Here is a 45,505-nt window from a genome sequence, read left to right on the forward strand (position 1 = left end):
AGTGGTTGTCAATGGGTGCATGGTGGACCAGCCCATTGTGGATAGCGCACGCAACATCATCACTCGCGCGCGCTGCGAAACAACGGAAGCTTTTGAAAATGAAGAAAACTAGCGGGAACAGAACATGGCAGGAGCAGTAAAACAGGTCGGTGAAAATCGCTATCGCGAGACCTTCGGTCGCTACTTTGATGATTTTAAAGTCGGTGACACCTATGAGCATCGCCCCGGCCGTACCATTACGGAAACGGATAACACCTGGTTTACGCTGTTGACCATGAACACCCACCCGGCGCATTTCGACAAGGAGTATGCGGCGGGCACAGAATTTGGCAAGCCACTGGTCTGCAGCCCGTTTACAGTGGCGCTGATGGTTGGCATGAGTGTGACGGATATCAGCCAGAAGGCCATCGCCAATCTCGGCTGGGATGACATCCGCATGACGGCGCCGCTTTTTGTCGGTGATACCCTGTATGCGGAATCCGAGGTGCTGGAAACGCGCGAGTCCCGCTCGCGCCCTAACCAGGGCATCGTCACAGTGCGTACTCGCGGTATCAAGCAGGATGGCACCGAAGTGTGTTCATTCGTGCGCAAGGTGCTGGTATGGAAGCGCGGCGCTGAAATGGAAGACAAGGTGAATTACTGATTAACGGCGATGCCAGGCAACGAGTAACGGAGACCACCATGGGCTGGACCGAAGAAGACGAAGTCGCGATTCTCGATACCATAGACCGGTTTGTTGAAAACGATGTGGCGCCGATCGCGCGCGAAAAGGATCTGGCAGACGAGTACCCGCACGCCCTGGTCGAAACCATGAAGGAACTGGGCCTGTTCGGTGCCACCATCGGAGAGGCCTACGGCGGTCTCCAGCTATCTGCTACCACCTACGCGCGTATCGTGCAAAAAATTTCTGCGGCGTGGATGGCGCCCGGTGGTATTTTCAATTCGCACCTGATCATGGCCGCGGCGATCGAACGTTTCGGTACCGAGGCACAGAAGCAGCGCTTCCTGCCCGACATGGCCGAGGGCAGGCTGCGCGGCGGTATTGCACTGACCGAACCAAATGCCGGAACGGATTTGCAGGCGATCCATTGTGTGGCGCGCAGGGATGGCGATGACTATGTCATCAACGGTAGCAAAATGTGGATTACCAATGCACTGAACGGCAATTGCCTGGCGCTTTTGTGCAAGACGGACCCCAAGGCGGAGCCGCGTCATCGCGGGATGTCGATGTTCGCGATTCGCACCAAGGATGACGATGGCAATCTTTTGCCCGGGGTCAGTATCAACAAGATCAGGAAGACCTGTTACCGCGCAATCGATACCTGTGAAGTGGTATTCGAGGATTTCCGTGTTTCTGCGGAAGACCTGGTTGGGGGTGAAGAAGGCCGGGGCTTCCACATGGCGGTCGGTGGGCTGGAGCTGGGCCGGATCAACGTCGCTGCACGCGGTGCCGGCATTGCCCAGGGCGCATTGCAACTGGCGGTACGTTATGCGCAGGAGCGCGAAACGTTTGGCAAGCCGATTATCCAGCACCAGGCGATCCAGCTGAAGCTGGGCGAAATGGCATCGCGCGTGGAGGCAGCGAAGCTGCTCGTGGACCAGGCCGCGCGTATGTATGACACCGGTCAGCGCTGTGATATGGAAGCGGGGATGGCCAAGTATTTCGCCAGTGAGACCGGGGTATTCTGTTCGCAGGAGGCCATGCGCATCTTTGGCGGTTATGGATTTTCCACCGAATACGAAATCGAGCGTTACTACCGGGATGCCATGCTGATGTGCGTCGGTGAGGGCACCAACGAAATGCAGCGTATTATCATCGCCAAGCAACTGGCCGCACGCGAGGCCATCTGATGCAGGACGCGCCACTTGCCGGCATACGGGTGATCGCAGTGGAGCAATACGGCGCTGGCCCGTTTGGCTCCATGCAGCTTGCAGATATGGGCGCAGAGGTAATCAAGATCGAGAACCCTGCCGCCGGTGGCGACGTCGCGCGCAAGTCCGGGCCGTTTTTTCTTGGGGACAACGACAGCGAGTTCTTCCAGACCTTCAACCGCAACAAAAAAAGCCTCACCCTGGATCTGAAGCATCCTGAGGGGCGGGCGGCTTTCGAGCGCCTCGTCCAGAGCGCGGATGTGGTGACCAATAACCTGCGCGGCGACCTGCCCGCGAGGCTTGGCCTGGACTACGCCAGCCTCGGCAAGTTGAAACCATCCATCATCTGCGGCCACCTGTCGGCCTATGGCCGCGACAATGACCGTGCCAGCTGGCCCGGATACGATTACCTGATGCAGGCGGAAGCCGGTTTCATGGATCTTACCGGGGAGCCCGGGACGCCGCCGGCACGTTTTGGCCTGTCGATGGTGGACTTCACCACAGGGACGACACTGTCCATGGCCGTGCTGGGTGCGCTGGTAGGTGTACTGCGTGGCGGCCGTGGCCGCGACGTGGATGTGAGCCTGTTCGATGTTGCGCTGACCCAGCTGACTTACCCCGCCACCTGGTACCTGAACCGCGCCCACGCGGTGGGACGGGTCCCGCGATCGGGCCATCCCTCGGTCACGCCCTGCCAGATCTACAGAACCAGCGATGGTTGGATCTTCGTGATGGCGATGACGGAAAAGTTCTGGCAGGCCCTGGTGCGCGGCCTTGAGCGCGCAGACCTGCTGGACGATACGCGCTTTGCCGGCGTCGACGCCAGGCGTGAACACCGGGACCTGCTGACGGAAATCCTGGACGCGGAATTCCAGCGCCAGCCCACGCAAGCGTGGATCAGCCGCTTTGCCGGTGAACTCCCAATTGCGCCGGTCAACACACTTCCGCAGGCCCTGGACAACCGCTGGCTCGCCGCGAGCGGTATGCTGCAGGCGCTCCCCCACGTTGACAATAGTCATTTTACGGTCCTGGCCAGCCCCTTAAAATTTGATGGAAAACGGCCGGCAGGAAAAGGTTGCTCCGCGTTAGGCGCTGACAATGAGAGCCTGCTCGCTGAACTGGGCTACTCCGCTGACGAAATTGAGGCACTCAGAAGCCTGGAAGTAGTCTGATCCGGCATCACTGGAGGCATTAGCGTGAAGCTGCAAGGCATACGCGTCGTTGATTTATCATTGTTCCTGCCGGGGCCGCACCTCACCATGATGATGGCGGACCACGGTGCCGAGGTTATCAAGGTCGAGCCACCCTCTGGAGAGCCCACCCGGGAGATTGGCCTGCGTCACAATGGTCAGTCCGTCTGGTTCCGCAATACTCATCGTGGCAAGCGCAGCCTTTGTCTCAACCTCAAGGATGAATCACAGAAAGCGCAGCTGCTGGAACTGATCGATAACGCCGATGTTTTTGTCGAGGGCTTCCGCCCCGGGGCAATGGCGCGCCTCGGTCTCGATTACGAAACCCTGAGGGCGCGCAACCCTCGCCTGGTTTACTGCTCCATTTCTGCTTACGGCCAGACTGGTCCAAAATGCCTCAAGCCGGCCCACGATCTCAGTATCCAGGCAGATTCTGGTACCGTTTTCCTGAACGAAGGCATGGATGGCAAACCCTGTTCTCCGGCGCTCCCGGCGGCGGATATGACGGCGTCACTCATGGCGTTGTCTGGCATCCTCATGGCGCTATTGCGCCGAACGGAGACCGGGCAGGGAGATTATCTGGATATTTCCATGCAGGACAGCCTGGTGGCCTGGCTGCCGAACGCGATGGGCCCGGTGTTCGCAGAAGATCGCTCTCCGGAGGTCAAGCAGGAGCGCTCCTGGGGCGGCAATGCGATGTATCGCATTTACCAAACTGCGGACGGGCGTTATCTTACTCTTGGTGGCAGCGAACTGAAGTTTGCGCAGAACCTCTTCGCCAGGCTGGGGCAGCCGGAGCTGGCCGATATTTGCCGGCAGCCGCCGGGACAGCAGCATGAGGCCATCGCCTTTCTGGAGCGCGCTTTTGCCGAGCGCTCCCTGGCAGAATGGGAAAGCTGGTTTGAAGGGTTAGATGTCTGCTGGTCGCCGGTAAGGCTGTTGCACGAAGCGCTGGAGGACGACCATCTACAGTCGAGGCAGATGGTCTTTGTTGATGGCGAAGGCAATCGCCATCTGGGCGTGCCGATCAAGTTCCAGCGTGAGCCGGCAGTGGTCGATACCCGTTTGCCCGAACTGGGTGAACACAATGCGCAGTATCTTTCGTCCGGGGAGCCGGCCTGATGCCGGGCCCTGAAAAAACCGTAGTAGTAAAACCTGAATAATAAACACGTTGTGCACCTGCTGATTGGCAGCGCGACACGACCAGAACGGACTGAGGTGGAATTATGCTGACTAACCTTTGGTATGTGGCCGAGTGGTCCAAAGTTGTCAAGGACAAACCGGTGCGGGCCAAGTTGCTTGGCCAGAACTTTGTATTGTTCAGGGACAAGAGCGGCAAGGTGCACTGCCTCAGTGACGTCTGCATCCATCGCGGTGGCTCACTGTCCAATGGCTGGACCACCGAGCGCAACTGTGTGGCCTGCCCCTATCACGGCTGGGAGTTTGATGCCGAAGGCAAGGTCCAGTTTATTCCTTCGCGCGGCGAGGATGCACCAATCCCAGAGCGTGCGCGGATCGATGCCTACCCGACCGAAGAACGCTACGGCATGATCTGGGTTTTCCTTGGCGACCTGCCAGAAGAGGAGCGCTACCCGATCCCCGACTTCCCGGAGTACGAAGACAAGAAAAACTGGCGTGCGGTGGACGTGGAATATAACTGGAACGGTACCGTGGATCGCGTGGTGGAGAATGGTATTGATATTGGCCATACCGCGTTCGTACATCCCGGTTTTGGATATCCGGAAATGGCCGACAAGAACAAAATTGTCAAGGTTGATAAAGGCGAATACTGGGGCTCTTCTGATAACGTTCTCTATCCGCCGCAGCTGCAGGGTAATCTCGGCCTGATGAAGTTCTTCCGCAAGGATAAGGCGGCAACCCATGTAACGCCCGCATTCTATCTGCCTGGCCACTGCGTGCGCCTGCATATCAAGGTGAATTCCTGGATGGAGATAATTATCTTCGATGCGAATACACCGGTTGATGAGAACACCACGCGTTCCTTTGCGGTGCAGGTGCGCAATTTCTTCAAGTGGCCAATTTTCGATGGCGGATCCCGGAAGCGTACAAGCAAGGTGTTCGGTGAAGACGGCGCGATTGTAGAAGCACTGTCACCAAACTACTTGCCGGAAACACTGGAGTCAGAGGTATCGGTGGAGCAGGACAAGTTTATGGGTGCCTGGCGACAGATCCGTCGCAGGCATATCGAGGAGAAGGGCTGGAAGATTGACACCAAAGCCATGAAACCTTTTGAGGGCGAGAAGGTATTCACCATCCCGTCACCGGCACGCCGTACCAACCCGCATCTGAAGTGGGCACTGGACACAGTGCCGCTGGTTGCCCCAATCCGGGAGGCCGCACCCGTTCCGGAGGAGGCGCCAAAAAAGGAAGTAAGCCCTGAGGTGTCCTGAACTGAAGTTTCGTGAACAGTAGTCTCTGACCGGTAATCTCCTGAAATCAAGGGAAAACCCGGACCAATAAAAAACCGCGCAAGGCGCGGTTTTTTATTGGTTCAGGCTTGAACGAGCCGGCCTAGCCTGGACGGGCGCAACAGCAGCACCACACTGGCCGCGCAGAATGGGATGATCCGTTCCGCCCAGTCTCCCGGGGTGCTGGGCAGGAGATAGAGCACCACGGCCAGGATAAAACCGGTCAGCACGGATTCGCGTACCGCACGGTGGGCGGGCCGGGCGCCGGCAAGCTTTGCGAATACCGTTGGCCCGAAGGCAGAGCCAATCGCAATCCAGGCAAATAGCACGCGTTCGAAAATGGTTGCCGGCAGAGAGAGTGCAATGATGACGGCAAATACTGCAACCGAGACCATGGCGATACGCGACACCCAGAGTTCACGGCCCGGCGTCAGCGCCTGCAGGCGCAGATCATGCGAAACCGTCGATGCGACCACCAGCAGCATGCTGTCGGCGGTCGACATGATCGCTGACAGGACTGCCGCCAGCAGTACCGCCGCCACAACCGGGTGCAGCAACAGGTTCGACATTTCGAAGAAGAGCGTTTCCGGATTTTCAATCTCGGGGATCAGGAAGCGCCCGAGTACCCCGAGAGAAAACATGCCAAGGAAAATCAGTGTCATCCAGCCGATGGCGATGAACTGCGCCTGGCGCAACGCGCGTTTGTCGCGCAGAGCCATAAAGCGATTTAACAGGTGCGGCTGGCCGTAGGTGCCTATGCCGACGGCGATACACCCGGCGACAAAACCGAGTGCGGCAAGTCCTGCATTGCCGGCCGTCATGGAGACGTCGCCAAGCGCCTGTGCAGCCTGCGCACTGATGCCCTGCCAGCCACCGACTGCATCAAATGCAAATGCCGGCAGCAGCAGTGCCGCACAAAGCATCAGGATACCCTGCAGGGTGTCTGTCAGGCTGGCGGCCCAGAAGCCACCGAGAAACGTGTAGATGGTAATGATGGCGGCACCCAGCAGCAGGCTTTCCGCGAGAGGCAGGTTGAACGCGCCTGAAAAGGTATTGGCAGCACCCTGGAACTGGGCAGCAATATAGAAAATAAACGAAATGAGAATGATGACCGAAACCGTTATCTCGATACTGCGGTCGCGCTCGCCCCTGTGATCCTCCGCCAGGAAGGCCGTCAGCGTCAGTTGCTTGCGCTCGCCGGTATGGCGCATCAGGCGCGGTCCTATCCATAGCCATGCCACGGCGCAGCCACTCACCGAACCGCATGCAATCCAGATGGCCGCAGGCCCGAGCACGTAGGCGACCCCGCTCATCCCCAGCAGTGTCCAGGCCGAGGCGCTGCTGGCGCCATAGCTGATGGCGGCGACTACAGGGCCGAGCTGGCGGCCGCCAAGGAAATAGTCGTCGGTATTACGGGTACGCCTCTGGCTCCAGAGACCGATTCCCAGCAGTACCAGCTTGTACAGCACCAGGGTGTAAATGGCGGCAGTAATATCCATCTTGTCACCGATGTTTTTCTTATTCTCCGGGTAGAGAACAGATTATCAGCAACCTGGGGAAAAGTATCGCCTGGACAGTGCCCCGGCGACCATTGGGGACACTCTCAGGGCAGGTGCAACCTGACGGAATTCAATGTTCCCTTGGATTGATCTTCTTGATCAGGAAATAGGTGGTGCCCAGCGCTGCGAGAATGAGGGACAGGCCGACTATGGCTTCGATCAATTCAAAACCGATAATTGCCATAAAAGCGAAACCGAATGTTCGCAATAGCTCACCGCTGTCCAGGAACAGGGAATCCTCCGAGGTATTGGTGAAATCGCGAGGGAGAATAATGGAGAGTTCGACGATAGAGGCGGCCACTACTATCACTGAGAGGAGTAGTAAGCCAAATACCAGTCACTTTTTCAGAAAGTGAATCGCGTCGAGTGCGGCCTCAATTTTGCTGTTCATGCGCGTGGATATTCCCCGGTTTAGAGCTGCACCCAAACGGTAGGGGGCTGGCAGGCTCTAACTCTAAGCGTAGATGTGCACAGGTGCAGTTACCTTAATGAATGCGCGGGATAGAGGCAGGGGAGTATCGATAAGGCATGGATTTATCTTCCAGATAGGCCTTCTAACGAGTCTATATGGCTGGATTCGGCACCCATTACAAAGGCAAAAAATCGATGTTTTTTTGTGACGTAATCAAAGTTTTTGCCTTCGATTACATATAGCTACAGAGGCTCGTTTTTGCCTGGCGCGGTCGTCCCATCAATTCTGCTTGACGATTCAGTGTCGAGCTGTGACCGTTAAAAACGGTCCTATCTTCGTTAATTCTCTGGCGTGGTAATTGGCCCGCCAAGGGACAACAATGAAAAAAAAGATATTCTGCGCGTTAATGCTGGGGGTCCATGTTAGCGCGTGCACAGAGTCTTCAGGCTCAAAATATATTGCATCGGATCAATCCCTGCTGGAAAAGAGCGAGGGCTTTATCGATGCGTTCTATTCCTTTGATTCAGGAAGATTGGAAGAACATTTGCTGAGTGATGACGAGTCTGCAGCAGCAATGCTCTACTATCAGGGCTGGGCAGAAGGTGGCAATTATAAAGTCCTGCACAGGAAGCCGTGCGAGGTTGCAGAGCCAAACCTGATCGAGTGTTCGATAACGGTAGAGGATGACCCTATCCTGGCCCTCGGGATCGATTTCAAAGTCACAGACACCTTCCACATTTCCTTCGCGGCAGGTGAAATCTCTTCTATCAAGACAAGTTCAAACGACCCGCAGATATATTATCAGGCGCGGGATTGGGTGAAGCTAAACCATCCGGATCTGATCGAAATTCCTTGCAAGAAACTCTTCAATGGCGGTCCTACGCCCGGTGAATGCGCTCGTGCCATGACCGAGGGATATGCAAAATTCGCTGCAAGTGCGGACTTTCCCGAGCGATAGCATTTTTTACTGATAGTTAGTGGTGGAATTATAAAAAGTTAAATTGACCGTGGAGGTCGCACCATGGATTTAGGTATAGAAAGAATTCCAGCCAGTCGCATTGAGAGCATGCGCTATCTCACGAAGTACTGGCTTCAGCCGGCATTGATTGTGCTGGCCATGTCCCTGCCTTTATTGGAATTGCCAAAGATTTCCTATCAGGTTTTCTGGAGCTGCCTGCTGGCCCTTTTGATCTGCCTGGAGGCGGTAATCCCTGCAAGGCCTCACTGGCAAAAATCCCTGAATGATAATCTTCTGGTGCTGGGCCTCGTGTGGATCGCCTCGACTGCGGGTGATATTTTCAAGGCACTCATGGATAAGTCTGTATTCTCCTGGCTTGAATCTATCCGGGAGCAATTCGGACTGGGTATCTGGCCAAGCGAATGGCCAATGATTGCGCAGGTGATGCTCGTTTTTGTTGGCTATGAGTTCGTCAATTACTGGTATCACCGTGGCGCACACCGCTGGGGCTGGCTTTGGAAGGCTTCCGGCCACGGAACCCATCATGCCTTTAAGAATCTATCCGCAATCAACACGATGGCAAATCACCCCTTCGAGGCAGTCTTTTTGCTCCTGCCGAGAATGATCGTGGGCGTATTGCTTGGCGGCGTTGAGGTGGGTCTGGCAGCAGGTTCGCTGTTTACTGTTACTGTGTTTATGGCGCATAGCAACCTGGATCTGAACTCAAAGATTATAGGCTGGATATTCACGACCAATCGCTATCATATTCATCACCACTCCATGGTGCGGGAAGAAAGCAACACCAATTACGGGTGCGCCTGTATATTTTGGGATAGGGTATTCGGTACTTTCAGTGATGCAGATACGGAGGAGACTGGAATCGGCAAAGAGCAGCCCGGTTACGCAGAGTTATTCCTGATGCCGTTTGAGGAACCGAAGGCGTCAGAGGTGGCGCCAGCGGGAAGTCCGGCGCCAACAGCCGACGCCTGACTTCCGGCATTGCATACCGAGTAAAGGCTTATCAGGTGCCGATCAGGAGGCCGGCTTGATAAATACCAGGGTCATGCGCTCACTCTCGCCGATGGCGAGGTAAGGCGCTTTTTCCTCATCGGTCTTGAGGTCACGCAAGGTTGGCGGCAGCTGCCACACACCCTTCTCATAGTCCTTGGTATCCGCCTCGTTGTGGTTGAAGTAACCCTCGGCGTGCAGCTTGAAGCCGGCCTTCTCCGCTTCCGCGATCACGTAATCGCGGCCCACATAGCCGATATTCTTTCCCTGCCAATCCTGTCCGGGATCTGCCATGTGCTGCACAACACCCAGCTTGCCACCGGGCTTTAGGATGTCAAAGAAGTGGGCCATGGCCGCGCCAGTGATACCCTTGGATGCCATCCCATGCAGGTTGCGGAAGGTCACCACACGGTCTGCCTCGCCTGACTTGGCCGCGCCAATCTTCAGGATGCCATTCTCCTCGTCCAGGGTGAGGGAGCTGACTTCGACCTTGCCGTAGATGCCCTTGTTGCCCGCCAGCTTTTTCTCAAAACGCTCGCGGGAACCCGGGCGGTAGCTGGCCTGGGTATCGCTGCTGTCGTAGTGGGCCGCAATCAGGCGGCCATCTTTCTGTAGGTATGGCGCCAGAATCTCGGTATACCAACCGCCGCCCGGCCAGACCTCAACCACAGTGTGATGTGGCTGGATATCGAACAGGGTCAGGGTTTGAACCGGATTGCGGTAGGTATCGCGGGCTGTGTAGGCCTCGGTGCGGTGTTTGCCGTCTACTGCAGCCTGCAGTGCCGTCTCGTCGATCGCATAGCTGGGCATGGCGCCCAGTGCCGCCAGAATCAAAGCAAATCTCTTCACTGAATGTCTCCTTTTGTGCGTTCCACTGCAGACTATATAGCGGGGTGAGGTGGTAGGTGAATAGCCAGGGCCATATCCCGGCAGTGCGGCCTGGAGTTGCTAGGGGGTAGATTGCATCAGGGTGCTTATCGTATCCAGCTGCCGCCTTATGGCTGCAAGGCTGTCCTGCCCGGGCATCGCACCGCGGTAATGCTGCACCGCATACCAGAGCACCGTCAGGTAGCGATACACCACACGCCAGTGGTGCAGGCGTTGGCGGTCATCGTACCCGACCTCGCGGCCGAGGTAGTGCCCGAGTAACTGTTGCCGCGCGGGTTCGGATAGCTGGTGTTCTTCCACAATCACCGCCAGCTCATAAAACGCATCCCCCATGGCAGCATATTCCCAGTCGACGGCGTAAAGGCCACCGCTGTTGGTGGCGATCAGGTTGGTGGCATTCAGGTCGTTATGGCAGAGCTTCGGGCCGCAACACAGCGATGCTGCCCTGTCGATATGTACCTCGGTGCTTTTTCTTATTCCCGACAGCGAGCTGGAAAATTCCGCATCGGTGTCAATCGCTTGCCAGTAGCGTTCAGCCTTGCTGCGAATATCCAGCTTCGCATCGATGGCGGGTAGCGCATGGATACCGCGCGCCAGTTCTGCCAGCTGCAGCAGGGTTGCGTTGTCCGCACGCGGGAATGGCTGACCTTCGAGGTATTCGGTCACCAGATATTTGTGCGCCGGGTCGGCGTGTACCAGTGGCGCACACAGCCCCGCACTGTCCGCTTCCTGTAGCGCCCTGATTTCGGCGACGCGGTCCAGGTCCAGTGCCGCACTGTTGGGCGAGTTTCGGCGCAGCACCAGCCTGCGCTCGCCGGCACTCAGTAGGTAGCTGCTGTTGGTCAGGCCGCCCGCGAGTGGCCGCAGCAGAGTGGGTTGCACACTGCTCCAGCGTTGCCAGTCGGCGGGGATAATGTCAGTGGGCTCGGCGGGCATTCTGCAAGATGCTCAGGCGGGTACCGCCTGGCCCTGACGGTAGCTGGCGTGCCAGCGGATAAATCCAAACACCACCAGCACCACATAAAACACAAACAGCAATGCCGTCAGGTAGAGTTCCCGGTCCAGGTACAGGTAGATAGACACGGCATCGATCACCAGCCAGTAGATCCAGTTCTCCAGTACCTTGCGCGTGACCATGTAGGTGGTCACCACCGCGCCCCAGGTGGTGAACGAATCCAGATACGGCAGTGCCGCATCGGTGGTGCTCTGCAGCAGGTAACCAAAGCCGAGTGTTAGGATGCCAACGCCGGCCAGTACCAGCAGGTGTGTCCTGAGCGGCCACACGTTGATTTCGAGTGTCTCGCCATTTTCATTCCGATGTTGCCATTGCCACCAGCCGTACACGGCCATCACCAGGTAGAACACCTGTAGCGCGGACTCCATCAGCAGGCTGACATCCCAGAACAGGAAGGTGTAAATCAGTGTGCTACCGAAGGCGGCATACCAGCAGCTGATTTTTTCCTGCATCGCCAGCACCAGGTAAGCCAGCGCCAGGATCACGGCCGCAACTTCCCACAGGGACATGGCGGCGGCCGCCGACGCGATGGCGCTAATGATCTGCTGGTCAAACATGTTCGGCTCCGGGACTGAGGTCGCCCTCGATAAACTTGCACACGAAAATGGCGCGGCCAAACTTTTCATAAGAGCGGCGTATTTCCGCCTTCATCACATCCATGACCAGGTCGTAGTCGCCGAACACCTGGGTACTCATGGTGTTGGTGAGTACGCGCAGGCCGGGGTGGGCATTGAGGCGATCGATGAAGTTCTGGATTGCGGGGATGTATTCATCCCGCAACGGGTATTTGCTGATTTCAACCGAGAGTTTCATAGGATTTCCAGATTCAGCCGGTAGAACATTAGGGTGCTTATTCAAAAACGCATGAATACTTCCCTGTAGCTCCGGCGCGCACGCCGAGGTGTCGGACCACCATGTGCGCGACGGTTTTGAATAAGACCCTAATGCGCTACCAGAATCTTAATATCTTTTAAAATGTATAGCTGCCAGACAGGCCCACTACGCGCGGCTCACCAAACTGGTAGTAGGCTTCCGGTGCATAGAAGTTGGCCGGGTTGTTGCCGAACTGGTTGCTGAAGTAAAAGCCGCGGGTGTAGTAATCCTCGTCGGTGAGGTTACGGCCCCACAGGGAGATGTCCCACTTGTCCGCGGTGTAAGTCAGGCGTGCATTCAGCAGCTCGTAGCTGGTGGACTTCTCGTTGTGGCTGTTGGAGTAATAGAACGCATCCTTGCCCTCCACTTCAACGCGCAGCGCGAGTTGCGGCAGCAGTGCGATTTCAGTGCCGGTAAAGAACTGGTAGTTGGGTGCATGTGCCAGGTCGCGGCCATCCAGGTCGACCGGCGCCAGGGTGATGCCGTTCCAGTCATCGCGGGCGTCGACGTGCGCGCTGCTGGTGAAGTCCTCGAACTCCGCATCAAGCCAGCCCGCCGCCGCAAACAGTCGCACGGCATCGGTTACGCGGTAATCCAGCTCGACTTCCACACCGGTGGTGTTGCCGCCGGCCGCGTTGGTGAGGTAGTCGTCAAAGGAGAAGTCGTTCGGGTCGAAGATGGACTGCTTCGCCTGTACATCGCTGCGGTCCTGCAGGAAGGCGGCAACCTGGGCCTGCAGGCGGCCGTCGAGCCACTGGCCCTTGAAGCCAAGTTCGTAGTTCAGCATGTGCTCGGTATCGAAGCCGAACACTTCGCTGCCGATGGCCGGGTTGGTGGCGGAGGCCGAAATGATGCGGCCGTTGACGCCGCCAGCCTTGTAGCCGCGGGAGACACCGGCATAAACCAGCGTGTTGTCTGCGGTGCGGTACTCGACGGTGATATCGCCGCCCCACAGGTTTTCATCGTTGCTGGAGTCCACTGCCAGGGAATCGGCGTAATCTGCATCGCGCTGCTCGAAACGCAGGCCGGTGATCAGGTCCAGGTTGTCACCCAGGCTCGTGCGCAGCTGGCCGTAGACGGCCGCATTGGCGGTTTCGAAGGTGCTGGTGAAAGTGCCCTGGCGGTTCAGCTGCTCTTCCTCATTGCGCAGGTAAATGCCGGCAACCCAGCTGCTGCGGTCATTGAACAGGCGTGAAGTTTCGGTGGATACCAGGCGCAGGTCGGCACTGACATTGTCCTTGTCACGCAGGTAGTTGTCGGTGGAGCTGTACTCCCACGGGTGGAAGCCGACGAAGGTCCAGTCCTCGTCGTAGCCGTACTCGGTGTCCGAGTTGGCGACGCTCAGTACAGACTCCAGGGTAAAGACGCTGTTGCCGGTCCAGGTGGCGGAGACAGAGCCGGCCAGGGTTTCCTGGCGGTCATGGCCCGGCTGGTCGGACAGGGTAGTGCGGGTATTTTCCAAGGAGAAGGCATCGTAGCCGTTGTCGATGTCGACATACAGCAGCGCCACGTCCAGCTGCAGGTCTGCAATCGGCTGGTAGCGCAGCTTGCCGCGCGCGGCGGCCTCATCGACGTTGTTGGTGTCGTCGCGGCCGAGGAACGCATTGTCGATATGGCCGTTGGACTGCTGGGTACGCGCCGCAAAACGATAGGCGAGCTGGTCGCTCAGGGGGCCGCTGACCGCCGCGGAGAACATGCGGCCATCGTAGTCGGCCAGTTCTGCAGAGACCCTTGCGGATGCCTCTGCCGTGGGCGCCGCGCTCTGCATGGAAACCAGGCCGGCCAGTGCATTGGCACCGTAGATGGTGCCCTGCGGGCCGCGCAATATCTCCACCTGCTCGATATCCAGAGTGCTGGCCGCAAGGCCCAGGCCGGTGAAATCGATGCCGTCGATCACCAGGCCCACAGACGGGTTGATCGGGTCGATAAACTGGCTGCGCTCGCCAATTCCGCGAATCTGGATAAAGCGCCCGCGCGAGGCGCCGGCGGAATAGTTGACGTTCGGCGCCAGGTTCAGCAGCTGGTCCAAGTTGGTGGCGCCGCGGGCTTCGATCGTATCCTGGTCGAATACGCTGATGCTGGTGGGGATATCGAGCAGGCCGGCTTCGCGGAACTGGCTGGTAACCACAACTTCTTCAAGGTTTTCCTGCTCGGGCGCGGTATCCGCGCTGGCCAGCCCGGCGGACAGGCTACTGGCGATGGTGACTGCCAGGGCAATCTGGTTCTTTTTATGCGTGAAAAGCATGGCTCTCTCTCTGTGTTCAGAAGAATGAAAGAGACCCGGAGCGCGACGATAGGAGGACTTCTTTGGATTTACCTATTCCTACGCCGGTATTAACCGGATCAGGTTCAAGGGTTTGCAGGCGGGACCGATCGGATCCCCGCGCATCTCAGGCCGAAGCCACCCCTTAGGTTTTGCGGGCGCGATGATACCAGAGCGGGACCTGTGGTGGAATCGCCCTGACCGCGCCTGGTGTCAGTCGTCCCTGTGGCAGTCGTCGCTGCTGCAGCGCTGCCTGCCGGTCAGCAGGCCTGCGAGGCGATGGCGATGTCGCGCAAACAGGCGGTACAGCGCCGGGCTGAAACGGCGTATGCCGGGCCAGCGCAACCAGCGCACCCAGTGCCCCTTCCCCACGCGCTCCCATGCCTCCACGGTGACATCGACCCCGGTGATGATCTGCCCGTCCGGCAGCTGCCCGTGCAGGATTGCCATGGCGGCGTCAGGGTCTACCTGTGGGTAATCCTCGCGGAAGGTGTCGCTGTTGATATCCACAAAGCGCACCTCGCCCGCGCTGTTCCAGCGTCGCAGGTGTTCGATCTCTTTCATACACAGCGGGCAGCGCCCGTCGTAAAACATCGTGAACATTCAGTGGAGCCGGTATCCGGAGTGGGGTCATTTCGAGTGTAGTCAGGTAAGCACAGGCGTCAGCCCCGGCAGGCCGGGGGCCGGCTAGACTTGCTGAAGCTCCGGTCATGGATCGACCGCAACCCCCAACGCGCAAGGAAACGATGAAAACACCGCTGTATTTACTGGTTACTGCCTCGCTCGCGGCACTCCCGCTTGCGCTACAGGCCTCTCCCTACGAGACCCAGAAAAAAGACAAGATGCAGGAGCGGGTCTATTCGCCCTATGCCGGTCGCGGCTATCCGGACCAGGTGCTGTTTGGCGATACCCACTTCCACACCCACCTGTCGTTCGACGCGGGCCTGATTGGCACCAAGCTCGATGTGGATGCGGCCTACCGCGGCGCGCGCGGCGAGGAGATCCTTTCCAATACCGGCCAGCGCTTCCAGTTGATCCGGCCACTGGATTTCCTGGTGATCACCGATCATGCGGAGATGATCGGCTTTGCGCCCATGCTGCGCGAGGGGCACCCGGCCTTGCTGGAGGATCCCTGGGGCAAGTCTGCTTACGAGCGCTTCAATTCCGGACTGGAGGGGCAGCAGGAGGTGTTCTCGGAAATTATCCAGAAAGGCACCATCGAGGGCGTGAACCCGCTGAGTTCGAACGACGCCACCGAGTCCATCTGGCAGGAATTCGTGGAGAAGGCCGACCAGTACAATGACCCGGGTCGCTTCACCGCCATGACCGGGTTCGAGTGGACCTCCACGCCCATGGGCGACAACCTGCACCGGGTGGTGATCTTTGCCGATGGCCACGACAAGACCGGCCGCACCATGCCCTACTCGATGTTCGACAGCCTCAACCCGGAAGACCTGTGGAAATACCTGGCCAATTACGAGGAAAAAACCGGTGGCCGCGCGATTGCGATCCCGCACAACGGCAACCTCAGTAACGGCCTGATGTTTAACGGCCTGGATTTCGACGGCAAGGCTATCACGGAAGATTACGCCAGGCGCCGGATCCGCTGGGAACCGCTGCACGAAATGTCGCAGATCAAGGGCGACGAGGAAACCCATCCCTACCTGTCGCCGGATGACGAGTTCGCGGACTTTGAAAACTGGGATGTCAGCAACCTCGCCGGCACAGCACCCAAGAAGGAAGAAATGCTGCGCGGCGAATATGCGCGCTCCGCACTTCGTATGGGGCTCGAGCTGCAAAAGCGCATCGGCGTGAATCCCTACAAGTTCGGCCTGATGGCGGCTACCGATACGCATACGGCGCTTGCCTCCAGTCGCGAGGAAAACTACTTCGGCAAATACCAGGCCACCGAACCTTCCCCGGACCGACACAACACCGAAGTGATCCCGGCAGACGATCCTGCGCTTAAAATCCTGACTTCCCAGGAGTCCGCTGCCGGCCTGACTGCGGTGTGGGCGCGGGAGAATACCCGGCGTGATATTTTCGATGCCATGCAACGCAAGGAAGTCTATGCCACTACCGGCACGCGTATCCGGGTGCGGGTCTTTGCGGGCTGGGATTTCGAGGAAGACGAGGTATCGCGCCCGGACTTTATCGACCAGGGTTACCAGCGCGGTGTGCCCATGGGTGGCGACCTCACGAAAGGGCCGGGCGGGGAAGCGCCCAAGTTTATGGTGCGGGCGCTGCGTGATCCCGATGGCGCCAATCTCGACCGCGTGCAGGTGATCAAGGGCTGGATCGATGCTGACGGCAAGACCCACGAACGCATCTTTGATGTGGCGGTTTCGGACGGGCGCAGGATCGGCCGCGATGGTCGCTGCAAGACGCCGGTGGGGTCCACAGTGGACCTGGAAAAGGCGACCTACACCAATACCATTGGCGAACCGGTGATGACGGCGTACTGGCAGGACCCGGACTTCGACCCGGCGCAGGCGGCGTTCTACTACGTACGCGTACTGGAAATCCCGACACCGCGCTGGACAACCCATGACGCGGCGTTCTTCAAGATTCCTCGTCCGGACCGGGTGCCGGCCACTACTCAGGACAGGGCTTACACCTCGCCGATCTGGTACACACCGGGCAAGTAGGCCTGAAATGTTACCGGGCTTGTTGCAATCCACCGGGAACAAATTACACTGCCTGCATTCATCAGGAAATGGCAATGAATAGAATTCAGAACCCCACAATGCATTTTTCAAAGATTTTACTGTGCAACGTAAATGCACAGCGCTTTGACGTGCGTGAGGAAATACTGATTTCCTGATGCCCCTCTGCGGGGCGCAAGCCCCGGTTATACCCTATTCCCAGGAACCCCGGATGGCTTGCCCTCCGGGGTTTTTTATTTCTGGCCCGATAGCTCACTGGTGAGAGCGGCCGCCTCATAAGCGGTCGGGCGCGGATCGTAACCGCGGCGGGCTACCAGATTATTGGAAAGTTTAACGTGCACAGGAGACGCACTTGGTAACCGGAATCGAGCGAGCACACTGACGAATGTTGATTCGTGAATGGCCATTAGCCCAGCTCTTTATGCGAGGAATATTGCAGGGTTACGCTCGGCCTCAAAAACGGTTTAAGCCTTTAAAAATAGGAATTTTTGTATAATTTAGGGATTGAAAAACCGGTTTTGGCTGTTACAGTTATCGACAGGTTTTGATTAAACAGCGCGGTCACTGCTGCGCATCCGTCAAGAGATAGAAAATGCAAACGCTCAGGAAACATATATCGCATCGCGCGCTGCCCAGTTTGGGACAGCAGTTATGCGCCTGGCGTTTTGCGCAGGAATTTGCGTGTGGATTCGGTATCCGCGCGAAAGGTAATGAGATGTTGATTACAGACGCAAATAAGATGTAGCCGATCGATTCCGGTCGGCTGCATGCCGACCGGAACTTTCGGAAACACCCGAAGACCCGGTTGGAAACCCCAGCCGGGTTTTTTTGTGGCTGGGGAAAATGGGAGACAGATTGATTTTCAGAATGCAGTGGTAGCTCAGGCAGTAGAGCGTCCGGTTGAAGCCCGGAAGGCGCTGGTGCGATGCCAGCCCGCTGCACCAAATTGGGAATTAGCTTAGTGGTAGAGCGCCTGGCTGTTAACCAGGAGGTCCTCGGTTCGAGCCCGAGATTCCCAGCCAAACCGTGTGTCCGTGGCCGAATGGTGAGGCGCTGGCCTGCAAAGTCAGTTTCATGTCGGTTCGACTCCGACCGGACACTCCAAAAATAAGCGACCATTTTAATTGGCAAAGAAACACAACGGAGGATTGTGATGCGCCTGGTAATTGGCAATACCGACCAACACGACTGCACCTTGCAAGTGGCGAGCTTCGCACTGGCAAAACGGCCCCTGCGCGAGCGCCCGGTGACGGTGTTGCAGGTGAGCCGGCCGGCGCCGTCACGTGATTCGCTGGTTTCGCTTCTGACATGGGCAGCCGAGCGTGCAGTACTGCCACAGCAGGTGGTGCTCAGCCAGGTTTCCACGGATACGCGATTGCGAGCGGCTAACTGGCTGCAGGCACGCGGCTATCGCAGCGCCGACCGGGTGAATTTCTTTCGGCTTTAAACCGCCGTGGCCCAATTGGCAGAGGCAGGAGCTTTAAGTCCTCCTAAGTGCAGGTTCGAGTCCTGCCGGCGGTACCAGATAATTTATTCCACAGGATGTGGAGTAACAGGGAAATACAATGACTCATTATCTTTTTGAACAGACTGACGGCCGGCCGATCAAGCACTGGACGCGCGGTGTGCAGGTCGAAGAAAAAGCGATGCAGCAACTGCACAACATCGCGAGCTTGCCGTTTATCCACCAGCATGTGGCGGCAATGCCAGACGTGCACTGGGGCATGGGGGCCACCATCGGTTCCGTGATTGCCACCAAAGGTGCCGTGGTGCCGGCAGCGGTAGGCGTGGATATCGGGTGCGGCATGATGGCCGTGCGCACAAGCCTGGACGCGAGTGACCTGCCTGACAACCTGCGTGAAATCCGCCATGCGATCGAGCGTGCGGTGCCGCATGGACGTACCGACAATGGCGGGCGCAATGACCGTGGTCGCTGGCGCAACCTGCCGGAGGCGCATGCGGCGCAGTGGCTACGCTTACAGGCCGGCTACGACGCCATCATTGCCAAACACCCGCAGGCGAGGTCGCACAACAATGCGCATCACATTGGCACCCTGGGCACGGGTAACCATTTTATCGAGCTGTGCCTGGATGAGGCAGACCGCCTGTGGGTGATGCTGCATTCCGGATCACGCGGTGCCGGCAACCGCATCGGTATGTATTTTATCGAGCAGGCACGCCGCGAGATGGAGCGTTATCACATTGAAGCTTACCTGCCCGACCGGGATCTCGCATACCTGGTCGAGCATACCGAACTGTTCGATGACTATGTCGAAGCGGTGAGCTGGGCGCAGGCCTACGCGCTGGCCAACCGGGAATTGATGATGGCTGCAGTACTGCAGGCCCTGACAAGGTTTCTGCCAGCATTTTCCACGGACGAGCTGGCGGTGAACTGTCATCACAACTACATCGCGCAGGAGCACCATTACGGCGCCAACGTGTGGGTTACGCGCAAGGGTGCAGTGCGCGCGGGTACGGGCGACCTCGGCATTATTCCGGGTTCCATGGGTACGGGGTCGTTCATCGTGCGGGGCAAGGGCAATACCGATGCATTTTGCTCCTGCTCCCACGGGGCCGGCAGGGCGATGTCCCGGGGCGCCGCAAAAAAAGCGATTTCGATGGAAGACCATGCAATCGCCATGCAGGGTATCGAGGCGCGCCTGGATAAGGATGTGCTCGATGAAAGTCCCGCGGCGTACAAGGACATCAGCGCGGTAATGGCTGCGCAGGAAGACCTGATTGAGGTGGTGCACCAGTTGCGACAGGTGGTGAATGTAAAAGGATAAAGCCGGCCTGGTGCCGGCGTTACGAGGAACGAGACAATGGCACGGGTTCTTTATCTCGACGCGGCAGGACTGCCGCAACGCTGGATCAGCCGTGAAGATGCAGCAATTCATTATGCCAAGGACAACGTCCTGTGGGCGCTCGGCGATTGCCGTGACCTGCGTGGTGGCTGGAAACGCAATGGCGAACGCAGCTGCCTGTCTATCGCGCCGGTGATCGCCGGCCGTGAGGCGAGCAAGGCACCGCCCAAACAGGTAGCGCTGACCAATGCCAACCTGTTCGCGCGGGACCGGTTTCACTGCCTCTACTGCGGGCAGGTATTCGCTACCGCCCAGTTGACCCGCGATCACATAGTCCCGCGTGCGCAGGGTGGCCGGGATCGCTGGGAAAACGTCGCGGCTGCGTGCCGGGGCTGCAACCAGGTGAAGGCGGCGCGTACACCGGAACAGGCGGGTATGCCACTGCTGATGGTGCCGTTTCGGCCCAATGTCTATGAAGGCCTGATCCTGCAGAATCGGCGTATTCTCGTCGATCAGTGGGACTACCTGGCAAGGGGCCTGAGCGACCACAGGCAATGGGAGCGCGCCTGCTGAGGCGCGCTCTTATTTGCATAGTGCCAGAGCGGCAGTGCGGGCTGTAGCTGGACTGGCGGTAACTGGACTGGCTGTGGCTCGATTTGTCGCTAGACTGGATGGAGGCGCGCAGGTTTGCGGGGGAAGTATGTATCTGAAAAAACTGCTGCTGGCACTGCTGCTCGTAGTGCCGGGCACATTGCCGCTGGCAAGCCTGGCGGAGGAGCCGGATGCCGCGGTGCAGCGGGAAATAGACCATCTTCTCGGATTTGTTCACGCATCCACCTGCGATTTCTACCGCAATGGCAAATGGTACCCGGCCAGCGAGGCGCTGGAGCATATCCGCATGAAGTACCGCTACGTGCAGAAGCGCGGCCTGGTAAAAAGCGCTGAGGACTTTATCAACTACGCGGCCTCCGAGAGCAGTATCTCCGGCAAGCCCTACAAGGTGCGCTGCGGCGATGCAAAGGAGATCCTGAGCTCGGACTGGTTGCTGTTGGAGCTGAGAAACTTTCGCAATACGCGATAGTGCCAGGCCGGTCTAGGCCGTCTCACCGGAAATGATCCGGTAACAGGGGTTATACACCTTGCCCGGCAGCTTCATGCGATGTTGTTCCACGAATGAGCGCAGCAATATATCCATGCTGTGCATCAGTTGTTTCTCGCCATGCAATTCATAGCAGCCGTGCTTCTCCACCTCGCGGATGCCCTCATCCTTCACGTTCCCGGACACGATGCCTGAGAATGCGCGGCGCAGGTTGGCAGCCAGCAGGTGCGGCGCCTGGTTGGTGTGCAGTGCAAGCTCGCGCATGTTCTTGTGTGTGGGCGCGAACGGTCGCTGGAATTCCGGCGAGATCTTCAGCTGCCAGTTGAAGTAGTAGGCATCGCCGGTAGCCTTGCGGTATTCCTGTACTTTCTCTACGCCGATGGCCATCTGCCGCGCCACTTCCACCGGATCGTCAATAATGATCTGGTAGCGCGATCGCGCCGCGTCGCCCAGTGTGCTGGCAATGAACTGGTCGATACGGATGAAGTATTCTGCGGCGCTGGCGGGTCCGGTGAAAATCAGCGGGAATGGCTGCTCACGGTTTTCTTCCTGTAGCAGGATGCCCAGCAGGTAGAGAATTTCCTCCGCGGTACCGGCGCCGCCCGGGAACACCAGCACGCCGTGGCCGGTGCGCACAAAAGCTTCCAGGCGCTTTTCGATATCCGGCATGATCACCAGTTCGTTTACGATAGGATTGGGTGCCTCGGCGGCGATGATGCCGGGCTCGGTGATCCCCAGGTACTGGCCGTCCCGTACCCGCTGTTTGGCGTGGCCGATGGTGGCGCCTTTCATGGGGCCCTTCATGGCGCCGGGGCCGCAGCCGGTGCAAATATCCAGGTGGCGCAGGGCCAGCTCGTAACCGACTTTCTTGGTGTAATCGTATTCCTCGCGCGAGATGGAATGGCCGCCCCAGCAGACCACGAGCCTGGGATGGCGCGATTGCTCGAAAGTGCCGGCATTGCGCAGTATGTGGAATACGGCATCGGTCACGCCCTGGGGAGATACCAGGTCGTAGCGCGGGTCACCGGTGATCTCGCTACTGACGTAAATAATGTCGCGCAATACGGCAAACAGGTGCTCCGCGATGCCGCGAATCATCTTGCCGTCCACAAAGGCGCTGGCCGGTGCATTCTTTACCGACAGCTTAACCGCGCGTTCTGTAGGGATGACGGAGATATCGAAGTCCGCGTACTTCTCCAGCAGCTCCTTGCCGTCGTCCATGTAATTGCCGCAGTTGAGTACCGCCAGCGAACAGTTGCGGAACAGCTGGTATTGCGGGCCGCGGCTGTCATCGGTGAGCTTGTTGATTTCATACTTGGACAGTATGTCGAGCTGCCCCGGTGGTGAAATCTGGGCGTCAATCAGGTCTTCAGGCATGCGTACCCCCGTCACGTAAATCCTTCTAACATCCGTGAACTTTCTCACGACCTTTTCCTGAGCCTACACCCGCCCTATGCCCAAGTAAACCGGTGACGCGGCTTGCCACAATCGCGCATAATCGATGCATTGACGCATTCAAGTCTGTACAGATTCTGGAAGGGGCGCGCTATGCAAGTGATCGGTCTGCTCGGTGGCATGAGCTGGGAAAGCACCGCAACCTATTATCGCCGGGTGAATGAGCAGGTGAAGGCATCACTCGGTGGCCTGCATTCCGCCCAGGTCGCGCTGTACAGCGTCGACTTCGAGCCGATCGAAAAACTGCAACACGCCGGGGACTGGGAGGCGGCCGGAGCGCTGCTGGTTACTGCGGCAAGGCGCGTCGAGTCGGCAGGCGCGGACTTTCTGTTGATCTGCACCAACACCATGCACAAGCTGGCGGACCGTATTGAGGCTTCGCTGGATATCCCGCTGCTGCATATTGCGGATGCAACCGCGGAGGTGATCCGTGAGCACGGGTTTACCCGGGTGGGCCTGCTGGGCACCGCATTCACCATGGAACAGGATTTTTATCGCGGCCGGCTGCAAAACCGGTTTGGTATCGATGTGATCGTGCCTGGCGCTGATGAGCGCAAACTGGTGCATGATGTGATTTACGATGAGCTCTGCCTAGGCCGCATTCACGCGGCGTCTAAGGCTGTGTACCTGCGCATTATCGAGTCCCTGCGTGAGCAGGGCGCGGAAGCCGTGATTCTGGGTTGCACCGAAATCGGCCTGCTGGTGCGGCCAGGCGATACCGATCTGCCTCTGCTCGATACCGTCGAGATTCATGCGCAGGCCGCCGTTGCACGGGCCCTGTCCCGGTAGCGCGTATTTCACCGGGGACTGGCAGGCGAGTAGACGTGCCTGCCCGCCCGGCAGGCCCGTGAAAGCGCAGGCTCACTATAATTCCTGTTTTCACATCGCCTGCAGCGAGGCCTTCTATGGCACTCTGGAAACCGGACCCGTCTTTTTATCCATCCGCAAAAATGGCCATGCAGGCCCCGCCCGAAAGGCACGCCTATGTGGCGGCGCTGAACCATGGCCGCAATGACAAACCGGATGCCATCTGTGTGGTGGACCTGGATGTCGTTTCGCCGACCTACGGCCAGCTGGTGTATACGCTGGAATTGCCCAACGTGGGCGACGAGCTGCATCACTTCAGCTGGAATGCCTGCAGTTCTGCGCTTTGCCCGCAGGCCCCGCATCCGCACCTGGAGCGGCGCTACCTGATCGTGCCGGGTATGCGCAGTTCGCGTTTGTACATCATCGATACCAGGCCGGATCCACGCGCGCCGAAGATCACCAAAGTGATCGAACCGGAGGATGTGATGGCTCGTTCCGGCTACAGCCGCCCGCACACCATCCATTGCGGTCCGGATGCGATCTATATCAGTGCGCTGGGCTCCGCCAATGGTGATGATGGCCCCGGTGGTATTTTCCTGATGGATCATTTCAGCTTTGAGGTAATCGGGCCCTGGGAAATACATCGCGGCGACCAGCAGCTGGCGTACGACTTCTGGTGGCACCTGGCCGAGGACGTGCTGATCAGCAGCGAGTGGGCAAAGCCGGGCCAGTTTGAAGATGGCCTGGTACCGGCAGACCTGCTCGGCAATCAATACGGGCACCGGATACACTTCTGGGACCTGCGCAGGCGCAAACTGTTGCAGAGCGTGGATATCGGCGCGCAACACCAGATGCTGCTGGAGCTGCGGCCAGCGCACGACCCGCGCAAGAATTACGGCTTCGCGGGGGTGGTGGTGAGTACCGAAGACCTGTCCGCATCCATCTGGATGTGGCACCAGCAGGATGGTGACTGGCGCATGCGCAAGGTGATCGAGATCCCGGCCGTTGAGGCAGATCCAGACCAGTTGCCGCCACTGCTGAAGGATTTCGGCGCGGTGCCGCCACTGGTTACCGACATTGACCTGTCGCTGGATGACCGCTTCCTGTATGTGTCCTGCTGGGGCCTGGGCGAACTGCATCAATATGATGTGAGCGATCCGCTGGTGCCGAAGCTCACCGGCAAGGTGCAGATCGGCGGCATCATCAACAAGACCCCGCACCCACAGTCCGCGGGGCCGCTGCTGGGCGGGCCCCAGATGGTGGAAATCAGCCGCGATGGCAAGCGCGTGTACTTTACCAATTCCCTCTACAGCACCTGGGATGATCAGTTCTATCCGGAGCGCATGGGGGGCTGGATGGTAAAGGTGGATGTGCACCAGGACGGTGGTATGGCACTGGACCCGGATTTCTTTATCGACTTCGGTGAAACCCGGGTGCATCAGGTGCGCCTGGAAGGCGGAGACTCTTCCACCGATTCCTTCTGCTACCCCTCCTGAGCGTGTGGACGGCGGCATGGCACAAGTTGCACCGTGGCTGGCGATGCTGGGATTCGGTGCCTTCCACGGGCTGAATCCCGGCATGGGCTGGCTGTTCGCACTCTCACTGGGTTTGCAGCAGCGCAGCGAAAAAGTGATCTGGCTATCCCTGTTGCCCATCGCTGCGGGGCACGCGCTGGCCATCGCTCTGGCGGCGGTACTGGTGTTGCTCGGGCTGCGATTTATTTCCCTGGGGCAGCTGCAATGGCTGACCGCGTTCGCCCTGTTCCTGTTCGGCCTGTACAAGCTCTTCAACTTCTACCGTCACCCCCGCTGGGTGGGGATGAAAGTCGGCATGGGCGACCTGTTCCTGTGGTCATTCCTGATGGCTACGGCACATGGTGCCGGCCTGATGGTGATGCCCGCGCTGCTTCGCATGGCAGAGCAGCAGGGTATGGCGCAAGACCTGGACCTGGATATCGTACAGCACCCGGGCGCGCATGCGGATCACGCCTTGGCTGCGGGCGGTGCCCTGTGGCTGGGGGTGGGCGTGCATACACTGGCGATGGTCGCGGTCATGGGGGTGACGGCCTGGCTGGTTTATCGCAAGTTTGGCCTGGCGATATTACGCAGCCGCTGGATCAACTTCGACCTGATTTGGGCCATAGCGCTGATGATTGCGGCAGCGGCTGCATTTCTGGCGGCGATGGGGGTCGTTTAGGTGCATTTCCGTTTTCCCGCATACACCCTAAGCTGAATGCAGACCCTGAGGGAGGGTCCGGCCGTGGGAGGAAATATGAACCTACAAATCAGGTCCCTTGAGGGAAATATTTATCTTGTCGAGACGGTCGATGATACGGGAACCCGCCTGCTGACGGACCGTCAGCATCGCCCGGTCAAATTCCACTGTCTCGATGAAATTCGCCAGCACTTTCACTCCGCGCAGATCGACGAGGTCTGGCTGGAGCAGCAGACCCCCTATGAGGAAATGTGCGGACTCGGGGAAGACAAAAGCCTGCTGCGCATGAAGCTGAAATGGTAACAGCACGGGGACTGCGCGCGATCCTGCCGGCTGCACTGCTTTTGTTCGCTGCCGGTTGCAGCAACGCCGATCCACAGACCGCAAAAACGCTGCCCCCGGACGAAACGCGGGGTGCCGGTATGCACCCCGGCTGGGACGTCGATGGAGATGGCATCAACGACTGTGAAAAAGACGGCAGTTGCGACCACACCGTAGATTACTCCAGGCCGCGAGAGCGCAGTGTCATCGCGGTTACCCCTTCGTTCCCCTGCACGCCCAGGTTACAAAGCAGTATTGAGCAGATGATCTGCCTGGATACCGGCCTTGCTGCGCTGGATCGTGAACTTGCAGAGGTTTTCCAGAAGGCACTGGAAAAGACTGTGGATGAGAACGAACAGAAGTACCTGCGCGCGGAACAGCGCGGCTGGATCAAGGGTCGCAACGATTGCTGGAAGAGCGAAGACCGGCGCCGCTGCGCCGAGGAAAGCTATCGCCGGCGCATTGCGGAGCTGAATGACCGCTACCAGCTCGGTAACGGTTAACAGGTTACGAATAGCGCCGTTATTTCTTTTTGTTTTTCGGGTCTGCGATCTGCAGTTTCTGTCGTGCTACGAAGGCATCCATCTGTGCTTCCAGCAGTGACAGTGGCAGGGCGCCGTTACCCAGCAGCGCATCGTGGAAGGCGCGGATGTCAAAATCGTCTCCCAGTGCCGCCTCTGCTTCCGCGCGCAGTTCGCGGATCTTGATCTCCCCCATCTTGTAGGACAGTGCCTGGCCCGGCCAGGAAATATAACGATCAACTTCCGCGCGTACATTACCCTCGGACAGCGAGGTGTTGTCGGCAAGGAAGTCCAGCGCCTGCTCGCGACTCCAGCCCTGCGAGTGCACACCGGTATCGATCACCAGGCGGCAGGCGCGCCACATTTCATAGCTCAGGCGGCCGAAGTGCTCATAGGGCGTTTTATAGATGCCCATCTCGATGCCGAGGCGCTCCGAGTAAAGGCCCCAGCCTTCGCCATAGGCGCTCAGGTACAGCTGTTTTCGGAACTCCGGCACATTCTCCAGTTCCTGCGACAGCGCGTTCTGGTGGTGGTGGCCAGGCACACCTTCGTGCAGGGTCAGTGCGGGCAGTTCGTATAGCGGGCGCTGGTCGAGCGCATAGGTGTTGAGCCAGTAGGCCCCGCCGCGGGTACCGCCGATGGCAGCACTGTTGTAGGACGCCGTGGTGTAGTTGGGCGCAATCTCATCCGGGACTGGCACTATGCCGTAGGGCATGCGCGGCAGGTGGCCAAAAAACTCCGGCATTACATAGTCGATCTGCTTGGCCACATAGGCCGCTTCCTTGAGTAGCTCCTCTGCAGTCTTTGCATAGAACTGCGGGTCCGTACGCAGGAATTTGGTAAACGCCTTGAAGTCACCCTTGAAGCCGGACTCCTTGATCAACGCATCCATTTCCGCACGGATGCGCTTGACCTCCGCCAGGCCGATCTTGTGGATCTCTGCCGGGTCCATATCGAGTGTCACATACTGTTTGATCTCGTGGCGGTAGTAGTCCTTGCCGCCCGGCAACTGTTCTGCACCGAGGCTGTCGGTCGCGGCCGTCAGATAATCGCCTTCAAAGAAATCGGCGAACTCCCGGAACGCCGGGATCACGGCCTCACCGATCACTTTTTTGCCGGCGGCCTGCAGGCGCTGCTGTTCCGCCTCAGGCATAGTGGCTGGCAGTGCTTCAAAGGGCTCGTACAGGCTGCTTTTGGTGGGGTCTGAATAGACCTGTGCGCGCACCGTGGGGGCAATGCCCTGCACCACGATTTTTGGTAACACGAAGCCGTCCTCTACGCCACGGCGCATATTGGCAATGTTCTCGCGAAAGTATCGCGGGATCTCTCCCAGCCTTTTCAGGTAGTCCTCGTAATCGCTGACCTTGCGCATGGCAAGGCCTTTACTGGCATTCAGCGCAAGGCTGTGGAACCCGTAAAAGGTATTGAGCGGGATGCGCTCGAGGCCGAGTTTGTCGCCCTCGATGGAGTTTTCCAGCACCCAGCCGAACAGGTCGTAATTGACCTGTTGCGTGTCGTCCAGCTCACTGCGTTCAATGCCCTCAAGGCGCTGCAGGAAGGTCTGCTCCGCGCGCAGGCGACGCTGGATGTCGGCGGGGGCGGCGGCCGGCAGTCGATGGTTGTATCCCGGCACACCCATGCGGCCCGCAGTCGTCGGGTTCTCCTCCAGGTAGTACTGCCAGTGGTCGTCGATCAGTGCCTGCAGCTGTGTGCTGGCGTTTTCGCTGGCTAAAGCGTTGGATATTTGGCTGGAAAGAGTCACCAGGAGCAGGCAAAGCAGTGCCGTGCCCCGGAACAGGCGTTGGATAGGCATGATGAATCTTCTTTTTCTAAAGGGTCGCGGATGCGGGATCAATCAGTTCTGTTCGTGTTCGCGCGGCGGGTGCACGCAGGCCCGTGGGCCAAACAGGGGCTTCTGGTCCTTGTCCAGGTCCCACTTGAATTCCTTGTGGCAGTCAGCGCAGACCTTGCGACCGATGCTGATGAGCAGCACCAGGCTACCGCGACATTCAGGACAGGTTCTCTTGATCATGGTGGGCCCCCGGATTTCCAAACCCCTAAATTACCCTGTTGGCGGAATTTCGCAAGCTGCGCACAGAAATATGCGGTGAAACCCGCCCTGTATTGATCTGTAAGTTTGCCCTGTTCGCACGCCCAGTTTGTTAGTTTGTACAAGGTTGAATGGGCCGACTTAACAGTTTTGTCGCCTTAATTTACGTTGCTTGAGGAGGCGCTGAAATTTACTGGTTACATCCGGCTTATTGCAATAAGCTGATAGCTCAAATCACTTGTCGGGTTGCCGGACTTCAAGCATGGAGCAGCAAGAAAGTCCCCGGCGGTATCGGGCCTTTATCAGTTACAGTCATCACGATGTGCGTGCAGCGAAGTGGTTGCAACGCGCACTCGAATCCTATCGCGTGCCGAAATACCTGGTCGGGCGCAAAACAGCCAGGGGGCAGATTCCCGCGCGCCTGGGAAAGATATTTCTGGATCGCTCAGATCTGTCTGTGGCGGCGGATCTCGAGCAGCAACTTGACCAGCAACTCGGTCAGGCGCAAAGCCTGATCGTGGTTTGTTCTCCCGGCGCGGCAAAGTCGCGTTGGGTACAGGAAGAGATTCTCTACTTCCGCCGTCTGCACGGTGAAAACGCGCCCATTTTTGCCCTGATTATCGATGGCGAGCCATTCGCCGCAGCTTCCTCGCAGCCGGAACTGGAATGCCTCCCGGCTGCCTTGCGATTCAGGCTGGATGCCAACGGACAGTTGTCGGACCAGCCGGCAGAGCCCCTGGCGGCTGACCTGCGCACGCAGGGTGATGGCAAAAGAATGGCCCTGCTAAAGCTGGTGGCGGCCATGCTGGGCCTGCAGCTGGACGAGCTGGTACGCCGTGACCATCAGTTGCGTGTGCGCAACCTGAGGGTTCTGAGTGCGGCTGCCATGTTGGCGGTAGTGGTGCTGAGCAGCCTTTCCTATGCGGCGATCAAGGCCAGGAACCTGGCCGAGCAACAACGTCATGCGGCAGAGGGCCTGGTGAACCTGATGCTGACGGATTTACGGGAAAAGCTTGAACCTATCGGGCGCCTGGACGTGCTCGACGTTGTTGGCGAAGGAATACTCGAATACTACGCCGCTCAGGATGATGCATCGCTGCAGGACGATGCGCTTGGGCGCCAGGCCAGCGCCATGCATATGCTGGGGCAGATGCGTCAGGAGGCTGGCGATGTGGACCAGGCCATCCAGCTGTTCGCCATGGCTGCGCAAAAAACGGGGGAGATGTTGAAGCGCGCTCCGGATGACCCTCAGCGCATCTACGATCATGCGCAAAGTGTTTTCTGGGTTGGCTATCCGGATTATGAAAGAGGGGATTACGAAAAAGCGCGGCACTGGTTCGATCAGTATCTGGCACTTGCCAGGCAACTGGTCACGGCTGATCCGGACAATGTCAGTTGGCAACTGGAATTGTCCTATGCGCTGGCCGCGCAGGCCGTTCTGTATTTTGAGTACCGAAAACTGGAAAACAGCCTGGCCCTGTTCGAGGAGGCTGCGGGTCTGCTCGCGGCCATGCCTGACAACCAGGAAGCCCGACAGGAGCGGATCAATAATCTTGGCTGGATCGCCAGTGTGCAGCTAGCGCGCGGTCAATATAGCAGGGCAATAGCGGCTCGACTAAAACAGTTCGATGCGATCGAGCAATGGCGTGAGGAAGAGCCAAAACGCGATGACCTGAGAAGAGATCTGCTGACGACAGAGCATCAGCTTGCGGGACTTTACCATCTGGTTGGTGAGGCAGAGCTAGGGGATCGTTTTTACCGTCGGGCCATGAATACCGCGAGGCAGCTCACACAACAGGATCCGGATAACAAGGAATACCGGGCGCAGGTCTATAAGGTGCGGCTAGAGCGGATACTGTTTTCTGGAAAAGGACTCTCGGATGGGGCAGCGTTATTGGGTGACATTCGCACTTTGGCCAATGCTCTGCCCGATAATAATGAAGTGCAGGTACTTCGTTGGTGGGCTGAATTGAGATTGATGTTGCTAGCTGGCCGTGGAATTGCGGACTATCGAGAGCGGGAGACGGCTGGTGAGATTCTGAACTGGGTCGCTGATCGCCAAGAGGTCCGGCCTGGAGGCTATGTAGCGGCGCTCAGAGTGTTGGCAAATCTGGTTATGGCCGCGGACCCTGCTGCAGACCCGCAGCAAAAACTTGCATATCTAAAAGAGAGTCAGAAGGCGCTGGAGTCTATTGCAGATCCTGCCCGGTATGCGTTGCAGTGCTCGAGTGAAACCGGAGCGGTTTTCCTGGCAAAGGCGCGCCTTGGGCTGGAGTCGATTGAGCAAAGGATCGAGCGTTGTTTGGGGGTAGTACATGGAGATGTAGAAATGGCGAAAGAAAACTAAAGGAGATAAGTATGAGTACTCTGGATATTGAAAAAATGGAAGAATCCTCCGCGGTTGAGGGAGGCGATGCGTTAGGCAAGACTAAAAACAAGGTGTTTAAAATCAAGATCGGTCCAGCGGACCGGGGCGCAGAATGTAATGTGAAGTTTGAGGCGGATACCGGGCACTGTAGGGAGTTTCCGGGAACCATCAAAACCAATGGCGCGATCGACATTAACAACTCCGAGGCCGATAAAACCATTACCCTGGAATTCCGTCTTGCTGAGAGTGTCTATGAAGGGTATGAATTCAACAGTCAGTCCTTCAGCTTCTACTTTGATCCTGTTGCCAGCGAGGCGGACGCTAGCCTGAATCAATTCGGTGATCCGGTATGTGATTCTTCCTGGCAGGCCGGAGTCGGAAAGCCGGATCAGGGCGAATTTGCGTTCGAAAAGACCAAAGATGACGGACGTACCCTGATCGTGAAAGATAAGAATAACCCTGGCACCTGGCAGTACACGCTTACCTTGTTCAAGAAGGGCAACCCTGAGGAGTCGGTGCTAATTGATCCGCCCATCAGGAATTCAAGTAAAATGTCATACTGACGATTGAACTAAGCGCGATAAATAAATGCTGTCTTTAATTCGCGCAAAGCCCGCTCAGCTTGCTGTGGCGCAGGTGAGTGGGCTCTAGTTTTTCCAGTCAATCTCAGGCCAGCGGCGCCCTGAGTGGCTCGATGGTGACGGTATCACCGGCATCGGCATTGCCGCTGTCACGGGCGAGTACGATAAAGCAGTTGGCGGCGGCAAGCCCCGTGAGGATGTGGCTGCCCTGCGCGCCCACCGGCTCCACCACCAGCTCGCCTCTACCGTCTTCCTGTACAAAGCGGAAAATACCGCGCTGGAAATCGGTGCGGCCCGGCTTTTTCTTTAGAGGCTTTAGCAGTTTCGCCTGCATGGTGGCGGGGCCGTTCCAGCTGCTGCCGCACATGACTGTCAGTGCCGGCAGTACCAGCTGGTAAAAGGTGACCAGTGCCGAAACCGGGTTACCGGGCAGGCCGAAGAAGGGCGTGCCCTGGATGCGGCCGAAGGCAAATGGCTTGCCGGGCTTCATGGCCACTTTCCAGAAGCCGATCTCGCCCTGTGCTTCCAGCACCTCGCGCGTGTAATCCGCTTCGCCCACGGAAACACCGCCGGAGGTGATGACGGCATCCGCTTCGCGGGCCGCCTTTTGCAGGGCGCGGGTAATAGCATCGCGGTTGTCCGGGAGAATACCCAGGTCGAGGGTTTCCAGGTCCAGTTCCTGCAGCGCAGCTTTCAGTGCGACACGGTTGCTGTCGTAGATATCCCCCTCGGCAAGGGGTTCGCCGGGTTGGCGCAGCTCGTCACCGGTGGAAAACAGGGCGATGCAGGGCCGGCGCTTTACGGTGACTGTGCCGATGCCGGCGGCCGCCAGCAGGGCGATATGCGCCACGCTGATGTGCGTGCCCGCCTCCAGCAGGGTCTGCCCTTCGGCGACATCCTCGCCGCGGCGGCGGACATGGTCGCCCGCCCGCACCTCGGTGCGGAGGTGGATGGATTCTGCCTCGGCCTGCACATTTTCCTGCATGACCACGGTGTCTGCACCGGCCGGCATGGCGGCGCCGGTCATGATGCGCACGCAGGTGCCGGGATTGACCACGCCCTCAAAAGGGGCGCCGGCAAAGGACTTGCCGATCAGTTCCAGTGGCTGGCCGGCCGCCGCATCCGCAAAGCGCAGCGCGTAACCGTCCATGGCGGAGTTGTCGCAGGGCGGCAGGTTGACCGCGGAGATGACCGGCTCGGCCAGTACCCGGCCGGCGGCGTTGGTGAGTGGCACCGTTTGGGTGCCGGCGACAGGCTGCAGGGCTTCGAGTAGCCTGGCCCTGGCCGTTTCAATCGGCATCAGGCCCGGTTGGCTGCAGCAATCGACCATCTTGTTCACCTCATTCCTCTCTTCACCAGCTGTTGTGTGCCGGCGTATCTGGTCCGCGTTCTAGTGCTCAGTGTGATTCCGGTCGCTTCTGGTTGACCATCCACACGGCAGCTTCGACCCGCGAACGCATGCCAAGTTTCTTCAGCAGGTGCTTTACGTGCACTTTTACTGTGGCGTCACTGATATCCAGCTCGCGCGCGATCAGCTTGTTGCTGAGACCGTCCGCGATCAGCTGCAAAATCTGATATTCGCGGCTGGTCAGGGTGGACAGCGTATCGGCGCCGGAGTTGTCCGGCTTGCGCAGGGCGGAGGCCAGGATTTCGGTCAGGCGCTGGCTGATGGCGAGCTTGCCGTGGGTGGCTTCCATGACCTGGTCGAGGATGTCCTCGGGTTCCATGTCCTTCAGCAGGTAGCCATCGGCACCGGCGCGGATACAGGACACCACATCGGCATTATTGTCGGAAACGGTCAGCATGACGATGCGCGAAGTCACATCGGCGGCGCGCATCGCGCGCAGGGTATCGAGCCCGTCCATGCCGCGCATGTTCAGGTCCAGCAGGATCACGTCCGGCTCATGCTGTTTGGCCAGGTCCAGCGCTTCCTCGCCACTGCTGGCCTCGGCCACCAGCTCCAGCCCCGGTTCCATGGCGAACAGCTGCTTGAGCCCCTTGCGGAACAGCGGGTGGTCATCAACCATCATGACGGTTGCGGCTTGGGACATAGGGATACCTGTGGGATTTGTACTATTTCTGAGCAGCGACTTTACCATAGCGGCCCCGTCCTGCGACTACCCCCAAAGGGGTAAGTTCGGTGCGATCGGGGCAAAGTGGTTACTTACTGATGGTAATTGAGCGCGGGACAGGCGCGGCCCATAGTGGCATCACGAATCAATTCCATCAGGAGTGGCCACCGTGTCTGACATATATGAATGGAACCCGGAGGACAGCAAATTCTGGCAGTCCAGGGGCAAAAAAGTAGCAAACCGCAATCTGTGGATTTCCATTCCCAGCCTGCTGTGCGGCTTCGCCGTATGGCTCTACTGGGGCATCATCACCGTACAAATGCTGAACCTCGGGTTCCCGTTTGCCAAGGCGGACCTGTTCACGCTGATGGCGATCGCGGGCCTCACGGGCGCGACGCTGCGTATCCCGAGTAGCTTTTTTATCCGCCTGTTCGGCGGCCGTAACACGGTGGTGTTCACCACTGCGTTGCTGATGATCCCGGCGCTGGGTGCGGGCATTGCGCTGCAGAACAAGGAAACCCCGCTGTGGGTATTCCAGCTGCTGGCGCTGCTGTCTGGTATCGGTGGCGGTAACTTCGCCTCTTCCATGTCCAATATCAGCTTCTTCTTCCCGAAAGAGAAGCAGGGCCTGGCGCTGGGCCTGAATGCGGGCCTGGGTAACTTCGGCGTGACCACCATGCAGATCCTGGTGCCTCTGTTCATGACGTTCGGCGCTTTCGGTGCCATGGGTGGCGACCCCATGACCCTGGTGAGCGGTTCCGGCTCCCTGATCGGCAAGGTACCTGCGGGTTCCGACGCCTGGATCCAGAACGCCGGTTTCGTCTGGCTGCTGTTCCTGGTACCGCTGGCGTTTATCGGCTGGTTCGGCATGAACAACCTGCGCACTGACGAAGTCACCCCGGATGTGGGCAGCGCGCTGGGCGCCATGACCAAGATGACCATGATGCTGGGTATTGGCATGATCACTGCGATCACCGGCCTGTGGCTGATGCTGCCGGAAGCGGCCAATGGCTCTGGCTGGGGTGTGCCCAAGGAAATCGTACTGGTGCTGGTGATCGCCGCTACCGTGTTCGGCCTCAAGCTGCTGCCGGGCGAGATCAAGATCAGCCTCAACCGCCAGTACCGTATCTTTAACAACAAGCACACCTGGGTGATGAGTGTCATCTACACCATGACCTTCGGTAGCTTCATCGGCTTCGCGGCGGCCTTCCCGCTGGCCATCAAGGTGATCTTCGGTTACAGCCACGTGATGGTGGACGGCGTCATGACCCATGACACCATCAACACCAACGGCCCGAGCGCCCTCATGTACGCCTGGATGGGTCCGTTCATCGGCGCCCTGATCCGCCCGGTGGGTGGCTGGATCTCCGATCGCATTGGCGGTGCCCTGGTGACCCAGGTGTGTGCGGTCATCATGGTAGCGAGCGCCCTGGGTGTGGCCTACTACATGAAAGCGGCCTACGCTTCTGCCACCCCGGAAGAGTTCTTCGTGCCCTTCTTCCTGCTGTTCCTGGTGCTGTTCGCCGCGACTGGTATCGGCAACGGTTCTACCTTCCGTACCATCGCCATGGTGTTCCCGAAGGAGCAGGCGGGCCCGGTACTTGGTTGGACTTCTGCGGTAGCGGCCTACGGTGCCTTCTACATCCCGAAGGTATTCGGTGAGCAGATCAAGGCCACCACGCCGGAATACGCATTGGCTGGCTTCGCCATCTTCTACGCGGTGTGCCTGGTGATCAACTACTGGTACTACCTGCGCAAGAACGGCGAATTCTACAATCCTTAATACGGTTTCACTCGCGATACATCGCAACGTTTCGGGGAGGCTCAGCCTCCCCTTTTTTGGTTCAGGTTACCGGCCAGCACTGAGAGGTTTTGGGAAATGATGCAGATTGTCGACCGCAGCAAGGAAGAGGCTATCGCGCCCATCTGGCGCATGCCGTTCCGGCCGTTTTTCTGGGGCGCCGCCGCCTGGAGCTTACTGGCGCTGATACTGTGGCAGGCGCAGCTGTCCGGCTGGGTTGCGCCGGCATTTTCCGATTGGGTGCGCGGCGGGATCACCTGGCACGCGCACGAGATGCTGTTCGCCTTTGCCGCTACCGTAGTGGTGGGTTTCCTCGGCACCGCCATCCAGACCTGGACCGGTGTGCCGTCGCCCAAGGGCTGGCCCCTGATCGGACTGGTGGGCCTGTGGCTCGCGGCGCGGCTCGGCTACCTGTTTGCCGCTGTGCCACTGTGGTTGCCGCTCAGCGCGGAAGCAATTTTCTTCCTCACCGCTGCGCTACTGTTTGGCCGGCGCATATTGCTGGTGAAGCAGTGGCGCAACCTATTCGTGCTGCCGGCCATGCTGGCGTTTGCCGCACTGGCGCTGTGCCACTGGCTGCTGCCGGCATATCAGGCGCGGGTGGCGCTGCTGGCACTGCTGCTGGTGGTGGCGATCATCCTGGTGGTCGGTGGCCGCGTGATTCCGTTTTTCACCGCGCGCCGCCTGCAGTTGCCACAGCGCGACAAGTGGGCGCTGCTGGAAATTGGCGGCCATGTGCTGATGGTGGTGCTGTTGCTGGCGGTGGCGCTGAACCTGCCGCAAACCCTGTGGGCGTGGCTGGCGCTGGCACTGGGGGTGCTGCAGCTGGTGCGCATGCTGCGCTGGCACCCGACCCGTATCTGGGTGGAGCCACTACTGTGGTCGCTGCACATCAGTTACTGGTTGCTGGTGCTGGGCTTCTTTATTGCTGCGCTGGCCTGGAGCGGGCTGGCACCGGCATGGCACAGCGCCGCGCTGCACGCGTTTGCGGTGGGCGGCATCGGCGGCCTGATCCTGGCCATGATCAGCCGCGTCAGTCTCGGCCATACCGGCCGCCAGCTGCAGGCGCCCGGGCTGATGCCGCTGGCGTTTGCGGCGCTGGCATTGTCGGCACTGGCGCGTATCTTCTGGGCTCCCGCACCGGCGGGCTTTGTCGCCGCGGTTGCGGGCTGGGTGCTGGGTTACGGTCTGTTCCTGGTTTATTACACCCCGGTACTGTTCCGCGCGCGGGTCGACGGGCAGGGCGGATAACAGGCATGGATGACCGGCGCGTCGACCCTAGGGTTGAAACATGGGATTGAGCTACACCATTGATGTACAGGTAACCACAAAGTGACTGAACTGCTATCCCCGGCCGGGACCCTCAAGAGCATGCGTTACGCCTTCGCCTACGGCGCCGATGCCGTTTACGTGGGCCAGCCGCGCTACAGCCTGCGGGTGCGCAACAACGAGTTCAACAAGCCGGAAAACCTGGCCGCCGCCATCGACGAGGCGCACGCGCTGGGCAAGAAGGTGTATGTGGCCAGCAATGTGGCGCCGCACAACGACAAGCTGCGCTCCTATATCCGCGATATGGAACCCATTGTCGCCATGCACCCGGACGCGCTGATCATGTCGGACCCGGGCCTGATTATGCTGGTGCGCGAGCAGTTCCCGGACATGCCGGTGCACCTGTCGGTGCAGGCCAATGCGGTCAACTGGGCCACGGTGAAGTTCTGGCAGCAGCAGGGCCTCGAGCGGGTGATCCTGTCGCGCGAGCTGTCCCTCGACGAGATCGAGGAGATTCGCCAGCGCGTGCCGGAGATGGAGCTGGAGGTGTTTGTGCACGGCGCGCTGTGCATGGCCTATTCCGGCCGCTGCCTGCTATCGGGCTATATCAACCACCGTGACTCCAACCAGGGCGCCTGCACCAATGCCTGTCGCTGGGAGTACAACGCCCACGAGGCCGTGGAAACCGAAACCGGCGACCTGGTGCCGGTACAGCAGGTGGACCCGGCCACCGATGCGCCGGAGCCGATGCTGCTGCAGGAGAAGAGCCGCCCCGGCGAGCTGATCCCGGTGTACGAGGACGAGCACGGCACCTACATCATGAACTCCAAGGACCTGCGCGCGGTTCAGCATGTACAGCGGCTGGTGCAGATGGGCGTCCACTCGCTCAAGATCGAGGGGCGCACCAAGAGCCACTACTATGTGGCGCGCACCGCCCAGGTGTACCGCCGGGCGATCGACGACGCGCTGGCCGGGCGCGAATTCAACTTCGAGCTGATGGACAACCTGGAGCACCTGGCCAACCGCGGCTACACGGAGGGCTTCTATCGCCGCCATGTGCCGAGCGAATTCCAGAATTACGAGAAGGGGGTGTCCAGCAATCCCAACCAGCAGTTTGTGGGGGAAGCGCTGGAGATTGGCGATGGCTGGATGACCATCGATGTGAAGAACCGCTTCGAGCTGGGTGATCAGCTGGAGCTGATCACCCCGTCCGGCAACCACCTGTTCCGCCTCGACCTGCTGCAGGACCGCGACGGCCAGGCAATTGAGGCGGCGCCGGGTTCCGGCCATGTGGTGCGCGTGCCGCTGCCGGTGGATGTGCCGGAATCGGCGCGCGGCTATACCATGCTGATGCGCTACATAAATTGAGGGCCTAAATTACCCCGCGGCGCTCTTGATCCCGCTCGATGGATTCGAACAGGGCCTGGAAGTTGCCCTCGCCGAAGCCGAGGTCGTCCTCGCGCTGGATCATTTCTATAAAGATGGGGCCAAACAGGTTCTTGGTGAAGATCTGTAGCAGGTAGGAGCCTTCGGACTGGCTGTCGGCCAGGATCTGGTGCTGGCGGATCTTGTCGCGGTCCTCGCGCACCCAGGGCACCCGCTTGAATACCTGGTCATAGTAGTCGTCGTGGATGTCCAGGGTCTCGATGCCGCTGCCATCGAGGGCATCGCAGGAGGCCACCAGGTCGTTGGTGAGGAATGCCAGGTGCTGCACGCCGGGGCCATTGTACTCGTTCAGGTACTCGTCGATCTGGTTGTTGTTGTCGTCCTTGCCCTCGTTGATGGGGATGCAGAAGCTGCCATCTGGCGAGCGCAGCGCAAACGATACCAGCGCGGTCTTGCGCCCCTTGATATCGAAGTAGCGCACCTCCTCGAAGCCAAACACGGACTTATAGAACTCGGCCCACTTGTGCATGGTGCCCTTGTAGACATTGTTGGTGAGGTGGTCGATGGCGATAAAGCCTTTGTCCCGCACCAGCACCGGATCCTCCAGGGACTCGAAATCGGTTTGCCAGATATTGTCGGTGTCGCTGAAGCGGTCGATAAAGTAGATGAGGCTGTCGCCGATGCCGTAGATGGCCGGATACGGCAGGTCACAATCCAGCGGGGCGGCCGGGGTGGCGCCGCGGCGCACGGCCTCGCTGAGGGCGAATTCGGCATCGTCCACGCGCCAGCCCATGGAGCAGATGGCGGGCCCGTGGGTCTCGGTGAAGGCGGCAGAGAAGCCGCGTCGCTCGCGGTTGAGCAGGAAGTGGATGCCGTTCTGGCGGTAGTGGACGATGTCCTTGCCTTTTAGCTTCCGGGTCATGGAAAACCCGAAACCGGTGAATACGCGGTGCATGTTGCCGATGGCGGGCTCGGCAAATTCGGTGAACTCGATGCCGCGCATACGCAGCGGGTTTTTGCTTTCCGTCATGGCCTGGTTCCCTCTGTTATCTCTCTAGGACTGCCGGAGCCTGAGTCTAAGAAACACTGGCAGCTGCCGAGTGCCATGCGCTGACAGTTTTCGGGTGTTTTACCCTGACGGATTTCGAAATCGAGGCCCACTGGCTAATCCGTGACCTACCTGTGGGGGTGGTTATTTGCTATCCTGAGCCTCAATGAATTGCACGAATGTACCGATTTGTGTGACCCGGCAGGCCCGGATAGTACTGAGCAGTACCGACACATGACTGCCCTACTGACCCGTGACCGAGCGAGTGAAAGGAATGCCAATGCGCCAGAACAACCTGATGAAAAGAAGCGGAACCCTGAAGACCCTGCTGATGGCGCCATTGCTGGCGCTGGCCGCTATGGCCCAGGCTGGCGATGCCGATGCGGGCAAGGCCCTGTACGCCACCTGCGCAGCCTGTCACGGCCAGGCCGGAGAGGGAATCGCCGCCATGAATGCGCCCGCGCTGGCGGGTCAGTCACAGGCCTATATCGCGCGCCAGCTGTACAACTTCCGCAACGGCGTGCGCGGCGGCAGTGGCGACATGCTCGGCATGCAGATGGTGCCGATGGCGAAGATGCTGGCGGATGACGCCGCGGTGGAGAATGTAGCCGCCTATATCGCCACTTTCCCGGTCGCCAAGCCGGCCGCCACGGTAGAAGGTGACCCGGTTGCCGGTAACAAGTCCTACCAGAGCTACTGTGGCGCCTGTCACGGCAGCAACGGCCAGGGCAACGATGCGCTCAACGCACCGCGTCTCGTCGGTCTCGGGGATGCCTACCTGATCCGCCAGTACCAGAATTTCAGCAAGGGCATCCGCGGCAACCACCCGGATGACAAGTTCGGCAAGCAGATGAAGGCCATGTCGAACGTACTCAACGACCAGCAGCTCAAGGATGTCGCCGCTTACCTGAACAGCAAGTCCGAGTAGCGCGTTTCTTGATAGAAGAACGGCCTTCAACAGGAAGGCCTGTTCCCCGGACCGCCAACAAGAATAACGACACGATGTACCTGAAAAAACTGATCCTGAAGACCGGCCTGATGGCCGGCCTGGTGCTGGGCGCCTCCTTTGTCCAGGCCGCGCCGGCCCAGTCCTCCGTTGCCAAGCCCATCGAACTGGCGAACGACTGTCCGCCCGGGTTCGAGCTGACCCGCTACAACCAGTGCAAGCTGCGCACCCTCTATGACGGCTACAAGTCGCTGGAGGACCGCGGTGTGGGCGGTCTCAAAACGGCGCTGCCAACGGTGCGCGACGGCTTCAGCCCGCAGCAGATCGACCTGGGCCGCTACCTTTTTTTCGACCCGCTGTTGTCCGGTGACAACAGCCTGTCCTGCGCCAGCTGCCACCACCCGGAGCTGGGTTTTGCCGATGGCCGCGCCACCAGCATTGGCATCGGCGGCGCCGAGGTGCCGCGCGCCGCACCGACCCTGTGGAATGTGGGCTTCCTGAAGAAGCTGTTCTGGGATGCGCGCTCGGACAACCTCGAGCAACAGATGGAAGGGCCGTTGTACTCCGATGTGGAGATGGGCAGCAACCCGGGCCAGCTACTGACCGATATTGGCGGCAATGCCGAGTACCGGCGCCTGTTCGGCAAAGCCTTCCCCAAGCATGAAGGCCAGCCGACTCTGGACCAGATCTATACCGCGATCGCTGCGTTTGAGTCGTCGCTGGTGTCGCTGAACAGCCGCTATGACCAGTACGCACACGGTTACCAGGACGCCCTGAACGCCAATGAAAAGGAAGGCCTGAATATCTTCCGCTCCTTCGTGGCGCGCTGCGCCGAGTGCCACACGCCGCCGCTGTTCACCAACCAGCAGGTGGCGGTGATCGGTGTGAACGAGCCGGAAGGGCGCAAGTTCGACCCGGGTGCCGGTGCCATCTTCGACAACCCGACCTGGCATGGCGGCTTCAAGGTGCCGTCGCTGCGCAACATCGTCAAGACCGCGCCCTATATGCATTCGGGCACCTTCGACAACCTGCGCGATGCCACCGAGTTCTATACCCTGGGGCGTGGCCATGCGCTGCCGGAGGAAGAGAAGAAGCGCATGATCCTGCACTGGCATATCTGGGAGCCGAACCTGACCGACGAGGAAATCGATCGGCTGGTGGACTTCATGGGCACCCTGACTGACGAGCTTTTCACGCCGCGTATTCCGGAGCGAGTGCCGTCGGGTCTCGCGCCAGTTGGCGTGTTACCGGAGCCGCTGCAGAAAACGCGCGAGGCGGGACAAAAGCAGGCACGTAACTGACTGCATCTTTAAGATTTGTACAAAAACCCAAAAACAATACAAAATAATTCAGTTAAAAATTACCGAGACCAAAAATAACAGGGACACAAAATGGCCAACAAACTCTTTACTGCCGTAGCGGCCGTGGGCCTGCTGGCAGCAGGCGCCTATATCGGCAACAAGGTGGGGCAGGACAACAGCCACGTTATCGTCAATGACGCCGAGCGCTTCAGCAGCGAGTCTTCCACCGAGGCGCTGTCCAGCAACGCGCGCTTTGACAGCTCCGTGGGGGCCAGCGGCAGCGGCCAGGTCTGGGAAGTGAAGGACGGCGACTCCATCCAGAAGGTCGTGTCCGAAGCCGCAGCCGGTGATGTGATCAAGGTCTACCCCGGTACCTACTCCGAGACGGTGTATATCGACAAGGACGATATCCAGCTGAGCGGCGTGATCGTGGATGGCCAGTGGCCGGTGATGGAAGGTCTCAAGAAGCTGAACGACGCGATCCTGTATTCCGGTAACAACATCACCGTCGAGAACTTCCGCATCCAGCACTACAAGGGCAATGCGGTCATGGGACAGGCGGGCAACAACTTCCTGATCCGCAACAACCATGTGATCGACACCGGTGTGTACGGCATCTTCCCGCAGCTCGGCAAGAACGGCCTGATCTCCCACAACATCCTCAGCGGCATCGAGGATGCGGCTATCTATGTGGGTATGTGTGACAACATCCACGTGTCCCACAACGAAGTGTTCGACAGCGTGGCCGGTATCGAGATCGAGAACACCCGCGACTCCATCGTTGAGAACAACTACGTGCACGACAACACCGGCGGCGTGCTGGTGTTCATCACCCCGGGCCTGCCGATCAAGGACACCGTCAACACCATCGTGCGCAACAACTTCATTGTGAACAACAACACCGCCAACTTCGGTGCTGAAGGTTCCATCGTTGCAGGTGTACCGGCCGGTACTGGTATCCTCAACATGGCGGGCGACAAGACCACCATCGAAGGCAACATCATCAGCGGCAACAAGAACATCGGTATCCTGATCACCGATCACCACAATGCGCCGAACCTGAGCCTGGACCCGGAATCCGAGCCGCACTCCGATGAAGTGGCCATCCTGAACAACTTCATGTTCGACAACGGCACCGACCCGATCCCGGAAATCAAGGCCCTCAAGGCGCTGTCCCTGATGAATGGCCCGGTGGATATCCTGAACATTGGCAAGAGCAGCAACAGCTGTATCCTCGACCGCGGTCAGTACCCCACCGTGGGCCTCGATGACTACGGTACCTGTGGCTTCACCGACACCGCGGAAGTGAAAACTTTCCTGCTGGACGAGCCTGCGCCTAAGCGCGAGATCGCTGCCGCGGACATGGGCAAGGCTGCCTACTACGGCGTCTGCGCCGGCTGCCACGCCTACAATGTGCGCATGATTGGCCCACCAACCCAGATCATCCAGGCGCTGTACATGGACAACCCGGGAGGCATTGTCGAGTACATCACCAACCCGACCAAGAAGCGCGAAGACTACCCGGAAATGCCGCCACAGAACTACCTCTCCGAGGAAGTACGTCGTGCCGCAGCGGAGTACATGCTCAGCGTGAAGAAGGTCTGGGTGAATTCCGAAAACGAAGAAAAAATGAAGAAGGACATGGCCAAGGCCGAGGAGCTGGAAGCCCAGGGTTAAGCCCTGAGTTAAGTCCAGACTGTTCCCTTCAGGAAGCCCGGCAATGCCGGGCTTTTTTTGTACGCTGGATTTGGTCTGGATGCATCCGAACAGGCACCGAAAAGCGTCAATACAGGGCCAATGGGTTGTTATGGCAGATGCCAGGCCGGAGTACACTCGTGGCTTATACAAGAATGCGTTAATGGAGATACCATGAAAGAATCATCCCTTGCCCGCCTTGCCATCGCGATGACTGCGGTTGCCGCACTGTCCGGCTGTGTGGCCGGAAACGAAGTGAAGATGGAGCAGGTGCGCAATACCACCATAGGCCAGGAATTGATCGATCTGGAGCGGGCCAAGGAACAGGGCCTGCTATCCGATGTGGAGTATTACCAGCTAAAGGAAGAAATCCTCAAGGGTGGCCCGGTGCACGTTACCATCAATGGTCATCACGTAGATTCCTGATCCCCCGGCGTCATCGGTCGAGCCTGGCCGATGGCGCAATATTAGCCTTCCTTTCGAGCCCCGCAGCTTCCCTTGTTTTTTCCTGCTCGAATTTCACCCAATCTGTGTTTTCAGGCCCCCCATTGGCCATGGGATAGGGTAGTATTTGACGTGTTTTTACGTGCCAGCAACCCACGCCTTGCGTGTAAGTTGTTGTAATCAATTAAAAATCCGGAAAAGCGTAAAATCAGCGTCGGACTTTTCGATCACACCGACGTCTTTGATTGCGTCGTTCCGATCGGGTTAATCACGTCGCGCCGACGCACATGATCGCGTCACCGTGACACTGAATAAGCTGTTATGCGTCACCAATTTTGAAGGTTGTTTTATGGATTCTGAATTTGAATTAAATGTGTCAGCTCTATCAAAGTCCATTGTCAAAGATGGAAAGACCGTAAAAGCTGAAATTTACGGTGATGGTGAGGGACAATGGATCTTGGAGCTGGTAGATGAGCAGGGCAATTCTACCGTCTGGGATGAGCAGTTCCTCACAGAACAAGATGCCTTAAATGAGGCTCTAGACGCAGTAGAGCAAGAAGGCATTGATTGTTTCATTGGTCCAGTTTCCGTGAGCAGTGTGTAATTCTGGCTGCAACGCATAACAAATGAATGAAGAGCGACGCCTAAACCTTTGCTTCACTTTTGTGTTGCTCGCTAGGCTCGCAAATTAACACAAAAGTGGCGCGTCGGTGCGGCGCCCCTTATCCAGGCGTTATGCTCTTTTAGGAAAATGAACATTTTCAAAAAGATAAAGAATTTTCTAAATAAGAGAAAAAACGCTCCGTGTATCATTGCTGCTGATGAGGTTGGAATTCGGTTCCTCCAAGATAATTCCACTATCGGAAAGTTTCAGTGGGATGAATGCAGTAAGATCGTCACATATAAAGATGATCTTCTAACAACAGATTTGATTTGCTTAGAATTTGAACTGTCAAACGGCACAGTCTATCTCGCGCATGAAGAGCAACCTGGTTTTGAAGATCTCATTAGTGCACTAAGTACAGCATTTCCAGGAATTGACGGGAATTGGTACGTGGAGGTAATGACGCCCGCTTTTGAGAGAAATTACCGAGTTTTGCATCCAGAGCATAACAAATGAATGAAGGGCGACGCCTAAACCTTTGCTTCACTTTTGTGTTGCTCGCAGGCTCGCAAATTAACACAAAAGTGGCGCGCCGGTGCGGCGCCCCTTATCCAGGCGTTATGCGTTTTGATATTGGAGTAAGCATCATGAAAATTTTCGTAGTTTTATTGGCCATTTTTAGTGTGGGGTGTAGTGCAACCTATCGGGTTCCGGAGTCCGGCGCAGATACAGCGGAGATTACATTCAAAGAGGGAACTAAGATTCCATTTGGTTCTTCGGTCGCAAATTTTTACCTTCCTCGCAATCTAAAATGCGGAGAAAATTTCATGATCGCGGAGAAATTTAGGGGTAGCTCTACGCAGGAAATTCAATCCGGAGAGCCTTTTATAATTCATAGTTTTTCAATTGGGCCAACCTGGTCGCCACTCTTTCCGCCAAAAAACTGCAGTGGTGTTATTCGGTTCGTGCCAGAAAAAGACAAGAAGTACGAGCTCACCCTGAATTTTGAGGAGCCTAAGTGCAATATGGAGCTTTTAGAGGTTCTTGGTCAGGAGGCCCGTGAGCCTGTTGATTTTGAGGAGCTGCCAAACTGTGAAGATGGCAACGCATAACAAATGGCTGCAGCCGACTCCATAAGCTTTGCTTCGCTTTTGTGATGTTCGCTGCGCTCACATTTTTACGCAAAAGCTCGTCGCCGCTATGTCGCGCTGAGCCAGGCGTTATGTGAATTCACGTACTGATGTTTAATTTTTTTGAAACAGCTGTAATGCTGGTTTTGCTTTTTAGCGGATACTGGTTAATTTCTTATCCGGTGTTGAGCAAATTTGGGGTTAGGGAGTCTCTAGTAAGTAGATCTGTTGCATTTGGCAGCAGTTTATTTTTAATACAATTTATCGTTGGGGCGGCCTTCAGTCTTATTGGTCTTGGGCTTATGGGACTTTTCGCCGGTCTATACGCTTCCTACGTTTATGTAGGGAAGGTGCTAAACATCAGCCCACTATCAAGAGTTTTGGTTAGTTTATTACTGCCTATTGTGGGAGGCATAATCAGCGGTGCTGCTTTATTGACCTTTTTTGAGCTTCACA

The 45,505-nt window shown here is 58.3% G+C and carries 44 protein-coding genes, 5 tRNA genes and 1 riboswitch (1 of these 50 only partly in view); of the genes, 35 read left to right on the top strand and 14 right to left on the bottom strand.

Annotated features, from left to right (window positions below; translation table 11 throughout):
- The 6 genes from QSJ80_RS03260 to QSJ80_RS03285 form a co-directional block, all read left to right on the top strand.
- Window positions 1-112, top strand: the final stretch of a protein-coding gene (locus tag QSJ80_RS03260; RefSeq protein ID WP_285762835.1) for an HpcH/HpaI aldolase/citrate lyase family protein. Its footprint begins 740 nt before the window's first position; 112 of the gene's 852 nt are visible here — the last part of the coding sequence; the start codon falls outside the window, past its left edge; its stop codon occupies window positions 110-112.
- Window positions 113-124: 12 nt separating this feature from the next.
- Complete coding sequence (locus QSJ80_RS03265) at window positions 125-643, top strand: MaoC family dehydratase (RefSeq protein ID WP_285762836.1); 519 nt, start codon at window positions 125-127, stop codon at window positions 641-643.
- A gap of 38 nt (window positions 644-681) precedes the next feature.
- Window positions 682-1,851 carry an acyl-CoA dehydrogenase family protein gene (locus QSJ80_RS03270; protein ID WP_285762837.1) on the top strand — a complete coding sequence of 390 codons (1,170 nt, stop codon included), beginning with the start codon at window positions 682-684 and terminating at the stop codon, window positions 1,849-1,851.
- Window positions 1,851-3,044, top strand: coding sequence for a CaiB/BaiF CoA transferase family protein (locus tag QSJ80_RS03275; protein WP_285762838.1), 1,194 nt, complete (start codon window positions 1,851-1,853; stop codon window positions 3,042-3,044). The genes QSJ80_RS03270 and QSJ80_RS03275 overlap by 1 nt, the downstream gene beginning before the upstream one ends.
- 24 nt (window positions 3,045-3,068) lie before the next feature.
- Window positions 3,069-4,184 (top strand): CaiB/BaiF CoA transferase family protein, encoded by a 1,116-nt coding sequence (locus tag QSJ80_RS03280; protein WP_285762839.1) that lies wholly within the window; start codon window positions 3,069-3,071, stop codon window positions 4,182-4,184.
- A gap of 104 nt (window positions 4,185-4,288) precedes the next feature.
- Window positions 4,289-5,473 carry an aromatic ring-hydroxylating dioxygenase subunit alpha gene (locus QSJ80_RS03285; RefSeq protein ID WP_285762840.1) on the top strand — a complete coding sequence of 395 codons (1,185 nt, stop codon included), beginning with the start codon at window positions 4,289-4,291 and terminating at the stop codon, window positions 5,471-5,473.
- A 101-nt stretch (window positions 5,474-5,574) separates the two neighbouring features.
- Here QSJ80_RS03285 and QSJ80_RS03290 read toward each other — a convergent pair whose 3' ends face one another.
- Window positions 5,575-6,990, bottom strand: coding sequence for a sodium/proline symporter (locus QSJ80_RS03290; protein WP_285762841.1), 1,416 nt, complete (start codon window positions 6,988-6,990; stop codon window positions 5,575-5,577).
- A 130-nt stretch (window positions 6,991-7,120) separates the two neighbouring features.
- Window positions 7,121-7,351 (bottom strand): hypothetical protein, encoded by a 231-nt coding sequence (locus tag QSJ80_RS03295; protein ID WP_285762842.1) that lies wholly within the window; start codon window positions 7,349-7,351, stop codon window positions 7,121-7,123.
- Window positions 7,352-7,841: 490 nt separating this feature from the next.
- On the opposite strand from QSJ80_RS03295, the gene QSJ80_RS03300 reads away from it, so the two are divergent.
- Both QSJ80_RS03300 and QSJ80_RS03305 read left to right on the top strand, forming a co-directional pair.
- Window positions 7,842-8,420, top strand: coding sequence for a hypothetical protein (locus QSJ80_RS03300; RefSeq protein ID WP_285762843.1), 579 nt, complete (start codon window positions 7,842-7,844; stop codon window positions 8,418-8,420).
- Between the two features lie 63 nt (window positions 8,421-8,483).
- A complete protein-coding gene (locus QSJ80_RS03305; protein WP_285762844.1) occupies window positions 8,484-9,410 on the top strand; it encodes a sterol desaturase family protein in 927 nt (308 codons plus the stop codon).
- 42 nt (window positions 9,411-9,452) lie between these two features.
- Here the strand turns inward: QSJ80_RS03305 and QSJ80_RS03310 are convergent, their stop codons facing one another.
- The 6 genes from QSJ80_RS03310 to QSJ80_RS03335 form a co-directional block, all read right to left on the bottom strand.
- Window positions 9,453-10,277: a class I SAM-dependent methyltransferase gene (locus QSJ80_RS03310; protein WP_285762845.1), complete on the bottom strand. Its 825-nt coding sequence runs from the start codon at window positions 10,275-10,277 to the stop codon at window positions 9,453-9,455.
- A gap of 99 nt (window positions 10,278-10,376) precedes the next feature.
- Complete coding sequence (locus QSJ80_RS03315; RefSeq protein ID WP_285762846.1) at window positions 10,377-11,252, bottom strand: choline/ethanolamine kinase family protein; 876 nt, start codon at window positions 11,250-11,252, stop codon at window positions 10,377-10,379.
- A 12-nt stretch (window positions 11,253-11,264) separates the two neighbouring features.
- Window positions 11,265-11,888 carry a nicotinamide riboside transporter PnuC gene (gene pnuC / locus QSJ80_RS03320; RefSeq protein WP_285762847.1) on the bottom strand — a complete coding sequence of 208 codons (624 nt, stop codon included), beginning with the start codon at window positions 11,886-11,888 and terminating at the stop codon, window positions 11,265-11,267.
- Window positions 11,881-12,144, bottom strand: coding sequence for a hypothetical protein (locus tag QSJ80_RS03325; protein WP_285762848.1), 264 nt, complete (start codon window positions 12,142-12,144; stop codon window positions 11,881-11,883). The genes pnuC and QSJ80_RS03325 overlap by 8 nt, the downstream gene beginning before the upstream one ends.
- Window positions 12,145-12,301: 157 nt before the next feature.
- Window positions 12,302-14,449: a TonB-dependent receptor gene (locus QSJ80_RS03330; RefSeq protein ID WP_285762849.1), complete on the bottom strand. Its 2,148-nt coding sequence runs from the start codon at window positions 14,447-14,449 to the stop codon at window positions 12,302-12,304.
- Between the two features lie 58 nt (window positions 14,450-14,507).
- A riboswitch (TPP riboswitch) is annotated at window positions 14,508-14,623 on the bottom strand.
- Between the two features lie 57 nt (window positions 14,624-14,680).
- Complete coding sequence (locus QSJ80_RS03335) at window positions 14,681-15,070, bottom strand: thiol-disulfide oxidoreductase DCC family protein (RefSeq protein ID WP_285762850.1); 390 nt, start codon at window positions 15,068-15,070, stop codon at window positions 14,681-14,683.
- Window positions 15,071-15,213: 143 nt separating this feature from the next.
- On the opposite strand from QSJ80_RS03335, the gene QSJ80_RS03340 reads away from it, so the two are divergent.
- The 10 genes from QSJ80_RS03340 (at window position 15,214) to QSJ80_RS03385 (ending at window position 21,018) form a co-directional block, all read left to right on the top strand.
- Window positions 15,214-17,115 carry a DUF3604 domain-containing protein gene (locus QSJ80_RS03340; protein ID WP_285762851.1) on the top strand — a complete coding sequence of 634 codons (1,902 nt, stop codon included), beginning with the start codon at window positions 15,214-15,216 and terminating at the stop codon, window positions 17,113-17,115.
- 259 nt (window positions 17,116-17,374) lie between these two features.
- Window positions 17,375-17,449, top strand: a tRNA-Ile gene (locus tag QSJ80_RS03345).
- Between the two features lie 553 nt (window positions 17,450-18,002).
- A tRNA-Phe gene (locus QSJ80_RS03350) sits at window positions 18,003-18,077 on the top strand.
- Between the two features lie 3 nt (window positions 18,078-18,080).
- Window positions 18,081-18,155 (top strand) — tRNA-Asn (locus QSJ80_RS03355).
- Window positions 18,156-18,161: 6 nt separating this feature from the next.
- Window positions 18,162-18,237, top strand: a tRNA-Cys gene (locus tag QSJ80_RS03360).
- Window positions 18,238-18,286: 49 nt separating this feature from the next.
- Window positions 18,287-18,580, top strand: a complete 294-nt coding sequence (locus tag QSJ80_RS03365; protein ID WP_285762852.1) for a hypothetical protein — start codon at window positions 18,287-18,289, stop codon at window positions 18,578-18,580.
- A tRNA-Leu gene (locus tag QSJ80_RS03370) sits at window positions 18,581-18,657 on the top strand.
- 41 nt (window positions 18,658-18,698) lie between these two features.
- Window positions 18,699-19,919, top strand: a complete 1,221-nt coding sequence (locus QSJ80_RS03375) for an RtcB family protein (RefSeq protein ID WP_285762853.1) — start codon at window positions 18,699-18,701, stop codon at window positions 19,917-19,919.
- A gap of 36 nt (window positions 19,920-19,955) precedes the next feature.
- Window positions 19,956-20,510 (top strand): HNH endonuclease, encoded by a 555-nt coding sequence (locus QSJ80_RS03380; protein ID WP_285762854.1) that lies wholly within the window; start codon window positions 19,956-19,958, stop codon window positions 20,508-20,510.
- 127 nt (window positions 20,511-20,637) lie between these two features.
- Entirely contained in the window at window positions 20,638-21,018 is a 381-nt protein-coding gene (locus tag QSJ80_RS03385) for a YfeK family protein (RefSeq protein WP_285762855.1), read from the top strand.
- 12 nt (window positions 21,019-21,030) lie between these two features.
- Here QSJ80_RS03385 and ppnN read toward each other — a convergent pair whose 3' ends face one another.
- Window positions 21,031-22,413 carry a nucleotide 5'-monophosphate nucleosidase PpnN gene (gene ppnN / locus QSJ80_RS03390; protein WP_285762856.1) on the bottom strand — a complete coding sequence of 461 codons (1,383 nt, stop codon included), beginning with the start codon at window positions 22,411-22,413 and terminating at the stop codon, window positions 21,031-21,033.
- A 171-nt stretch (window positions 22,414-22,584) separates the two neighbouring features.
- Between ppnN and QSJ80_RS03395 the strand changes: the two genes are divergently transcribed.
- The 5 genes from QSJ80_RS03395 to QSJ80_RS03415 all read left to right on the top strand — a co-directional run bounded on the left by QSJ80_RS03395 (window position 22,585) and on the right by QSJ80_RS03415 (window position 26,336).
- Entirely contained in the window at window positions 22,585-23,280 is a 696-nt protein-coding gene (locus QSJ80_RS03395) for an aspartate/glutamate racemase family protein (RefSeq protein ID WP_285762857.1), read from the top strand.
- Between the two features lie 116 nt (window positions 23,281-23,396).
- Window positions 23,397-24,794: a selenium-binding protein SBP56-related protein gene (locus tag QSJ80_RS03400; RefSeq protein ID WP_285762858.1), complete on the top strand. Its 1,398-nt coding sequence runs from the start codon at window positions 23,397-23,399 to the stop codon at window positions 24,792-24,794.
- A gap of 16 nt (window positions 24,795-24,810) precedes the next feature.
- Entirely contained in the window at window positions 24,811-25,494 is a 684-nt protein-coding gene (locus QSJ80_RS03405; protein ID WP_285762859.1) for a hypothetical protein, read from the top strand.
- 75 nt (window positions 25,495-25,569) lie between these two features.
- Window positions 25,570-25,815, top strand: coding sequence for a DUF6482 family protein (locus QSJ80_RS03410; protein ID WP_285762860.1), 246 nt, complete (start codon window positions 25,570-25,572; stop codon window positions 25,813-25,815).
- The gene (locus QSJ80_RS03415) at window positions 25,809-26,336 is read left to right on the top strand and encodes a lysozyme inhibitor LprI family protein (protein ID WP_285762861.1); all 528 of its coding nucleotides are present in this window, start codon (window positions 25,809-25,811) and stop codon (window positions 26,334-26,336) included. Before QSJ80_RS03410 ends, QSJ80_RS03415 begins: the two co-directional genes overlap by 7 nt.
- 19 nt (window positions 26,337-26,355) lie before the next feature.
- Here QSJ80_RS03415 and QSJ80_RS03420 read toward each other — a convergent pair whose 3' ends face one another.
- Window positions 26,356-28,167 (bottom strand): DUF885 domain-containing protein, encoded by a 1,812-nt coding sequence (locus QSJ80_RS03420; protein ID WP_285762862.1) that lies wholly within the window; start codon window positions 28,165-28,167, stop codon window positions 26,356-26,358.
- Window positions 28,168-28,209: 42 nt separating this feature from the next.
- Window positions 28,210-28,386: a hypothetical protein gene (locus QSJ80_RS03425; RefSeq protein WP_285762863.1), complete on the bottom strand. Its 177-nt coding sequence runs from the start codon at window positions 28,384-28,386 to the stop codon at window positions 28,210-28,212.
- A 280-nt stretch (window positions 28,387-28,666) separates the two neighbouring features.
- Between QSJ80_RS03425 and QSJ80_RS03430 the strand changes: the two genes are divergently transcribed.
- Both QSJ80_RS03430 and QSJ80_RS03435 read left to right on the top strand, forming a co-directional pair.
- The gene (locus QSJ80_RS03430; protein WP_285762864.1) at window positions 28,667-30,751 is read left to right on the top strand and encodes a toll/interleukin-1 receptor domain-containing protein; all 2,085 of its coding nucleotides are present in this window, start codon (window positions 28,667-28,669) and stop codon (window positions 30,749-30,751) included.
- An 11-nt stretch (window positions 30,752-30,762) separates the two neighbouring features.
- Window positions 30,763-31,335, top strand: coding sequence for a hypothetical protein (locus QSJ80_RS03435; protein WP_285762865.1), 573 nt, complete (start codon window positions 30,763-30,765; stop codon window positions 31,333-31,335).
- A gap of 103 nt (window positions 31,336-31,438) precedes the next feature.
- Here the strand turns inward: QSJ80_RS03435 and moeA are convergent, their stop codons facing one another.
- Both moeA and narL read right to left on the bottom strand, forming a co-directional pair.
- Window positions 31,439-32,683 carry a molybdopterin molybdotransferase MoeA gene (gene moeA, locus QSJ80_RS03440; protein ID WP_285762895.1) on the bottom strand — a complete coding sequence of 415 codons (1,245 nt, stop codon included), beginning with the start codon at window positions 32,681-32,683 and terminating at the stop codon, window positions 31,439-31,441.
- Between the two features lie 67 nt (window positions 32,684-32,750).
- Window positions 32,751-33,404, bottom strand: coding sequence for a two-component system response regulator NarL (gene narL / locus QSJ80_RS03445; RefSeq protein ID WP_285762866.1), 654 nt, complete (start codon window positions 33,402-33,404; stop codon window positions 32,751-32,753).
- 190 nt (window positions 33,405-33,594) lie between these two features.
- On the opposite strand from narL, the gene QSJ80_RS03450 reads away from it, so the two are divergent.
- The 3 genes from QSJ80_RS03450 to trhP all read left to right on the top strand — a co-directional run bounded on the left by QSJ80_RS03450 (window position 33,595) and on the right by trhP (window position 37,863).
- Window positions 33,595-35,208, top strand: coding sequence for an MFS transporter (locus QSJ80_RS03450; protein WP_285762867.1), 1,614 nt, complete (start codon window positions 33,595-33,597; stop codon window positions 35,206-35,208).
- A gap of 96 nt (window positions 35,209-35,304) precedes the next feature.
- On the top strand, window positions 35,305-36,477 hold the full coding sequence (locus QSJ80_RS03455; RefSeq protein ID WP_285762868.1) for an NnrS family protein: 1,173 nt from the start codon (window positions 35,305-35,307) through the stop codon (window positions 36,475-36,477).
- A gap of 81 nt (window positions 36,478-36,558) precedes the next feature.
- Window positions 36,559-37,863, top strand: a complete 1,305-nt coding sequence (trhP, locus tag QSJ80_RS03460) for a prephenate-dependent tRNA uridine(34) hydroxylase TrhP (protein WP_285762869.1) — start codon at window positions 36,559-36,561, stop codon at window positions 37,861-37,863.
- Between the two features lie 4 nt (window positions 37,864-37,867).
- Here the strand turns inward: trhP and hppD are convergent, their stop codons facing one another.
- A complete protein-coding gene (hppD, locus tag QSJ80_RS03465) occupies window positions 37,868-38,911 on the bottom strand; it encodes a 4-hydroxyphenylpyruvate dioxygenase (protein ID WP_285762870.1) in 1,044 nt (347 codons plus the stop codon).
- 316 nt (window positions 38,912-39,227) lie between these two features.
- Here hppD and QSJ80_RS03470 point away from each other — a divergent pair, with 316 nt between their 5' ends.
- The 7 genes from QSJ80_RS03470 to QSJ80_RS03500 form a co-directional block, all read left to right on the top strand.
- Window positions 39,228-39,857, top strand: a complete 630-nt coding sequence (locus tag QSJ80_RS03470) for a c-type cytochrome (RefSeq protein WP_285762871.1) — start codon at window positions 39,228-39,230, stop codon at window positions 39,855-39,857.
- Between the two features lie 74 nt (window positions 39,858-39,931).
- Window positions 39,932-41,176 (top strand): cytochrome-c peroxidase, encoded by a 1,245-nt coding sequence (locus QSJ80_RS03475; protein WP_285762872.1) that lies wholly within the window; start codon window positions 39,932-39,934, stop codon window positions 41,174-41,176.
- A 90-nt stretch (window positions 41,177-41,266) separates the two neighbouring features.
- Window positions 41,267-42,853 carry a parallel beta-helix domain-containing protein gene (locus tag QSJ80_RS03480; RefSeq protein ID WP_285762873.1) on the top strand — a complete coding sequence of 529 codons (1,587 nt, stop codon included), beginning with the start codon at window positions 41,267-41,269 and terminating at the stop codon, window positions 42,851-42,853.
- A gap of 192 nt (window positions 42,854-43,045) precedes the next feature.
- Window positions 43,046-43,297 (top strand): hypothetical protein, encoded by a 252-nt coding sequence (locus tag QSJ80_RS03485; protein WP_285762874.1) that lies wholly within the window; start codon window positions 43,046-43,048, stop codon window positions 43,295-43,297.
- Between the two features lie 367 nt (window positions 43,298-43,664).
- On the top strand, window positions 43,665-43,919 hold the full coding sequence (locus QSJ80_RS03490) for a hypothetical protein (RefSeq protein WP_285762875.1): 255 nt from the start codon (window positions 43,665-43,667) through the stop codon (window positions 43,917-43,919).
- A gap of 647 nt (window positions 43,920-44,566) precedes the next feature.
- Entirely contained in the window at window positions 44,567-45,031 is a 465-nt protein-coding gene (locus QSJ80_RS03495; protein WP_285762876.1) for a hypothetical protein, read from the top strand.
- A gap of 128 nt (window positions 45,032-45,159) precedes the next feature.
- Window positions 45,160-45,505, top strand: a 346-nt coding sequence (locus QSJ80_RS03500; protein WP_285762877.1) for a hypothetical protein, incomplete at its 3' end; no start/stop codon positions are given.

The organism is Biformimicrobium ophioploci (assembly GCF_030270605.1).
In the GTDB taxonomy this organism is placed as follows: domain Bacteria; phylum Pseudomonadota; class Gammaproteobacteria; order Pseudomonadales; family Cellvibrionaceae; genus Biformimicrobium; species Biformimicrobium ophioploci.

What these genes read in the sequence shown, in the direction of transcription:
- QSJ80_RS03265 (WP_285762836.1), top strand. Translation starts at nt 125, where the DNA reads ATGGCAGGAGCAGTAAAACAGGTCGGTGAAAATCGCTATCGCGAGACC.
- QSJ80_RS03270 (WP_285762837.1), top strand. Translation starts at nt 682, where the DNA reads ATGGGCTGGACCGAAGAAGACGAAGTCGCGATTCTCGATACCATAGAC.
- QSJ80_RS03275 (WP_285762838.1), top strand. Translation starts at nt 1,851, where the DNA reads ATGCAGGACGCGCCACTTGCCGGCATACGGGTGATCGCAGTGGAGCAA.
- QSJ80_RS03285 (WP_285762840.1), top strand. Translation starts at nt 4,289, where the DNA reads ATGCTGACTAACCTTTGGTATGTGGCCGAGTGGTCCAAAGTTGTCAAG.
- QSJ80_RS03290 (WP_285762841.1), bottom strand. Translation starts at nt 6,990, where the DNA reads ATGGATATTACTGCCGCCATTTACACCCTGGTGCTGTACAAGCTGGTA.
- QSJ80_RS03300 (WP_285762843.1), top strand. Translation starts at nt 7,842, where the DNA reads ATGAAAAAAAAGATATTCTGCGCGTTAATGCTGGGGGTCCATGTTAGC.
- QSJ80_RS03305 (WP_285762844.1), top strand. Translation starts at nt 8,484, where the DNA reads ATGGATTTAGGTATAGAAAGAATTCCAGCCAGTCGCATTGAGAGCATG.
- QSJ80_RS03315 (WP_285762846.1), bottom strand. Translation starts at nt 11,252, where the DNA reads ATGCCCGCCGAGCCCACTGACATTATCCCCGCCGACTGGCAACGCTGG.
- pnuC (WP_285762847.1), bottom strand. Translation starts at nt 11,888, where the DNA reads ATGTTTGACCAGCAGATCATTAGCGCCATCGCGTCGGCGGCCGCCGCC.
- QSJ80_RS03325 (WP_285762848.1), bottom strand. Translation starts at nt 12,144, where the DNA reads ATGAAACTCTCGGTTGAAATCAGCAAATACCCGTTGCGGGATGAATAC.
- QSJ80_RS03330 (WP_285762849.1), bottom strand. Translation starts at nt 14,449, where the DNA reads ATGCTTTTCACGCATAAAAAGAACCAGATTGCCCTGGCAGTCACCATC.
- QSJ80_RS03335 (WP_285762850.1), bottom strand. Translation starts at nt 15,070, where the DNA reads ATGTTCACGATGTTTTACGACGGGCGCTGCCCGCTGTGTATGAAAGAG.
- QSJ80_RS03340 (WP_285762851.1), top strand. Translation starts at nt 15,214, where the DNA reads ATGAAAACACCGCTGTATTTACTGGTTACTGCCTCGCTCGCGGCACTC.
- QSJ80_RS03365 (WP_285762852.1), top strand. Translation starts at nt 18,287, where the DNA reads ATGCGCCTGGTAATTGGCAATACCGACCAACACGACTGCACCTTGCAA.
- QSJ80_RS03375 (WP_285762853.1), top strand. Translation starts at nt 18,699, where the DNA reads ATGACTCATTATCTTTTTGAACAGACTGACGGCCGGCCGATCAAGCAC.
- QSJ80_RS03380 (WP_285762854.1), top strand. Translation starts at nt 19,956, where the DNA reads ATGGCACGGGTTCTTTATCTCGACGCGGCAGGACTGCCGCAACGCTGG.
- QSJ80_RS03385 (WP_285762855.1), top strand. Translation starts at nt 20,638, where the DNA reads ATGTATCTGAAAAAACTGCTGCTGGCACTGCTGCTCGTAGTGCCGGGC.
- ppnN (WP_285762856.1), bottom strand. Translation starts at nt 22,413, where the DNA reads ATGCCTGAAGACCTGATTGACGCCCAGATTTCACCACCGGGGCAGCTC.
- QSJ80_RS03395 (WP_285762857.1), top strand. Translation starts at nt 22,585, where the DNA reads ATGCAAGTGATCGGTCTGCTCGGTGGCATGAGCTGGGAAAGCACCGCA.
- QSJ80_RS03400 (WP_285762858.1), top strand. Translation starts at nt 23,397, where the DNA reads ATGGCACTCTGGAAACCGGACCCGTCTTTTTATCCATCCGCAAAAATG.
- QSJ80_RS03405 (WP_285762859.1), top strand. Translation starts at nt 24,811, where the DNA reads ATGGCACAAGTTGCACCGTGGCTGGCGATGCTGGGATTCGGTGCCTTC.
- QSJ80_RS03410 (WP_285762860.1), top strand. Translation starts at nt 25,570, where the DNA reads ATGAACCTACAAATCAGGTCCCTTGAGGGAAATATTTATCTTGTCGAG.
- QSJ80_RS03415 (WP_285762861.1), top strand. Translation starts at nt 25,809, where the DNA reads ATGGTAACAGCACGGGGACTGCGCGCGATCCTGCCGGCTGCACTGCTT.
- QSJ80_RS03420 (WP_285762862.1), bottom strand. Translation starts at nt 28,167, where the DNA reads ATGCCTATCCAACGCCTGTTCCGGGGCACGGCACTGCTTTGCCTGCTC.
- QSJ80_RS03425 (WP_285762863.1), bottom strand. Translation starts at nt 28,386, where the DNA reads ATGATCAAGAGAACCTGTCCTGAATGTCGCGGTAGCCTGGTGCTGCTC.
- QSJ80_RS03430 (WP_285762864.1), top strand. Translation starts at nt 28,667, where the DNA reads ATGGAGCAGCAAGAAAGTCCCCGGCGGTATCGGGCCTTTATCAGTTAC.
- QSJ80_RS03435 (WP_285762865.1), top strand. Translation starts at nt 30,763, where the DNA reads ATGAGTACTCTGGATATTGAAAAAATGGAAGAATCCTCCGCGGTTGAG.
- moeA (WP_285762895.1), bottom strand. Translation starts at nt 32,683, where the DNA reads ATGGTCGATTGCTGCAGCCAACCGGGCCTGATGCCGATTGAAACGGCC.
- narL (WP_285762866.1), bottom strand. Translation starts at nt 33,404, where the DNA reads ATGTCCCAAGCCGCAACCGTCATGATGGTTGATGACCACCCGCTGTTC.
- QSJ80_RS03455 (WP_285762868.1), top strand. Translation starts at nt 35,305, where the DNA reads ATGATGCAGATTGTCGACCGCAGCAAGGAAGAGGCTATCGCGCCCATC.
- hppD (WP_285762870.1), bottom strand. Translation starts at nt 38,911, where the DNA reads ATGACGGAAAGCAAAAACCCGCTGCGTATGCGCGGCATCGAGTTCACC.
- QSJ80_RS03470 (WP_285762871.1), top strand. Translation starts at nt 39,228, where the DNA reads ATGAAAAGAAGCGGAACCCTGAAGACCCTGCTGATGGCGCCATTGCTG.
- QSJ80_RS03475 (WP_285762872.1), top strand. Translation starts at nt 39,932, where the DNA reads ATGTACCTGAAAAAACTGATCCTGAAGACCGGCCTGATGGCCGGCCTG.
- QSJ80_RS03480 (WP_285762873.1), top strand. Translation starts at nt 41,267, where the DNA reads ATGGCCAACAAACTCTTTACTGCCGTAGCGGCCGTGGGCCTGCTGGCA.
- QSJ80_RS03485 (WP_285762874.1), top strand. Translation starts at nt 43,046, where the DNA reads ATGAAAGAATCATCCCTTGCCCGCCTTGCCATCGCGATGACTGCGGTT.
- QSJ80_RS03490 (WP_285762875.1), top strand. Translation starts at nt 43,665, where the DNA reads ATGGATTCTGAATTTGAATTAAATGTGTCAGCTCTATCAAAGTCCATT.
- QSJ80_RS03495 (WP_285762876.1), top strand. Translation starts at nt 44,567, where the DNA reads ATGAAAATTTTCGTAGTTTTATTGGCCATTTTTAGTGTGGGGTGTAGT.